The organism is Flavobacteriales bacterium (assembly GCA_020635395.1).
In the GTDB taxonomy this organism is placed as follows: Bacteria; Bacteroidota; Bacteroidia; order NS11-12g; family UBA9320; genus UBA987.
In genome coordinates, this window is the sequence record JACJZV010000001.1 from 1,153,431 (window position 1) to 1,211,101 (window position 57,671).

The window sequence follows — 57,671 nt, forward strand, 5'->3', positions numbered from 1 at the left end:
TTACCAATTTGTTTCGCATCGCACCGTTTCGAGCCACACCAATTTAATGGTAAAACGCAATTGGTTAGAGGTGGATGCAGGTTTTCAGCAAAATCATCGGCAAGAGTGGGCTGTGCCGCATAACAATGCCTTTATCTCTGATTCTTCAAACCGCAATCTGTCGATAGATTTGGTGCTGACCACTTGGTCTGTGAACGCACGATACTATAAAAATGATTCTGTATATCGGCACATTTTAGGGTTTTCATTACAACATAAAAACAATAGAATAAGGGGTTATGAGTTTTTGATACCAGCATATAAAACAGCCATGGCGGCTGCATTTTGGAGTGCAAAACGAAATTTAAAACACAATTGGAAACTGAGCATGGGAGTTCGGTTTGAGCTAAATACACTTCAATTCGATTCTACCACTACTTCGTTTTATCAAAACGGAGTTTATGCAGGCGAAGCATTTAGAAATGAATCATTTAAGAAAACATTTTTGCTCAATAGTGGAGCCATAGGGTTGAACAAAACGTTCAAAAATCAACTGATGATTAAGGCCAATTTGGCAAAAACACACCGAGTGGTTCAGGCCAATGAATTGGCCTCAAACGGTTTGCATCATGGAGCATTTCGGTTTGAAAAAGGAGACATTTCACTGAAACCTGAAAATGCCGTTCAGTCAGATATTTCAATGTTTTATGAAAAAAGTAGATGGTTGCTGAATAGTTCTGTTTATTTCAATCATTTCTTCAATTTCATTTATTTAAGACCCTCAGCACAATACGCTCGGTTGATAGTTGAAAATCAAATTTATGCTTATCCCGAGGCCGGACAATTGTATGAATACAAACAAGCTGTAGTGCAGCACATCGGTTTTGAACTGGATGCCGAGTATCGGTTAAAAACGGATTTGAATTTTAAAATGGCTGCGGATTACACCCAAATCAACAATCGTTCGGTGGGTGAGTATATTCCTTTTGTGCCGCCGTTGGCCGTAAAAAATGGTTTGGAATGGGTGAAAAAGAAAAAATGGAAAGGTATTGAAGAAATGCATGCAGAGTTATTTTTTGAGCTTTATGCCCCCCAAAAACGTGTGCCTCGAAACGATATTGCCACGCAAGCTTACCAACTGCTCAATGCCAATATTTCTTTTGAAACAAAAAGGGGATTGATCATTACCCTTGCAGGAAATAATTTATTAAATGCGAACTATTTTAGCAATTTAAGCAGATACAAAATCATTGGCTTACCTGAACCAGGAAGGTCGTTGGTGGTAGGTTTAACTTATAATTTTGAAAGGTAAATCGGTTGGTAAATGTCAACTCAACCCTAAACCATTTACCTTAAAAACATCCGCATCTTTTAGTACCGGAAATATTTCTCGTCGTTCTAAGAGGGGTTTTATTGAAAAGGTTTGGGTCAAAATTATATCGTTATTTTGTGCATTTTGAAGAATAATTCCGTCAAAATCGGCAAAGCAAGAATGTCCACTTTGCTCCACTTGTTCACCATCAAACCCAATACGGCTCAAGGCGGCCACATAGCATTGATTTTCAATGGATCGGGCCGGAATAAGACCCATCCAGTGGGGCATACGTTTTAATGGCCAATTGGCGGTATAAACAAGCATATCATAGGTTTCAGCGTTTCGGCTCCAAACCGGAAAACGCAGGTCATAGCACACCTGTGGACAAATTTTCCAACCTTTTACGTCCCAAATTCGTTTTTCAATTCCACATTCAAAAACTTCATGCTCACCGCCAATAGAAAAAAGGTGTCGTTTGTTATAAAAATCAATGGTTCCGTCGGGATAAGCAATGATAAACCTATTGTACAGTTTGCCATGCTCATCAATAACCAAACTACCACAAATGGCTGCATTGTAGGCCGCAGATTGTTGTTTAAGCCAGTTGACAGTTCTTCCATTTATTGGCTCGGCAAATGGTCTGGCATTCATGGTAAAACCCGTATTAAAGGTTTCGGGCAGCACAATCAAATCAGTTGTGCCAAGGGTTTTAAGTTTTGATTCAAAATGAGCCAAATTGGCCTCAACATCTTCCCAAAAAAGATGGGTTTGAACGAGAGAAACGGTTAAATCTTGCATAATATTTCAGCCGCATTTTGCAATGTTTCGGGCGATTTTGCGAAGCAAAATCGCAACACTTTGTTGTCTGTTTTATTCCGATAAAAAACCGAAATAGGTATGCTTGCAACTCCGTATTCTATGGTAAGTCGTTTAGCAAAATCTTCGTCTTTTTCATCCGAGATGTTCGAATAATCAAGCAATTGAAAATAAGACCCCGAACATGGAAGGAGCTTAAATCGTGAACCGGCCAAATGCGAGGCAAATAAGTCTCTTTTTTGCTGATAAAAGGAAGGCAATTGATTGTAGGTCTCCGGGTTTTTAAGCATCTCTGCGTATGCATATTGCATAGGGCTACTGGTGCTAAAAACCAAAAACTGATGCACTTTTCTCAGTTCTTTCGTCAGATTTTCGGGGGCCAAAACGTATCCCATTTTCCACCCGGTAGTGTGGTAGGTTTTGCCAAACGAAGACACAATCATACTCCGCTCAGCAAGTGCCGAATATTGAGAAACGCTCAAGTGTTTTTTATGGTCAAAAATGATGTGTTCATACACCTCATCGCTCAGAATAATAATATCTGAGCCATGCACTATTTTTTCTAATTGTTTAATGTCTTCTTCGGTCAAAACCGTTCCGGTAGGGTTGTGCGGAGTATTTAGGATAATCATTTTGGTTTTAAAGTTTACCAATTTTGCCACCTCTCGCCAATCGATGTGATAATCAGGAAACTTCAATTCCAGCCTTATAGGTTTTCCGCCGCTTAGCTCAATGGCAGGCACATAGCAATCATAAGCTGGTTCAAAAATGATGACCTCATCTCCATCGCGAATGGTGGCCATGATGCTGACAAAAATGCCGTAGGTGCCACCTGGCACCACCGTAATTTCATCGGCTGGATTGTAAACAGAACCGTATAGAGATTTTGTTTTTTCAGAAATGATTTCCCGCAATGGCAACAAACCGGGCATATTGGCATATTGATTATAGCCTTTTTTCATGCCCTCCGCAACCAAAGCCATCAGCTTTTTATCTGGCTGAAAATCAGGAAAGCCCTGAGATAGGTTGATGGCATTGTGTTTGACGGCTAATTCGCTCATTACTGAGAAAATACTGGCTCCGTATCCCGGCAGTTTAGAAGAAATAGTAGATGGATATTTCAAAATAGTTTTACTCTTTGCGGGGGCAAATTTGGCAATAAAATTTAGATGAAAAAATGGAACGTTATATTATTCGAGATTGTAAATTGAAATAATTGTGTTTTTTTTGAATGGATAAAGAAAGTGAATTTTTAGTTGTCAGACAGTCCCAAAGAGGCGAACTCATAATAAAAACATGGAACGAATATGATATGGAAAAAACTACCGAACCACCATAAACTATTTCGGAAATATTTAAGTCCGTGGTATCCGGAGAACGATAGGCCCAAAATGACCCGACCTGATATGTTGTTATTACCCCAGTATGTGGGCGTTAAGCCAAACACTGGCAACTTGAAATATCTTACCAATGAAGGCCTGGAAGAAACAAAGAAGATTTTTGATCTGATGAGGGAATCGTATTATGGGGATTTTCAAAATTTTATCGAATTTGACAAACTAAATTTGGAAGTAATTGACGCAATAGACAGAGCGTTTGGGGAGAAAGAGGTTAAACAACTGATTAATGAAAGTGACCCCAAAAAAATTTCCAATTCTTATTTGATATTAGTCTGTGAATTCGGATTAGCACTTGGCGATTTGTTTGTTGAAACTGGAAAATTTGAATGGCTTTATTCATACCCATATTTTGACTCAATAGTTGTGAATCAAGAAACAGGAAATGCAATAACCGTTTTTGATTGGGCGGTCAAAAAATTCAGTTCCTACGGACTTAATGATGGATTTAAAGCAAAATTTTTGACGACAATTCAAATAGATGAAGAGGATAGACAAAAGAAAAATAAAGGTTAAAAATACGACTGATTCGCACCGATGGTGCTATTATGATGACGCACCGATGGTGCTGTTTGGAAATGTGTTATTTCTGAAAGAAAAATCAATATGGCCAACACATACACTCAAATTTTCATTCATGTAGTTTTTTCTGTTAAAGGAAGAAAATGCCTGATTGTAATAAGTTGGCGAGAAGAATTACACAAATACATCAGTGGAATTGTTAATGGGAAAAATCAATAGGTGTTTGCTATTGGTGGTGTCGAAGATCATATTCATATTTTGCTGAGCATAACACCAACTATCGCTCTCTCTGATTTGGTTAGAGATATTAAAGCTAATTCCTCAAAATGGATAAATGAAAGGGGATATATAAGTGGAAAATTTGAATGGCAACAAGGCTTTGGTGCATCCTCTTATGCAAAATCTCAATTAGATAATGTCATTGCATACATTAACAATCAGGAAAAACATCATCAAAAGAAAACATTTAAAGACGAGTATCTGGAGTTTTTGCAAAAATTTGAGGTGCAATATGATGAGCAATATTTGTTTGATTGGATAGAATGATGACTATTCGTAGAAGCATTGCCACATCACTAATAGCCCATAATCAATCGCAACTCATGCCAATCCCAGTAGCCGTTGCCAAGCCAACAACCATCGTAGTTGTATTGAAATTTTAGCAGCAGAATCATGTAAAAAGTTCCAACAAAAATGAGGAGGTTTCTGTATTTGGTTGTCCATGCACGTTTTAAACCCAAAATTAAGGGGAGTGAAAAGAACGCCAAATGTTCTACAAAGCCGCGGTGTCCGTAGCCACAACCAAGTCCGGGACTCCACCATGCGGCATACGTGTAGCTAATGGCAAAAAACAAAATAATGAGCATGACGGCCCGCAATCGGTCTTTCTTTAGCAGTTGAAAGATGCCAATAAAAACAAAAATAAAAATGGGACTATAAAGCAATAGGCCATTGGCAGGTGCAAACCAAACCCTTGCAAGTCGGGGTTTTAGTGCATAAATAAACGACTCGTCGGTGTAGCTATAAGCAAAATAGCTACCAAAAGCATAGTTGTAATAAAGTAATTGCAGCACCACAGGAATACCGCCAATAACGGCAGCTATCGACAGCCCTTTTATTACTTCTTTTGGGTTTGCACGCAATAAACGATAGGCGGGCAGTAACACAGAAAGAGCTGAAAGTATATAGAAATGGAGATTGGCCGGTCTTATTAAGCAACCAATAGAAAATGCCAAACCTGCCCAAATCAAATCGCGTTTTGCAGCAAAGTGGGTGGCTACCCATTTTTCGAGAAAAACATAAAAAACAGACAGCGTAAAAAACGAATAGACATGCGACAATCCGGCATCGCGGGTGGAATAGAATAGAAGATTGGAGCCAAACAACATGAAAGGGAACAACCAAAAAAGAACTATTGAACGGTATGATTTGGAGAAATGCCGATACAAAACAACAAAGGCCAATAACAGGTAAAATATCGTTGAAACCAAAATCATTTTGTGTTGAACCACAGTATAACCTTTGGCTTGTTTTGTATTTAATCCAACATCGATAAAATGACCAATCACAAAAAAGGGAGATTGCAGTATGGCAACACCAATTGGGTATTTAGTTATTACCTTATTGCTTTTTTGGTTGAGGGCAAAACCATGTCCTGTGTTGTTTTCAATATTGTCAGGAAATTTATCTGCCTCAAAATCGTAATAAAAAAATGCAGGTAGATAAACCTGATATCCAGCTTTATCTGCCCATAAAGTGCCTCTATAATCGAATTGCGGATATTTGGCATGACGGTTAAATGCTATAAAAAATAGAAGGATAGCCAAGCCTCCAAAAAACCATACTTCCGCCTTTTTAAGCATTGCACAAAGAAAGCGATAAAAAGGAAGCTCTACTCAATAAGTGTTTTTAAATAGTATGCAGCCTGGTCTTGATGGTTGAGAACATACCACTTAAACTGTGAGAACAAATCGAAATGAAAATTTGAAATAAGTACATATTGCTCCAACATGCCAGCTTCTTTCATTTCTCGTGCGGCTTTCAGCTCATCAATGTCTCCATCGGCATTTTCCAACATATAGTTCCAAGCATAAGCCTCAATGGTGTAATATTCGCTTTTGTCGTTTGCTGTTATAATGCCGGAGTCATTGGCAAATGGCTTAATTTCCTCAAACCCTTTTTGGTATAATTTCCAATGGTCTTCATAGCTTGAGTCTGGTGAGATGAAAAAACCATATTGGTATTTTTTCATTTTGTTAACCTCGATGGGTCGAGGCTGCCACTTTTGGTCAAATTTTTTGTCCAAAACGTCGCAATAGCCTTCAATTCGGCTAAACATATCTGCATCAGGATAGCGAAGTATCCCATCAAGAGCAGCTTCTAAAGCCATTTCATAATCTTCTAATTTGTCAAAGGCATCGCACAGATACTTCTGTGGTTCCAAAAGGTCAGGAAACTCATCAGCCGCTGCTTGAAAAATTTCTGCTGCTTCTTTATACTTTCCCATAAAGTAGTATGAATCTCCTTCATAAATCCAAGCCTGATAAAAATCGGGGTCAATTTCTTGCACTTCCTTATAATATTCCGCAGCCGATGCAAAATTTTTGGCCTGGAATTGCTGCTCGGCCAAATTGAATTTTTTCCAAGCCGATCTGTTTTCACTTTTTTCGGGAGCCAATTTTGGGTCAATAAAAACAGCCCTTAACACCATACTTGATTGAGATTGATTGGGGCTGTATCGAGTGGCCTCCCGCATGGTGCTCAGCATTTTCTGCGTGATGGGAGGGTAAACAAACATGGAAGCAAATAATTCTTTCAACGATTCTACCTGTGCTATTTCGGCACTATCTTCAGAATTGGTGGTAACAGTAATATTGCCCATCAAGTTTTGTTCATAAACACCCCGAGCCAAATAGTCTTGATAGTGATATTCAACGAACAATTCCCATAGTTTGTCAATATTTGTATGATTATATACAATGGGTTTTAACAGTTCGGCAGCCTTGTCAAATTTCTTTTTTTCATATTGCTTTAATGATTTTTTGATAATCTTTTGTTCGGCAGCGGTAACCTGAGCAAAACTATTTTGAATGAAAAGTATGGCTGAAAGGCACAATAAAATGACGAATTTTTTCATAAAATTATTTTAAAAGACAAATATAATCGCAAAACCCAAAAGAACTTAATCATTATGTCACAATTTGCAACATACCCCGCAAAACGTTGATATTTAATTTTATGAGTCTCTCAACAATTTAACAATTAAGCAATTACAACTGCCCTTATTAATCATGCAAATAATTTTTGATGCGATATAGTTCAAATATTTAATTTGCACGCAAATTGGTTTTTGACCGTAAAAGCACAAGTATGCATCACAATAACATAGAAGAGTATTTTGCTACGCACTACATCCATAAAAGCAATTGGCTTCGAGCCTCTGTTTTAGGGGCAAATGATGGTATTATTTCTATTGCTAGTTTGGCGGTAGGAGTGGCGGCAGCCGGAACCGAAAAAGAGCCAGTTTTATTGGCTGTGGTAGCCGGTTTAGTAGCTGGAGCCTTGTCTATGGCAGCTGGCGAGTACGTGTCGGTAAGTTCGCAAACAGATATTGAACAAGCAGATATTGAGCGAGAAAAAAAGGAGTTGGAAGATATGCCTGAAATTGAACTGCATCGATTGGCAGAAATATATGAAGAGCGTGGCTTGAAAAAGGAAACCGCCTTGGAGGTTGCCCGTCAATTAACGGAACATAATGCTTTAGAAGCCCACATTAGAGACGAACTCGGCATTAGCGAACTCAACAAGGCCAAGCCCTTGCAGGCAGCCTTAGCTTCAGGGGCTTCTTTTGTGACAGGCGGTGTGTTGCCCTTGCTGGTGTGCTGGATACTGCCGGTTTCGCAACTTATCTATGGAATCTACATTTCTACCATATTTTTTCTGATTTTATTAGGGGTAATTTCGGCCAAAACAGGTGGGGCAAAAGCAAAAAATGCCATTTTACGAATTTCATTTTGGGGAACCGCGGCCATGGCACTTTCGGCGTTGGTGGGGTATATTTTTGGAGTAAATGTTTAATTCGCCGAGGCGAATAAGGTTAAGTTTTTAAGGTTTAATTTTTAAGGTTTAATTCTTAAGGTATTGAATGCTATGAGAATAGACCCTCAACCTTAAAAATTAAAAATTTAACCTTCAACCCTCAACCTTAATCTACCCTAATTACCTCCACCTCCCGCTCAATTAGCAATCTATTGAACGCTTTTAATTCAACTTGTTTTAACTGTTCGTATTTGGCCAATCGCATGTCTATTTGTGCTACAATTTCATTTTTTACTTCTATTGCCTGTTGCGTTGGGCCAAAATTTCCCATACCTACCAGCGAGTTTAAATGTGCCAATTTGTTGTTCAATTTTATGGGATAATTTATGGGGTCTTGCTCGCTTCTGTTTTGGGTTTGATACAAATCATTTTTTAAGGATGATAATTGTTTTTGAATGCTGTCGGCTAACAGTTTTATCGAATCGTTTTTATCAAAATGTTGTTTGCTCATAAAGCTCGAAATCTGACCGCTCAATTCACTCATTTCTTCAATAGCTTTATGCGTTTCATCGAGTTTGTCAACCACCTCTTTTAAGAAGTAATATTTGGCAATATAATCGGCCTCGGTGGCCTCCGAAGTAGGATATGTTTTGATGGTAAATGTTTTTTCTTCTAAATAATCTCCCACCTTTACGCGATAGGTGTAGTTGCCGGGTTTGGCCATAGGACCTCCTGTGTGTGCCCACCACAAAATCATACCTTTAGGCCGTTTGGCATCTTTGTGGTGCATTCCCCAACCAAAATAATTGACACCAGATTTGGTTTTTAGCTCCAAAGTATCATCACCAAAATGCACGTTACTAAACGTTCTTATCACATTCATTTCATCATCCAAAATATCAATCAATAAGGTGTCCTTCGCTGTAAGGCTATCTTTGATAAAAATCACTGCCGTTGTTTCTTGACCATACGTTAGACTCGCTCCTTCGGCAGCAATAAATTGATACTTATTGTTTATGCCTTCTTTTTGAGCTATTTCAACGGCATCCAATTGATCTATTATCCAAAATCCTCTTCCTTGAGTGGACACAATCAAATCATTTTCTTTTAAAGCCAAATCTGTAATGGGTACGATGGGTAGATTAAGCTGAAATGACTGCCAACTTTCTCCCGAATTATACGATACATACATGCCACGCTCCGTGCCACAATAAAGCAAATCTTTTCGTTTTAAATCGGCTCTCACAACTCGCACAAAATGCTCTTTATCAATGCCTTTAGTTATCAATTTTGATTTCTTTCCGTATTCCGAAATTTTGAAAATGTAGGGAGTATTGTCGCCTAACTTGTAGTTTGCAGCCACAATATAGGCCGCTCCTTTTTCAAACGGATCTGTTTCAATACAGTTTATCATCGACCATACGGGTAAATTTTTTGGGGTAATATTTTCCCAGGTTTTACCACCATTTCTGGTTATGTGCAACAGTCCATCATCACTACCTACCCAAAGTACATCTTTTTCTAAAGTTGATTCGGCAGCTGCAAAAATGGTACAATAATATTCCACACCAGTGTTGTCTTGTGTTATGGGGCCACCACTCGAAACCAATTTGGATGAATCATTTCTGGTTAAATCAGGACTGATGATTTCCCAACTTTCACCCTGATTGTAACTCACGTGCACATGGTTTGAAAAGGCATACAGTTTTTTGCCGTCGTGTGGACTAAAAAACAACGGGAAATTCCATTGAAACCGATATTTCATGCCTTCTGCACCGTAGCCAATAGGATTGTCTGGCCACACATTTATGGCACGACTATCTCCCGTTTTGTGGTTTTGCATGGTTAAATAACCGCCATAGCTTCCCGCAAAAACCAGTTCGTCATTGTCGGGGCTAACCGCAATATGTGCCGATTCGCCACCGGCGGTTGACTCCCAATGTCCTGAAATATGATTTACCCGCATGGTGCTGTTGTCTTGCTGGGCACCATATATCCGATATGGAACATGATTGTCGGTTGTAACCCGATAAAATTGCTCGGTTGGTTGATTGTAACAACTACTCCAACTTTGGCCGCCGTTGTAGCTAACCTGCCCTCCTCCGTCGTTTGCAGTAATCATCCGGGCAGCATCGTTTGGGTCTATCCATAAATCATGATGATCGACATGTGGTGTGCTGATGGCTGAAAATGTTTTTCCGCCATCGGCAGATTTTTCAAATCGAACATTCATGGTGTACACGATTTCGGGGTTTTTTGTGTCGCAATATACCCTCGAAAAATACCATGCCCGTTGACGAATTTTACCTTCATCGTTTACTAATTTCCATGTTTTACCTGCATCGATTGATTTATAAAGTCCACCTTTTGTTTTGTGTTCTACCATGGCAAAAACCAGGTTTTTTTGTGCCGCCGATGCCGAAATGGTTATTTTACCCAAAACCCCTTGCGGGAAGCCCTCATTTTTAATCAAACTGTGCCAAGTTTCGCCGCCGTCTGTACTTTTCCAAAGGCCAGAACCATCACCACCACTCGAAAAATCATAAGGTGTTCGCCGCACTTGCCAAGCCGATGCATACACAATTCTAGGATTTAAAGGGTCAATAATTACTTCATTAAATCCAGCCGCGTGATTGCTGAACAATACTTTACCCCACGTTTTGCCACCATCTGTGGTTTTATACAAACCTCGCTCATCACTATCTTTATACAAATCGCCTAAAACTGCTGCAAAAACGATGTTTGCATTGTTTGGGTGCACAGCCAATCGGGTAATATGTCTTCCATTTTTTATACCCGAAAATTGCCAGGTGTTTCCGGCATCTTCACTTTTCCAAACTCCATAGTTAAAAGAAACATTGCCCCGCATGGTTTCTTCTCCCAATCCAACATACAACACGTTGTCATCGCTGGGTGCAATGGCAATGCTGCCAATGCTTCCGCCAAAAAAACCGTCCGAAATATTTTTCCAACTACCACCGCCATTCTCAGTTTTCCAAACCCCGCCTCCGGTGGTACCCATATAGAATAAATCACGGTTTTTTAAATCGCCCACCACGGCCGTTGAGCGTCCGCCTCGATTGGGGCCTAAACTTCGATATTCTAAATTTGAAAAATAGGAGGTATCAACCTGTGCCGAAACAATTAATGTTAATGTTATCAGTAAGTTAGCGTAAAAAAATCGTCTTAAAACTTGCATAGTTCGCTATATAATTTTGCAGTGGGTAGGCCCATTACGTTATAAAAACAACCGTTAATTTTTTCAATTTTAGCCATTCCAAACCATTCTTGAATGCCGTAGGCTCCCGCTTTGTCGAGCGGTTGATATTTTTCGATGTAGTACCATATCTCATCCCGAGTCATTGGGTTAACAAAAACTTCGGTTTCATCAAAAAAGGTTATTGTTTTTTCGTTGTTTCTGAGGCAAATACCCGTGTTTACAATGTGTTGATTGCCCGACAACTTGCATAGCATTTCAAAAGCTTCATCTGTATCGGCAGGTTTATTTAATATTTCATTTTTAAGAATGACTGTGGTATCGGCAGTAATCAGAACAGAATTTTCTAAATTGCCTGCAAAAGCCTCCGATTTGGTTTTGGCAAGATATTGTGCCACCTGTTGAGGAGGCATATCGGGGTCAAAACGCTCATCACAATTTATGGAAACTACACTAAACGATACACCCAGCATTTGCAGCAATTCTGACCTTCTTGGCGATTTGCTTCCCAACAAATAGTTTTTTTGTTTACCAAACATCGGTTCAAATGTAGCCGAAAGTTGAATAGTTCTTTAAATCGAATTCTTTACCTCAGAATTGTGGGTGACCTATGCCTTTTGACATAGGGAAAACAGGGTGGAACTATTCATTGAATCATCTATTTTTGCGGCATGCCTTTAATACTTAAAAAACCGCTTATAATTTTCGATTTGGAAACTACTGGAGTTCATATTTCGAACGACCGGATTATTGATATATTTATGCTCAAAGCCATGCCCGATGGCACTGAAAAAACCTATTATAAAAGGTTAAATCCAGGTATGGCCATTCCCTATGAATCATCGTTGGTGCATGGTATATATGACGATGACGTGGTGGATTGCCCCATGTTTAAAGACATTGCCCATGAATTGAATCAATTTATTGCCGATGCCGATTTTGGAGGATTTAACTCGAACCGATTTGATTTTCCGATGTTGGTAGAAGAATTTTTGAGAGTAGGGATTGAGTTTGATGTAGATAACAGAAAATTTGTGGATGCACAGCGTATTTTTCATTTAAAAGAACCACGCAATTTGGCGGCGGCATATCAGTTTTATTGCAATCAAGAATTGGCAGACGCCCACAATGCCGAGGCTGATGCCACGGCAACTTGGGAGGTAATTAAAGCACAAATCGAAAAGTACGAAGATTTGATTCCAACCGTAGATTATCTGCATGCCTTTAGCGGACAAAACGAATTTGTGGATCTTGCCGGACGCATAAAGCGTGACAAACATGGTCAACCCATTTTTGCTTTTGGCAAACACAAAAACAGAACGGTAGCTCAAGTTTTTAGACAAGAACCGTCATATTTTGACTGGATGATGAACGGTGATTTTGCAGAAAACACCAAAAGGGTTATCACCAAGTTAATGCTTCAACTCAAAACGAAAGTTTCATGAAATTAGGTAACTACATTACCATTTCTGAAATTCTGGATTTGATTGGTTCACATGAAAAAATTGAACTAAACGAAGTGGCTATTGCCAAAACAGAAAAGTGCTTCCAATACATTCAAGCAAAAATTAAACGTTCAGAAAAACCAATTTACGGCATAAATACCGGCTTTGGCTCGCTGTGCAACGAAATAATAAATGAAACAGACCTCGAACAGCTGCAACGCAACTTATTAATGAGTCATGCCTGTGGCATGGGTGCCACGGTGGATGAGGAGATAGTCAAAATCATGTTGGTTTTAAAAGTACTTTCGCTCAGCAAAGGGCATAGCGGGGTGCAGCTGCAAACCATCCAAAAACTGATGGATTTGTATAATCAAAACCATATTCCGGTAGTTTACGAACTTGGTTCATTGGGAGCTTCGGGCGATTTGGCACCTCTGGCTCATTTGTCGTTGCCACTTATAGGTTTGGGCGAAATTTGGAAGGAGGGGGAAAAAGTTTCAGCCCAATTTTTATCCGACTCATCTTATTCACTCAAGGCAAAAGAAGGGTTGGCATTGATAAACGGCACCCAATTTATGGCCGCATTTGGTGTGTTTTGTGTGGGAAATGGCTTAAAACTAATTGAAAAAGCAAATAAAATTGCGGCATTGAGTGCCGATGTATTTGATGCACGATTAGAACCTTTCATGGCTGTTAGTCATGCTATCAGAAATCAAAAAGGTCAGCAAGATTGTGCAGCCGCTATGTTTGAGTTGCTCCACAATAGCCCCATGCAAAAAAAGGAAAAGAAGCATGTGCAGGATGCTTATAGTTTTAGGTGTGTTCCGCAGGTGCATGGAGCCAGTTTAGATGCACTTCGATATGCCGAAGAGATATTTTACAACGAAATAAACGCTGTTACCGACAATCCAAATGTTTTTCCGGATGAAGACCTTGTGCTTTCGGCGGGCAATTTTCATGGACAAACGTTGGCCATTCAGTTGGATGCGGTGGCTATTGCGTTAGCTGAAATAGCAAATATTTCTGAGCGAAGAATTTATAAACTTATATCTGGAGAGCGTGGTTTGCCACCATTTTTGGTGAAAAACGCGGGTTTAAACAGTGGTTTTATGATTCCCCAATATTCGGCAGCAAGCATTGTAAGCCAAAATAAACAATTGTGCACTCCGGCCTCGGTTGATAGCATTGTGAGCAGCAACGGGCAGGAAGACCACGTGAGCATGGGTGCAAACGCTGCCACAAAATGTTATAAAGTGTATCAAAACACACTACGTGTTCTGGCTATTGAGGCTATGGCAGCAGCACAGGCATTGGATTTTAGGCGACCCCAAAAATCTTCAGAAAAATTAGAAGAGCTTTATTTAAGTATTAGAGAAAATACCCCCTTTGTGTCGGAAGATATGGTTATGTATCCGTTGATGCACAAGATGGAGCAATGGCTCAGGAATTAAAAGCTACTTCACCACTTTATTGGCACAGTAAGTGCTGGCAAAGGCATCGGGTTTTGCTTTAAAGGTATATCCCATGCCCATTATATATCCCATGGCTTCTCTAAAAGCCACATTCGACTTAAACTGAGGGTCGGAGTTAATGTCGGCATGCACTTCCAACTCTACGTGATATTTGTCGAAAAGAGGGCACAATAAATAAGCCGTTTCAATAGAGTCCCCCACTTCTTTTATCATCCGTTCTTTGAGGCCCATATTGGCTTTGGTTTTATAGGTGTTTAAGAAAATAAAGCCACCGCGACCTTCGCGTAAAAAAACAATGGCCGTTGCAAATTCTACAATGTCACCTTTTACTTGCGAATCAGTGCCGATGCACACTTTTAAACGATGCAGTTTTTGTTCATTCAAAATGACCTGCTCTACTTCTTCAAACAAAGGTTTTTCCAACAATTGCCCGCTTAGTCTTCGCCATGTTTTCATACTATATTTTTAAGAACTATTTCAAAAGTTGCTTTTTATCATTATCAATAACAACTGTTTTTATAAACAAATTGTGAATTAGGCTTTCTGAGGATAATAAAAATAGAAATTTCTTTGGGGTATGAAAAGCATGTTTTTCCTTTGTCCGGCCTAAGGTTTATGCAATTATCAAAAGAAGAAATTATTGCTGCTTTCGCAGAGCTTGGTTATCGGCTTCGGCCCGAAAACCCTAATATACAGTGGCCAAAGGAACAGGCCTATTTGGCAAACAACTGGTTTACAGATGATAATTTAAACTATTGCCTTGCCAATTGGCAATTGGCTTTGAGTCAAGAAAAGATAGAAACATGGCTTGCCGATGTTATCCCAACACAACATCCAAAAATGGTTGGCATTGTTATGGCCGGCAATATTCCTCTGGTTGGATTGCACGATTTGCTTTGTGTTTTGGCGGCAGGTCATAAGGCAAAAGTAAAACTGAGCAGCAACGATGAGGCCATGATGAAGTTCGTTATCAGAAAACTTGCCGAAATAAATCCAAAGTTTGGAAAATTCATTGTTGTAGCCGAGCAACTAAAAAACATTGATGCAGTAATAGCTACCGGAAGCAACAATACAGCTCGCCATTTTAGCTATTATTTTAGAAATATTCCTGCTTTAATCAGGCACAACCGCACATCGGTAGCGGTTTTGACGGGTAGCGAGACAAGCCAAGATTTGAAGAATTTGGCCAATGATATTTTTCGATATTTTGGGCTTGGATGCCGCAGTGTTACCAAACTTTTTGTTCCGGATAAATACGACATTACCCAGTTTTTGAGAGAAACGGAAGGATATTCGGATCTCATTAATCATAACAAGTACGCCAATAATTATACCTACCACAAGGCCATTTTTTTGATGAATTCCACCCGTCATTTAGACACGGGCTATTTGTTGGTAAAAGAAGATGAACATTTACACTCACCTTTGGCATGCATTTTCTATCAGCGATACATCATGTTGGATGAAGTTAAAAATATGCTAAAAACCCAAGAACAGGATATTCAGGTGGTGGTTTCCAATCATAAAGAAATTGATTCTATACCGTTTGGAACCAGCCAGTTAACCAGTCTAACTGACTATGCCGATGGGGTTGATACATTACAATTTTTAACAAAACTTTAGGAAAATAATCTGAAAATATCCGATTTTGCGGCGGTTGAATGGATAGTAAAATATTATGGAAGCACTGATTTCGACAAACTACTTTTTTGCAGGACAAACCGATTTTTATCGAGGGAAAGTTCGAGATGTTTATACCATTTCTAATGAAATAATGGTAATGATTGCCAGCGACCGAATATCGGCATTCGACCATGTGTTGCCGGCTGCAATACCTTTCAAGGGACAGGTTCTTAATCAAATTGCATCCTTATTTTTGGACGACACAAAACACATTGTTCCAAACTGGAAACTTGCCAACCCCGACCCACACGTAACCATCGGTTTAAAATGCGATGCACTTCCGGTAGAAATGGTGGTAAGAGGCTATCTTTCTGGTCATGCCTGGCGTGTTTATAGAGAGGGTGGCCGTGAACTTTGCGGGGTAAAATTGCCCGAAGGTTTGAGAGAAAATGACAAACTTCCAACCCCAATTATTACCCCAACAACCAAGGCCAAAGCGGGGCATGATGAAGACATTTCGATGGCAGAATTGATAAATCAGAAAATTCTATCAAAAAAGCAGGTTGAACAGTTAGAAGATTATGCCCTGAAATTATTTCAGTTTGGCACCAATCATGCCGAAAAACAGAACTTAATTTTGGTTGACACCAAATACGAATTTGGTGTGTATGACAAAAAAATTCATCTGATAGACGAAATTCATACACCCGATAGTAGCCGATATTTTTATAAAGACACCTATGATGAAATTCAGAAAAAAGATCAAAAACAGCGACAGTTGAGCAAAGAATTTGTGAGGCAGTGGCTTATCGAAAATGGTTTTCAAGGTCTTGAGGGGCAACTTATACCCGAAATGACGAAAGAATTTATCAACAATGTGTCGAACAGATACATAGAGTTGTACGAAAAAATATCGGGTAAGACCTTTGAAAAAAGGAGTTATGAAAACATTGTGCATGAAATTGACAATAGTGTGAATGCTTTTCTCCAAGCTAATAAAGGCAGTTTGTAAATTTCGGGCTAATTTTGGCCACATAATTTTCTATTAAAATCTATAATTGATAAAGAATGAAAAATACATTTTTAACTTTTGCCGCCCTTGCCATTAGTGCAGCTTCCTTTGGTCAAACGGTTACCTCATTTGCAGGTAAAGACAATGTTGACCCCACGAATAACTATACCAATTCCAATTCTACATTAAGTGAAACCTATTTTTACAAACCGGAAGGTATTTGTTGGGATGGAAATGGAAACATGTATGTTACCGAATCCAACAAAATAAGATTAATTATTGGAGACAACATTTACAACCGGAGCGGTAGATTGGGCGATATTTCTTTTTCGCAAAATTATTCAAACGGAGCTTCAACTGCCGCCGGATACTATGCACCAGCATCGGCTGTTTGCGATGCATCTGGCAATGTAATGATTGTGGATGCCGAAAATCATGCTGTAAGAAAATTGACTGCATTCGTAAATATTGGCAATCAGCAAACGGCAAGCACATTTGCAGGAGCACTACCACAAGGAGGTGCTGCCGGATATGGAACTCCGGGTTATAAAGACGCTACAGGTACAAATGCCCTGCTAAACTCGCCAAAAGGAATTGCCATGGATGCAAACGGAAACATGTACGTAACCGATTTTTTAAATGATTGTATCCGAAAAATAACTCCTGCCGGAGTAGTTACAACCCTTGCGGGTCAATCTGGCTCAACAGGAAGTGCTGACGGCAGCGGGGCAAATGCTCGTTTCAATAGTCCTTATGGCATTACTATGTTTGATGCAACAACCTTGATTGTAACTGATTACGGGAACTCTGCGGTAAGAAAAGTGAATATTTCTACTGGAAACACCACCACTATTTGCGGTGGATTGGGATACAAAGACGGAACATTGGCAAATGCTCGATTCAAAAGTCCGAGAGGTGTGGCCGTGGTTGACGGATTGATCTATGTGGCCGATGGAACCACCATTCGGGTGATAGACCAAGCCAACGGAACCGTTAGCACATTTGCAGGTAGCGGAACTGCCGCTGGAAATAGCGACGGCGTGGGTTCTGCTGCAAGATTTACGCAGCTTTACGGATTAGCTTATGATGGCAAAAACGGACTTTATGTTACGGATCATGGTAGTCATCAAATCAAAAAAGTAACCATTGACAACTTAGCTCCGGATGCTGATTTTTCGGTTAGCAAAACAGATATTGAAATTAATCAAGAGACCACACTTACCGATATAAGTGGAGGAAAGCCCGCAACTAAAAGAAAATGGACAGTTACGGCTCTTGATGGAACCACCTCAAACGTGGTGATTGTGCAAGGAGATGTAAATGCCGACAAAGCCATTACCGTTAAATTTTCGGCAACAGGGGTATATAAGGTAACTCTTGAAGTTACAAATGAGTATGGAAGTGATGTGGTAACCAAATCGAACATCAATGTGAGTACCGTTGGTATTGCGGAAGTTCTTGCTTCAGAAAACGTTACCATTTATCCAAATCCGGTTTTAGATAACCAAAATTTGACAGTTCGAGTTGAAAACCGTGATATGGTAAATGCCCAAATAGCATTATTTGATTGTCAAGGTAAGGTAGTTTATCAGACTGACGATATATCTGGTTCAGAAGCACAAATAAGCCTTCCTAAATTGTCAGCAGGAATGTATGTTTTGCTTGTTTCAGACAACGGATTCGTGGCTTCAAAACGTTTGGTTATCGAATAAAAATAAGATTATGACGTAGAAAGGTCGGCATCAGCCGACCTTTTTTTATGGAATGATTTATGTGCACTAATTTTGTATCATAATGTTGCTTAAATGAAAGCTCTAAAAAAAATTTCCTTGTGGCTAATTGTCTTGTTGGTTTTACTTACCGGAGCAGCCGTGGCTTTGCCCATTATTTATAAAAAAGACATAGTTAATTACATAAAACAAGATCTCAACAAAACATTAAATGCCCAAGTGGCTTTTGACGAGGATATTTCAATCAATATTTTTAGGAGTTTTCCCGATTTAACATTAGGTATTAATGACTTTCTGATTGTCGGAAAAGCAGAATTTGACAAGGATACACTGGTATATTCCGACAACATCAAAACCACTGTTGATTTAAAAACACTTTACTATGATAGTAAGTTAAAAATCAAGCATTTATCGCTAAATAATCCATTAGTAAATCTAATTTCTACACCTCAAAAATCGAATTGGGATATTGTTGTTCCGTCAACCGATACGTCAACATCCGAAACAAACATTACTGCCGATTTTGATAAAATATTAATTATTGCCGGAGAGTTGAGATATACCGATACTGCCACAAATACTAAACTAAAAATAAACGGAATAGACGGAAATTTTGCCGGAAATTTTGCCTCAGATACTTTCGATTTAAGTTCAGATTTCGACTGTAAAAGAGCCTATGTGAGTTACGACAACATACCTTATGTAAACAACATTCCACTTAAAGTAGATGCTGTTACGAGCATTAATATTACTGCTGAAAACTATTTGTTTAAACAAAACAATATATGGGTGGGAGATATGCTTCTTACGGGCGATGGAAGCATTGGTTTTGTAGGGGATGACATTGAAATTGATTTAAAATATCAATCGTCAAAAGCCGATTTTCAGCAGTTGTTGAGCCTTGTTCCGGAATATTACAGAAGTGATTTAAACGATTTTAAAACCAGCGGAAATGCAATAGTTTCGGGCACCGTTAGAGGAGTGGTAAGTGATACTTCTCTGCCCGGATACACCTTTAATATGGCTTTGAACAATGGCGAACTCGGCCACAAAAATTTAACGACACCTATTCAAAATGTAAATTTTGTTTTAGATGTCCAAAACCCTGACGGACAGGATAATAGTTTAATCGTAGATTTACAGAAACTTAGTTTTATACACAACAAAGAGCCTTTTGAAGCCAATTTGCTATTAAAAACACCCATGACCGACCCTTATATAAAGGGCAATGCCAAAGGAAAAATCAACCTAAAAGATATTGAAAACATGATGCCTAAAGACCCCAATAGGGTTATGAGCGGTATCCTATCCAGCGATGTAAGTTTTGCCGGGAATTATAGCTCCATCGAAAAAGAGGATTATACAAAATTTAATTCGTCGGGCAAAATTGAGGCCATAAACGTGGTATATAAAGATGAGGATTTGCCTCAAAAAGTAAACATAAGCAAAGGCCAAATCAATTTTACGAACAAAGGCGTAAATCTACCGTTTTTGGATGTAACCACAGCCAAATCGGATGTTTCGTTGCATGGTATTTTTGATAATTTTTTTGGCTATATACTTAAAAATGAAACACTTTCGGGCAATTTGAACGTGAGTTCAAATAATTTAATCGCCGATGAATTTACCGAAGAAACACCTACCGCCGCCAATGATACCGCTACGGATTTGACTATCGAAATACCGGGCAATATTAATATGGACCTGGTTTACGACATCAAAAACCTGAACTACGGAAAATACAATTTCAAAAATCTGGTAGGAAGCAGCAGGGTAGAACAAAATACATTGAAAATAAATCAATTAACTACGGGATTTTTGGGTGGTTTTGTCTCATTTAAAGGGTTTTACAACACCACAAATCCAAACAAACCGCTGGCTGATTTGCAATTGACCGTGCAGAATTTGGGCATCACTGAGGTGTTCAGTCAATTTGAAACCATTCGTTTGTTGGCACCCATTGGCAAGTATGTAAAAGGAAAATTCAACGGAACATTTAGTTTGAATACGAGCCTGTTAAAAGACTTTAGTCCTGATTTAAAAAATATTAACGCTACCGGAGCATTCAATCTTTTCAATTGCGATGTGGAAGGCCTTAAATCAGTCAATGAGTTGGCTAACAAACTGAATTATGAACCAATGAAAAAACCATTTAAAATCAAAGATTTGCTTTTGAGTTTTAAAATAAAGGATGGAAAAATAGAGGTCAATCCGTTTGATTTTCCTATTGGCGAGACACAATTTAATTTGGGAGGATATTCAAAACTCGATTATTCTTTATTTTTTGATGGACTGCTAACGGTGCCAAAAGCACTGTATATGAGCAACGTGTCCACCTATCGAAAATTTATTCCTCAAAATCAATGGGTAAATTTGGATAGCACGGATTTTAAGAATCTTCAATTTGCCGTAAAAATTATTGGAAACTTTACCAATCCAAAGGTTGAATTAAATTTTCAGAATATTAAAAAGAACCTAAAAGACGAAATAAAATCTCGGGTTAGCGATGAAGTAAACAAAAGAACGGAAGAGCTTAAACGTCAAACTCAAGAACAAATAGACAGAGCAAAACAGCAGGCAGATGCTGCAAAACGAGAGGCTGAAGCCCGTGCCAAAGCTGCCGCAGAAGAGCAGAAAAGGAAAATTGAGGAACAGGCAAAAAAGGAACAAGAGGCTGCCAAAAAACGAATAGAAGAGGAGCTAAAAAAGAAACGGGAGGAATTGCTCAAAAAACCTCCGTTTGGTAAATAAATTGGCAGTTGGGGTTTAAAAATTACTGCGTTATTGCCCCATCTTCAATGCTGTATCTACAATCTACCATATATGGCAATTTTTCCATTTGTTCCATTTCGAGGGTTAAAAAGCCAAATTCCTCCATCACTTTGCCGTGTAGCTTGTAAATTCCTTTGCCTCTAAAGGGAAATTTTTTGGCTATGGGCGGAAAATGAACTGTGTCAATCCATTGACCGGAAGGGTCGAGGAAGGTGCCAAAATTCATTGTTTTTCCATCAGAAGTGCGTGTGTTTTTTACAGTCACCAAATAGCCAAATAGGGTTATGCTTTTGTTTATGCAATGTTTCATGTCTTCGGCCAATAGTGGGTTATCTATTTTTTCTTTTAACAACTCAAAAGGAGTTTGCAGCGAAAATCCTAAAAGTTCTATCTCATCAAAAGTGTTTTCTAGCTGGTTTGATGAAAGCTCAGGAATGGTCAAGTTCTTTTGTTCATCAGCAAACAGCAAATTTTGTTTAATCTTTGGTTTTGTGTTGAGTTTTAAGTGAGCCTGCCACAGTAGGTTTCGTTTATTTTTTTTGGTAAATCGAAACGCATTTATCCGAATCAAAATATCTAATTGCTCAATGCCCACCGATATTCGGTTTATAAAATCATCAAGCGATTGAAAAAGTCCATTGGTTCGGCGTTCGTTCACAATTTGATAGGCTAAGTTGCTTTCTAAACCATTCAAAAAATGAAAGCCCAAATAAATATCATTGCCATAAATGGTGGTTTCGTAACTGCTTTTGTTGATATGTGGCGGATGAATAATTCCCCCTTTCATTCGGGCTTCGTGCAGATATATTTCTGACCGATAAAAGCCGCCTCCGTTGTTTATGGTGGCCACCATATATTCCAGCGGATAGTAGTGTTTTAGATACAAACTTTGGTAGCTTTCTATAGCATAACTGGCCGAATGTCCTTTGGCAAAGGCATATCCGGCAAAACTTTCTATTTGTTTCCAAAGTTCGGTGGTTTGTTGTTGGTTGTATCCTTTTTTTAGGCAATTGACAAAAAATGTGTTCTGCACTTTTTGAAACTCTTCCCGAGATCGGAATTTACCACTCATACCTCTTCGCAACACATCGGCTTCGCCCAAATCAAGTCCGGCCACATAATGTGCCACTTTTATCACATCTTCCTGATACACCATTACTCCATAAGTATCTTGCATCAAATCAAGCATTATGGGGTTGGCTTGTTTGCGACGTTCGGGGTTTTTGTGCCTCAAAATATATTCTCGCATCATGCCGCTTTTGGCCACACCGGGTCTAATAATGGAGCTAGCAGCCACCAAACCTAAGTAGGTATCAACTTCCAGTTTTTTTAATAACATACGCATGGCCGGAGATTCTACATAAAAACACCCAATACAATCAGCTCGGCTCACCATTTGGTTGATGTTTTTATCCTCAATAAAGGGTTTTACGTTGTGTATATCAACTAACGGAGCGTCTGGTTTATTTTGTTTTACAATGTGCAAAGCATCTTTTATTTTGCCCAATCCTCGCTGACCTAAAATGTCGTATTTATACAATCCCACATCTTCGGCTATAACCATATCAAATTGGGTGGTGGCAAAGCCTTTGGGTGGCAAATCGGTAGCCGAGAAGTAATGAATGGGTTTTTCTGAAATTAAAATACCTCCGGCGTGTATGCTGAGATGATTGGGCATGCCATACATATATTGGGCATATCGGTGGGTGAGTTGCGATAGTTTGTCGAGGTTTTCGTAGTTGTATTTTCCCGAACTAAGTATGTCTATTTCGTGGTTTGGAAGGCCAAAAACTTTACCCAATTCTCGCACGGCACCGCTGTGTTTAAAGGTATTGTAGGTGGCTAAAAGAGCAGTTTGTCCTTGTTTTCCGAATCTTTCAAAAATATATCGGGTCACATCTTCGCGGTCACGCCAGCTAAAATCAATGTCAAAATCGGGCGGATTGGCTCTATAAAGGTTCATGAAACGTTCAAAATACAAGTCAAGCTCAATGGGGTCCACGTCGGTTATCCCCAACAAATAAGCCACAATGCTGTTGGCTCCGCTGCCTCGCCCCACGTGGTAGTAGCCTTTGTGCTTGGCATAACTCACAATATCCCAGTTTATCAGAAAAAAAGGAACAAAATTCATTTGTTGAATCATATTCAACTCTTTTTCAACCCTCAATTTTATGGTTTCTGTAATGTGTGTGTAGCGGTAAGAAAGCCCGTCATTACACAGTTTTTTGAGCAATTCTAAATCTTGAGGTGCATTGCCACTGTAGTCTTTTTTATTTTGAGATGTTCGTTTATCCGAAAAATCAAAATGGATGCTGCACTCTTCCATTAATTTTTCGGTGTTTTTAACAATAAACGGGTAGTCTTTAAATTTGTCTAAAAGCTTCGTTTTATGAAGCATTATTTCATCTTCGTTGGTTTGTTGGTGGGCATTTAACTTGTGTAGCAGTGTGTTGTTGTCTATGGCTCGTAGCAGCCTATGAATGTTAAAATCGCGTTTGTTTCTAAACGTTACGGGTTGTTGAATTACCAATTTACCCTTTAACCGAAGTATGCCCCAAAAATGAATTTTGGCTAAATCCTGCCATTTTATGCCCACATATTCGTTTGGTTTTAGCAATACATTGGGGTGTTTTAAAATCTGCGAAAGCGGGTATATAACGGCAGCATGTTCAAAATGAGGGGCTTTTCGCTCGGCAGTTGTTTTGTTGTGCGAGTGATATGACAAAAAGCGGTTTAGCTCTAAAAACCCCTCATTGTTTTTGGCAATGCCCACAAACTGTTGCTCTACACCGTTTCTAAAATCAATGCCCACAATGGGTTTTATGCCATATTGCTGAGCTAATCGCACAAAATTTAAGCAAACCGAGGTGTTGTTTATATCTGTGAGGGCAATGCTTTTATACCCACAGTTTTGTGCTTGTTGCAGCAATTCTTCTTCCGAAAAAGTGCCATATCGAAGCGAAAAATAGGTATGGTTGTTAATGAGCATTACTGTGTTCTGTGAGCCAGCACTATGGGTGGTTCTCCATTAAAAGGGTTAAAATCGCTGCCAATGGTTTTTGCCCCAAGTGTGTTTGCCCGCATAATGGTGCGGCTGCCAAATCGGTTGCGAATGGCATCCATGGCATGATACAAATTGGCGGTTTTGGCCACATCATCAAACAACGAAATTTGATAGCTGCCACCGGTTAAATCGCTGTATCGAACGCCCACCAAACGAATCAATAAACGTTTTTCGTAGAGCCGCTCAAACATTTCCAACGTTTTCGGAATCAAAATATGGTCGGCAGATGTATAGGGAATTTTTAACTGTTTGGTGTATGTATTAAAGTCTGAATACCGAATTTTTACGGTAATACACGAGGTTATTTTATTTCCTTTTCGGAGCAGATAGGCCAAGTTTTCGGCCATGGCAGCCACCGTTGTTCGCAGTTTTTGAATGTCGGTAGTGTCTTTGCCAAACGTTCGTTCGTTCGACACCGACTTTCGTTCGTGATATTCAATAATAGGGCGGTTGTCAATGCCGTTGGCTTTTTCCCAGATTACAATTCCGCTTTTGCCAAACACATTTTCCATTGCTTCTATGGGCATTTGTTGGATGTTCCATACTTGTTTTAATCCCAAATTGCACAGCCGCTGAAAAGTTTTTTCGCCTATCATGGGTATTTTTTTTATAGAAAGCGGTGCCAAAAACGTTTTTTCAGTGCCAAAATCTATTTTTAGTTGGTTGTTGGGTTTTGCCTCGTTGGTGGCCACTTTCGAAACGGTTTTGTTGGACGACAAGCCAAAAGAAATGGGCAAACCCGTTTCGCGAGTAATTTTTTGGCGTAGCTCAGAGGCAAATTTGTAGGTGCCAAAAAATTTGTCCATACCCGTCAAGTCGGCGTAAAACTCGTCAACACTGGCTTTTTCAAGCAGCGGCACACTTTCTTTTAAAATGTCAGTCACCATTTTCGAAAATTTGGTGTATGTGCCGGCATTTCCTTTAATCACAATGGCTTCGGGGCAGAGCATTCGAGCCATTTTCATGGGCATACCCGAGTGTGCACCAAAAAACCGAGCTTCATAGCTGGCAGCAGAAACCACGCCTCTATCGCCGGTACCGCCCACCAGTATTGGTTTTCCGTTTAATCTGCTATCGAGCAATCGTTCGCAAGCCACAAAAAACGTGTCCAAATCCATGTGCAAAATATTCCTGCTCATTGTTTGGCAAATGTATTTTGAAGAAAGGATATATTCCAAAAAAGTGGAAATATTCCAAATGTGTAAACAATTTTGTTGTGGGGTTGAAAAGGTTTTTTGGGGAAAATAGGTGTTAAAACTCTAAACTTTCGTTCGTTAGGTCGGTTTTTAAATAGTTAAATTTAAGTCATGCATTTTCATAAAGTTCAATTTCAGGCATTTCGTCCCAAGTCTTTCCTTCTAACAGTCGTCCTGTTTTCTTTTTGTTTGTCCCGCCCCATTGCTTAAAGAAAAAAGAAACGTCAGCCTCCAAACACTGATTTTTTATATCTGTTACCCATTCTTCTTTCATAGGTCTTGGTTTTCTTCCACTTTCTCCTCCAACAATTACCCAATCTATTCCTTTCAAGTTCATATTTTGGATTGCTCCAATTAAAGGCTCACAAGAAAGAAATTTTACTCTTGCTCTAGTCTCTCGTAAAAGGTCAATACGCTTTGTTACTTTACTATTTTCTACAGAGACACCCATCCAAATATTATGTGTCCATTCTAGCCACCCTTCACTGTCATAATATCTCAGTATGTCGGCTCTTTTAGTCAGCACTTGAAAAACGTGTTGGGGGTTGTCTTTCATAACTTTAAACACCTTCTTAATAAATTCAATTGGAACGTCTTTGTGAAATAGGTCACTCATAGAGTTAACAAAAACAACTCTTGGTTTCTTCCAGGTATAAGGTGTTTCCAATTCATCTTCGTGAATGGCAATCTCAAAATTGTTTTTATACTTCTCAACGCCCATAGCTTGTAAACGCTTTGACATAACTTCTGCATAACAGAATTTACATCCTGCCGAAATCTTGTCGCAACCTGTTGTTGGATTCCAAGTCATTTCAGTCCATTCTATGCTCGATTGTGCCATTTCTATTTCTTTATCTGATAAGTGATTATGTTCTTCTTACGGAAAACGTTTTCATAAGTCAAATATGGTGTTTGTGTCTCATAATTTAGTTTCCCTTCTTTTTTGAGCCTTTTTAGGACTATTTCTGCGTGTTTCGGAATATGACCGCACTGGTATGTATAAATCAGAACCGTTTTATTAGTAACAGTATTTTTCTCTAACAACTTGTTTTCAAGGTCTGATTGAAATTTTTCAATTTTCGTCATTCTTTTACCTTCAAACAAGGTTAACTGATTTTTCGTATTATCATCATCGATGTCAAAGTCAGCTTCTCCGTTCAGTTCATTTCTATTCCAAGCTATTGTTAAAAATTTATGGACAGCTGCGTAGTTCTTTGCACCAAATACAATTCCATAAATGTTGGCATTTTTTTTAATCGAGAATGGAAATAATTTCAATTCAGTTTTTTCAGGAAGTCTCGACTTCATTTTATTCAAAACCAGCCTATGCATATTCCTATATTCTTCTGCTTCTAACTCTGAAAAATTAATCTCAAGTGCTTTCCTAAATTCTTCTGTTTTTCCGTAACGCTTAAAAAATGAAGAAGAAACAAAGTAAAGAAAGTCTGTTGTTTTTAGTTCTTCAAGTTGATTAATGTACTCCTGTGAAATAAACTTTACCCCGTTTTGGTCTAAATAAACAAGAGAAGGGAATTTGCTGATAAAAGGTGTCAGTTTGAAAAATAATTCTTCTGCATTCTCATTATAATAATTTATTGTGAGAAAGTATTTGAACTTTGGATTCTGGTCTATATAATCATTACAATTTTCTTTTAGGAGTTCAAACTTTTCTTGTTTCTTTTTTGTGGGTTCAAATTCATTTAAGTGTAAAACAATCTTTGTCTTTTTTGACATTATTATTCCCAAATGTTCATTTATCTTATATAATAGACGTATTGGACTTCCTGGAATATTTTCAGAGTCGTAACCTGGCCCTGAGAAAAAGTCAAAAATGTGAATTTCTGTGGCAGACTGCATTACAAAGGTCGGAATCCAAGCTTGAGCATAATCTTCAAAGATTTCAAGTTTGGTTATGGTTCCCTTGTCAAACGGCTTTAGGTGTATGTTTTTTGAACTCATTTTATTTCACTTTTTAGTATTGGGGGAATATTCTATGCTTATATCTATTTTTATACACACGTTGCCCTGTCATTTGCCTATCGTGTATCAACTAGTTACACTACTTTTTTCCTTGTTTGTGCAGTTTTACTTGTTCGGAAGCTTCTTTAAGCTCATCCCATAGCTCGATAGCCGAGTCACTAATGGGGCTGGCTTTTTTTACGAACGATAAGCTTTTAAGAACTTTCATTCCAAAACTGGCCTGATTGTCGGATATTTCAATTAAAACTTTCATTTTTTTTCTTAAAACAACGCAAATCATAAACTGCATTGTGTGGATTCAAATGTACACCAAAGAATCTGATAAATGCAAGGTCAATAATTGGGTATATTCCATTTTGGCGGAAATATTCCAAATAAACAATACTTTTGAACAATGGATTTAGATATAGAGTTTAAACGTTTTAGACAGATACGCGAAGACCAAGGTTATACACAAACCGAGTTTGCTGATGTGCTTGGCCTGCCTTCATCCACTGCCGATATTGAGCGGGGTAAGGTTCGCATATCGGGCAAAACCACCATGCTGCTGCTCAAAAACTACAACATAAACCCATTGTGGCTTTTTGGTGAAAGCACCAAAAAATACCTCAACCCACAGCAGGTAGATGTGTTGCCCAAAGCCATTACCATAAACCAACATGGCCACGAAAATATCTTGCTGGTAAATGCCAAAGCATCTGCCGGATATGGCCAAAACATTGGTGATGTAGAGTTTGTAAACAAGCTTCCGGCATTTCATTTTCCGTTGGCACAATTTCAAAATGCCACTTTTCGTGGTTTTGAAATACGTGGTGATAGTATGTTGCCATTGGTTTATTCAGGAGACTGGGTGCTGGCAAAGGCTGTTTCATCTTTTTCAGAAATAAAAAATGATAAAATATATGTGGTGGTAGATAGTGAAAGCATTCGACTGAAAAAGCTGCAAAAAATAAACAAAGAGCAGAATCTCGAACTTATTTCGTTGAATGCCGAGTATGCTCCGGTTGTAGTTTCGGCACAGTCGGTGTTGGAGTTGTGGGAATACCATTCAAAAATAAGTTTTGGACAGGAAGTTGCCTCGCAGCCCAGTCTTTCGGCTATTTTTAAGGAGATAAATGAGTTGAAGAGGTTGGTTGAGGGGTGAGGGAGGCATTAATGAGCACATATCCCTTATAGATAGTTTCCGACAACACGGTTACACCTTTGGAGGGCATTCTGGTTGTATAGTAGTCGCGAATCTCCCATTTATTTTCTCGAAAAATAATTGCAAAATAGTCCTTACTATGATTGTTTCTCATTAACAGCCTATCATTTTCCTCTGGAATATAATCAAAATCAAAGCACTCTTTTGAATTTAACAAGGTTAGTATAGCTTCTGAAGTAATTCCATTTCCTAAATCAGGAGTCATGGGTTTCAATGCAATTCTCAAGTCAGAAGGTTGAACACTCAATAATCTATCCAATTGCCAATCTAAATCTAATAGTTTTAAACCCATTCGATAATTGTTTTCCGCGTTGCTGAGTAAAATTGTGGTTGGCATGATATAATTTAATTGTTCAAGGATTTTCGGTGACTTAAGGCAACTTTTGAAATATGTGTATTTAAATATTTACCAAAGTAATAACTCAGGGAGGTATCACGGATATTTTCATCCGCACCAACTAAGTTTATCAATTTTTCTATACTCCGTTACCATATCACTTCCATAATGCTCGCTGTAATTAAAATACGTCTGTTCAAAATGTACTTCAGGATGTTTACCGATGTTTGACGCATGTATTTCATCCAATTCAGGTAACATTTGATGATAGATTTGCAGCAATCCTTTAAATGGATTGTCCAACCCGGTTATTTGATTAAATTCCAGTAGTCCATTATTCAACCTTTTTAAAATGTCAGTTTTAACCTCATCAAAATGTGGATGCCCCAAAAGACTACACAAAACCAATTCCATTAAAGTTCCATTGCCTAAATAGAGACCGTATCGTAAAATTTGTGGTTTCAAACCTTGAATCACTTCATATACCTGACCGATGTTTTGAAACAGATCCAAAACGGGGAAAATATGTTCATCCAGATTTTTTTGAATGTGTGGAATCAAAGGTCGTAAATCATTTAAGGTAACCAATGGTATAAATTCATGCGGTGTTAAACGAAAAAAATCGAAATTAATGTTGGAATACGTATGCAGAAAATACTCCAAATTTAATGGGTTTTTATAGTTTCGATAATCCTCGTCAAAATACTTGTTTAACACAGCGTTTATGTTATCAAAACCTTTGTATGCGTTAAAAGTACCTGTCAAAAAGGACTTACTATATCTCGAATTATAGCCAATTTTAATAATTTCCTTCGAACCTTTTAGCTTTCGTTCCATAAATATTCCATGCGAATTAGATTTAAATTTGAAGCCCATTGGGTATTTTAATTCTTCTTTTAAAACAGCTGTTATTTCTCTTCTATTCATATCTATGTGTCTATATTTACGGTTTTGTTCAATTCAAAAATAGAAAAAAATCATTCTTTTCTCCACAACAAATCAATTACTCGCCACGGTCAACTTATCATCTAATAGTATATTTGCCCAAAAAGAAATACAATGACTGTTAGAGAACTCGAACCAAAAGCCGTTTGGAATTTTTTTGAAGATTTGAATGCCGTTCCTCGTGCATCAAAAAAGGAGGAACGTGTGATAGAATTTGCCCGAAAATTTGGCGAAAGTCTCGGATTGCCCACCCATGTTGACCCTGTTGGAAATGTGATAATTAAAAAACCGGCAACAGCAGGCATGGAAAATCGAAAAACGGTTATTCTGCAAAGCCATTTAGACATGGTGCATCAAAAAAATGCCGACACCAATTTTGACTTTGCCACCCAAGGAATTGAAACGTATATAGATGGCGATTGGGTGCGGGCAAAAGGCACAACATTGGGAGCAGATAATGGCCTTGGTGTGGCCGCCATCATGTCAATTTTGGCATCAAAAGATATAGCTCATCCAGCATTGGAAGCTCTTTTTACCATTGACGAAGAAACAGGAATGACCGGGGCTATCAACTTGGAGCAAGGCATTTTGAAGGGAAAAATTTTGTTGAATTTGGATACCGAAGACGATGATGAATTTTCGATTGGTTGTGCCGGAGGTATCGACACCAACACCAAAAAAATATACAACGAAGTGTCTGTTAATGCGGGAACAGCTTATAAAATAACGGTTAATGGGTTAAAAGGAGGCCACAGCGGAGTAGATATTCATTTGGAGAGAGGCAATGCCAATAAAATAATGAACCGTTTGATGAACAATGCTACCGGATATGGCTTGCAAATAGTGGACATAAATGGTGGTAGTTTGCGAAACGCCATTCCTCGCGAAAGCTTTGCTACCATTGTGGTGGCAGATGCAGGTTATCTTTCGGAATTTGAAAAAAGAGCAGCAGAGTGCAAGTACGATTTGCAACATGAAGAACCCAACTTAAACATTAGCATAGAACAATGCGATGGACCTGAAAAGGCACTTTCGGTAACTGATTCGGCGGAAGTTTGTAACATTATTTATGCTTGCCACAACGGTGTTTTTTGTATGAGCAGAGCCATTGAGGGTTTGGTAGAAACGTCATCTTCTCTTGCCCGAGTGATTGTAAAAAACGGTGAGTTTGTTACACAAAGTTTGCAACGCAGCAGCACCGAAAGCGGCAAAATGGATGTGGCCAATACGGTGGCAGCACCTTTCAGATTGACAAATTGCACAGTGGAGCAGGGGGGAAGCTACCCTGGTTGGGCACCCAACCCAAATTCGGAAATATTGGATTTGATGACTTCGAAATATGAAGAGCTTTTTGGAGAGAAACCGCATGTTATGGCCATTCATGCAGGATTGGAGTGTGGCATTTTAGGCACTCGATACCCTGGCTTAGATATGATTTCTTTTGGACCCACCATAAAAGGAGCTCACAGCCCTGACGAAAGAGCAGGCATAAAATCAACCCAAAAGTTTTGGAAGTTTTTGGTGGAAATAATCAAGAATATTCCCACCGCCTAATTTGTATTATGGCAATTTAGTGCCGTTGATGTCTTACATTTTAGCTTTTAGGTATTTTCCGGTATAGGAGTTTTTACATTTTATCAACTCCTCCGGAGTTCCTTCAAACACAATATTTCCGCCTTCCTTTCCGCCTTCAGGACCCAAATCAATCACCCAATCGGCAGATTTAATTACATCCATATTATGCTCAATAGTTATTATGGTATTGCCTTGATCAACCAATGCATTGAATGATTTGAGCAGCTTTTTTATATCATGAAAATGGAGGCCGGTGGTGGGTTCATCAAAAATAAATAAGGTGTGTGTGCTGCTATTTTTTTTGCCTAAAAATGAGGCCAATTTTATACGTTGTGCTTCGCCACCGCTGAGAGTGTTTGATGATTGCCCGAGCGATACATAGCCTAAGCCAACATCTTGGAGAGGTTGTAATTTATTTTTTACGGAACTCAAATTTTCAAAAAACAACATCGCATCATCGACGGTCATACTCAATATTTCGTGAATATTTTTACCGTTGTAAGTCACCTCCAGCACTTCTTGTTTGAAACGTTTGCCACCACAGGCTTCACACGGCAAATGTAAATCGGCCATAAATTGCATTTCGATAATTTCTTCGCCTTCTCCTTTGCAATTGTCACACCTGCCACCATCCACATTAAACGAAAAGACAGAGCTTTTATAGCCGCGTTGTTTTGAAATAACCTGATCGGCAAATAAATCTCTGATTACATCATACGCCTTAACGTAGGTAACGGGGTTGGAGCGAGAAGATTTTCCGATGGGATTTTGGTCAATAAATTCCACGGCATCAATCAATTTCACATCACCACCCAGTCCTTCTGATTCGCCAGCTTTAATTCCGGTATAGTTATCGAGCAAACGGGCAATGGCCGGATAAAATATACCCTTAACCAAACTTGTTTTTCCAGAACCGGAAACCCCTGTAATACAAGTAAAAACCGATAGGGGTATTTTGGTAGAAACGGATTTAAGGTTATTGTGTGATGCTTTTTTAATCTCGATGTAGTTATTCCATTTTCTGCGGGATTTTGGAATTTCAATCTCTTCGATTTTATTCAAATAATCTGCCGTTAAACTTCGTCCCGCCATCATTTGGGTAAAATCGCCTTGAAAAACAATGTCGCCACCCAAGCTGCCGGCTAAAGGGCCAATGTCTATCAACTCGTCAGCGGCCTGCATCACGTCTTCATCATGTTCTACCACCACCACGGTGTTGCCCACATCTTTCAGTTTGTTTAAAACCGTCAATAAACGTTCTGTGTCTCTTGAGTGCAAACCAATGCTCGGTTCATCCAAAATATAGGTAGAACCCACAAGACTACTACCCAAAGAGGTGGCCAGGTTTATGCGTTGCGATTCACCACCAGAAAGCGTGTTGGAAAGTCGGTTTAAACCTAAATAACCCAAACCCACATCCGACAAAAATTCCAATCTAGATGTTATTTCTAACAAAAGCCTTTTTGCTATTTGTTTCTGATGGTCATTCAGTTGCATTTTGCTGAATAATTCACGAGCCTCGTCCACGGTAAGCAGCATGACCTCGGAAAGTGAAATTTTGTCGGGGTTTGCTTTTGAATGAAAAGGTAATGCGGACATTGAAACCAATTTCACATAGTTGGCATCTTTCCGCAATCGGGTGCCTTTGCAATCGGGGCAAATGGTTTTGCCGCGGTACTTAGCCAGCATTACCCGATATTGAATTTTATACGAATTCTCTTCTAAAAATTTGACAAAATCATCGATGCCGTCAGTATGTTTATTTCCGTGCCAAAGTGTTTCTTTTTCATCGTCACTCAATTGGCGGTAGGGTTTATGAATGGGGAAGTTATTTTTTTCGGCAACCGAGATAAAATTTTCTTTCCAAAGACTCAATGTTTCCCCTCGCCAGGGAGCTACAGCACCTTCAAAAACCGATAGATCTTTGTTGGGGATAACCAAATCTTCGTCTATACCAATTACCGAACCAAATCCCTGACATTTTTTGCAAGCCCCATAGGGGTTGTTAAAACTCAGAAAATTGACCGTAGGTTGTTCAAATTGCATGCCGTCAAGCTCAAATTTGTTGCTGAATTCATTTTCTTTTACACTGTTTTCAGAATGAATTTGAACAGTCATTTCGCCAAGACCTTCATAAAAAGCTGTCTGAATGGAGTCGTTTAAACGCTGTAAATACTCTTGACTGTCCGTGTCTTCAGCCACCACTCGGTCAATAAGCAGGAAAATGTCGTTGCTCCGAACTTTTTCTTCCTTAAAATCTGAAATTTTAACAACATCACCTTTGAAAAGCAATCGGCTGAATCCTTTTTGTTGTTCAAGTGCCAGAACCTCTTTCAAAGTTTCGGCAATTTCAAAATTCAATCGGGTTAATATATAGATGTACTGGTCGGGTTGTGTATTCACTAAAATGTGATTGACCACATCTTCAATCGTATGGCATTTCACTTCTTCACCAGAAATAGGCGAAAAGGTTTTTCCCAATCTCGTAAAAAGCAGTTTTAAATAATCATAAATTTCGGTAGAAGTGGCCACCGTAGAACGCGGATTTCTGGTGTTTACCTTTTGTTCAATAGCCACACAAGGTGTCAACCCTTTAATGTAATCAACTTCAGGCTTATCCAATTTACCTAAAAACTGACGGGCATAAGACGACAAACTTTCAACATATCTTCGTTGTCCTTCGGCATAAAGTGTGTCAAACACCAACGATGATTTTCCGGAACCCGAAACTCCGGTAACCACAGTAAATTTATTTCTTTTAATTTTTACGTCTGTATTTTTAAGATTGTGCATACGTGCACCCTTAATTTCTATGACTTTTTGCTTGTTATCCGACATACTTTTGACGTAACAAAATAACCGCTTTAAATACTTTTTAAAGTATTGTTTTTAAAAATATTTTGTTTTTTCAAAAAAAGAGTTCTACCTTAGTGGAAAGTTTTAAAAAGTTATTTGCCTATTGACATAGTACCTCTACTCTAAAGTTAAGTTTAATCCGCTGGTTATCAGCATTCTATTAAAAGGAGGTATTATGAAACATGAAATTAAAGATCGTACTTTAATTAAGCAGTACATTCAAGGAAACGAGGCTTGCCTTGAAATGCTTATCAACAAACACAAAAACAAAGTTTTCACTACTATTTTGTTGATTGTAAATGATCGATACATAGCAGAAGATTTGTTTCAAGAAACCTTTATTAAAGTTATAAAAACCTTTAAATCGGGAAAATATAACGAAGAAGGTAAATTTCTACCATGGGTAATTCGCATTGCGAGAAACTTGGCTATAGATCATTTTCGAAAATCCAAAAGAATGCCAACAATAACTACGGAAGATGGCGAGGATGTGTTCAGAACTATTGAAATTGATTATACCAATAGAGAAGAGCAATATGTAAAATCTCATACAGAGCAAACGGTTCGAGATCTTATCAACCTGCTACCTGATGAGCAAAAACAGGTGCTTGTTTTGAGACATTATGGCGATTTAAGTTTTAAGGAAATTGCCGATTTAACAAATGTAAGTATAAACACTGCTTTGGGCAGAATGAGATATGCTTTGAATAATATGAGAAAATTAATTGCAGAGAAATCAATTTCATTGCAATAAATGTTCATCAGTAAACGTTCATGAAGTAGATTTTTAAAATTTACTTTATGGATTATACATCTACTCTTAATAAACTTATTCAACATTCTTACGGCGAACTCTCTGAAAATGAAAGTATTTTATTTCAAAACGAGATTAGTCAATCGGTTGAAATGCAGAGCATACAAAGTCTTTTGGACGAAATTAAATCTTGCTTAGATTCGGAAATGTTTGAACCCAACCCTACTTCGGTTCAAATAATATTGGAGGAATCGTTGGGTACGGAAGCACCGGCGTGTTAAATAATTTTTTCTTGTTTTAAAATCTCTGCCAATTTTTCGGCCACAAGTGGTTTGCTAATAAATCCGTTTACTGCTTTGTAAGTTTGCGACTTCTCTATATCCTTTGAGTTTATAGAAGAAGAGAGCATATAAATGCTTATGGGGTAATCACGCTTCGTAAATTCATCCAAAAAACCCCAGCCATTCATTTTTGGCATATTTATATCCAAAAAAATCAATTGCGGAAAACTTGTCTCCGTATCCAAGGCTTTCAAAGCCGCCTCTCCTCCAGAAAAGGTTCTTACGGCAACTGATTGAGAAACCAAACCTACAACCCGTGTGTTAATCAGGTTCTGTATTTCATCATCATCAACTAAATAAATCATTTCATATTTTTAATTGTAACAGTAAATGTAGTACCCACAGAAAAAATAGAATCTACAAGGATTTTTCCTTCCAATTTTTCTACTGTTTCTTTTACAATATACAGGCCGATTCCGGTTCCTTTCGACTCGGAATTTGCTCTGTAAAAAAGTTCAAAAATAGAGGCCAAATGCTCGGTTTCAATGCCAATGCCATTGTCTTTAACCACGATTTCGGCTTTTTCATCATTGGAAACAACTTGAATTGATAAGAAACAGTTATCCTTTTTTGTGTCCATATACCTTACGGCATTTGAAACCAAGTTGTTCATAATTACCGATAGTCTGCTTTCATCAGAAATAAACACGGATTGTTGGTCAACCTGGATGTCGATTTTTAGTCTTTCTGCATTTTCAGAAAACCGATATTGGTCAACTACTCCATGCACAAATTCATTCAGATTAATTTCGTTTTTGTTTAGTTCGAGCCTTGAATTTCTGGAGTAATCGATGATGTTTTTTATAAACTCATCCAATTTTTCCAAACTTTTTTCTTGAAGTTCAATGTAGTGCTGGGCAGTGTCAGTGATATTTTCAAGCCGAATTAATTTTGCCAACCCCATAACATTGGCAATGGGTGCCCGTAAATCGTGGGCGGCACTATAAACAAATTGGTCAAGTTCTTTATTTATTTTCTTTAGTTCTTCATTTTGGTTTTCCAGAGTAGTTTCATAACTTTTTCGGTCGGTAATATCTTGAATTACCGTAACATTTCCGTAGTGGTTTCCAGTATCATCGAACAGTGCACTGCTCGAAGTTTGGGCAATTATGGTTTTCCCATCCTTTTTTCTGTAAATCTTTTCTGATTGTGCAAATCGGCGGGTTCCGTTTCGTAATTCATCATGAATTTGATTATTGAGGTCCACAAATTCGTCTAACAGAATATCGTTTTCCTTAATTTTTTGCATTTCTTGCTCGTTATACCCAAGCATGGAGGTAAAAGCCTCGTTTATTTTTACAATATTCTTCTGATAGTTTGTATAAACCACTGCCAAACTGTTGCTATCAAACATGGTTCGGTATCTTTCCTCACTATCTCGCAAGGCTTTAAGGCTTACTTTTAAATCGGTGATATCGTGCATAGCATAAAGCACCACACCACTTTTTATATCAAAATTAATATGAGCTGATAAATTTCTAATATCTCCCATTTTATTTTTAATGGTAATTTCGGCATCCAACGAGTTTGTTTTTTTCCTTATGGCAGAAACAAATTTTATCACAAAATGCTCAAATCCATCAATTATATAAGAAAACGGGTTGAAATCTTTTTCATCTCCATTCAAACCAAAAATGGTTTCGATTTTTGAATTATAGCGAATGGTTTTTTGGGAGAGAATCTCTTCCCAATATTTAAAGCCGTATTTGTCTTGATTGTTCAAAGGTTTTAAGGCTTCAAAAAAATCGTTTGATTGTGTTTCTATCCATCCAATAGAGTCTGTATTAAAAAATTGTCTGAACAATCGTTCTTGATTTTTTATGGCTTTTTCCGATTCCACAAGAGAAGATTTTTCTTGAGCAAGTATTATGATTCCTCCAATTTCGCCAGAATCATTTCTCCAAGGTCTAATTTCCCAGTCAAACCACAAAGTGTTTCCGTTATTCTGAAAAAAAGAATCTCGTTCAATGGTAATGTGTTCGCCGTTCATGGCTCGTTGATGGGTAAGTTTCCACCGCATTGGCATCTTAGGATACAATTCGTAGTGATTCCGCCCCATCATATCATCTGCGTGGTCAGAAGGCGGAAACATTTTAATCCACTCATTTGCCACAAACAAATAATTCATATTGTTATCAAGCATAACAATGGGGAAGGGGCTTTCTCTAATAAAGGTATCCAAATAGTTTTCTCGGGTTGCATTTATGTTGGTAGAAATCTGATTATCAAATTTTGTGGTTGAGGTATCTAAAATTTTGTTGACTTGCCTTTCAAATATTACCTCAATAATGCTGATTCGGATATAAATTCCATTTTGGGTTGGAAGTCTGAACAAACTAACTTCAACCGGAATAATGGTTCCGTTTTTATGCCGGATTTTCCATTTGAATAAAACCCTCTTTTGGGTGTTGATACTTTCTTCTAAATAAACTTTTGTGGCCTCTTCAATTGTCTGATTTTTTTCGAGTACAACTGGGCTAAGATCTCCCATTTTTAAGCCTAAAAACTCGTCAAATGAATATCCAAAAAGTTGCAGGGCTCTTGAGTTTACACCGATGTATTCTTTTTTTGAATAATCCAGAATCATCAGGGCGTTGTAGGCATTTTTGAGTGTAGATTTTAGAAGTTTTTCATCGTTTGGAGGCAACCCTAACGTATGTAATTTTATTTCTACCGCATCTTCAATGAAGTCATTTTTTTTGATTGATAATTTGACAAGACAAAATGTTTCGTCAGCCAAATGCAAGGGTCTAATTTCAGCTAAATCACTGCAAATAATGGGTTTAAAGTCAATATCACTTTTAAAGACTTTAGAAAGAAGGCTAACCCAAGTTTCATGCCGATTTTTATCCAATTGGTTTAGATGTTTAGCGTTTCCAAAAAGCTCAACAAATCGTTCGTTTTTGTAAACGATTTCACCGGAAAAAGCACATACAACTACTGGAGAAACTATTTCATCGAAAATAGAGCAATATTTCTCTATTGCCAAAATGGTGGATGCACTAAAAAGCTGAGTTGTCCTCATAAGAGTCAATAAAGTGATAAAAGTAGTAACTAGCACTTCAAAAATACAAAAAAGTAAATTGTGAAATGCTCTATACGAGCTATTCTTTTTAAACTTTTTTGTTTAGAGTATTGGACAATGATTTATTGGAGCAAATGGGATAAAATATCCAAAGTAACTTGAGCCATTTTATTTTGATGGTCAATTAATGGGTTGATTTCGGTTATTTCCAACGAAACAATTTTTGGACTTTGCATCAGGCTTTGGAGTAGATTTTTAGCTTCGGGCAGCGTTAGTCCGTTTTCTACGCTGGTGCCAGTTCCAGTGCTAACAGAGGGATCCATCGAGTCAACATCGAAGGAGATGTAAATATGGTCGCATTGGTTTAAATATTCCAACGTTTCGGCTGCCACATCACTCATGGATTTATTAAGCAATCTGGCCGGAACAAAGTGTTTAATATGATTATCTTCTATATCTTCCCATTCAGGCTCTTCCAAATCGCGGATGGAGATAAACACGAGGTCTGTGGGTAATAATTTTGGGTGAATTTGGTTTTCGCCCAAATGTGTCAATTTGTGCCAATAATCTATGGTTTCCGGTTGGGGTATATTTACGGGTGTTGTTTGATATCCTTCGCCAAGAGAAACGCCCAAAGGCATGCCATGCATATTGCCGCTGGGGCTGGTGTAGGGCGTGTGTAGGTCGGCATGGGCATCTATCCAAATTACCCCCAGCCGCTTGTTCGGAAAGGTATCTTTTATGGCGGCAATGCTTCCTATTGCGTTGCTATGGTCGCCAGAAATAATGAGCGGAAATTTTTGATCAAGAAGTTGCTTTTTTATGGTCTTTACTACTTCTTGGTTGTGCTCATAAATATCGGCCACATACTTTGCATGAGGGGTGGTTACTGGTTTGCAAAGTGCTTCATTGCGGCTTTTTATGGTGGTGTGTTCAATTTTTCCATAAATTTTGTTTTCACCCTGATTGTCAGCAAGTCTTACGGCAATAGGTCCAGTGGCTGCACCTCGCGTTCCTGCACCCAATTCAGACGGATTTTCGATAATGATTATGTTATTGTTTCTCATCCTCTCATTCGTTGTCTTTTTACCAAAAAAGGCAATAGAACTTGAGAAACGGAATTGGAAATATCCGTTTCTACAAAATCAATTTTATATTGAGCACATTTGTTTTTAAGCTCATTATAAAACGCTGAAAGTTTTGACGTGTAATGTTCTTTAACCTCTGAAGGAAAAAGCCTTACTTTCACTCCGGTTTCTATATCTTCAAAAGTATATGGGCGGTTTTCAAATTCAAAATTTAGTTCGCTTTTGTGGTGGATGGTATGAAAAAGTATTACCTCATGTTTATTGAATTTTAAATGCTGTAATGCATCAAAAAGCAAGGTTTCATCGGCTTGGTCAAACATATCGCTAAATAGCACAACCATGCTTCTTCTATGAATTTGTTCGGCAATTTGATGAAGGGCATCTACTACATTTGTGGTTTGATGTTCGGCTTTTTTATTCAATGCCTCTATCAAAACTTTGTGCAAAAGCAAATGATGGCTTGGTGATGATTTGGCCGGAATTTGTTGCTCAATTTTGTTACTAAACAGGGTTAAACCTACTCCATCTCGCTGTTTTTTAAGCATATACATCAAATTGGCAGCCGCCACTACCGAAAATTTTATTTTGTTTTGCCCTGTGTCTGGATAGTACATGCTTGAAGATGTGTCAATCAAAATATGGCATCTTAGATTGGTTTCCTCTTCAAATCGTTTGGTATATAACCTTTCGGTTCGGGCAAATAATTTCCAGTCGATGTTTCGGGTAGTTTCGCCGGTATTGTATTGTCGGTGTTCGGCAAATTCAACCGAAAAACCATGATAAGGGCTTTTGTGCAAGCCCGTAATAAAACCCTCAACCACTTGTTTAGCAAGTAGTTCAAGATTATCTATCCGTATTATTTCTTGATTTAAATTCACAACTATGGATTTGCAAAGATAACCATGCAATGCTCAAAAATAGTATTTAGCTACGTGGCATAAACAAAAAGCGGCAATCGAATACGTCGATTGCCGCCAAATATCGTGGGCAATAATGCTATATTTTTTTATCCCAATTGTGATTCTAACTTTTGAACAATGGTGCTTTTGGGTACAGCTCCAACCAATTTGTCAACCACTTCTCCGTTTTTGAAAACCAACAACGTAGGGATGCTTCTAATACCATATTTTGAAGGTGTATTTCTGTTTTCGTCCACGTTCATTTTGCCAATTTTTACCTTTCCGGCATATTCTCCGCTCAATTCTTCCACCACAGGAGCAATCATTTTGCAGGGGCCACACCATACTGCCCAAAAATCAACCAATACAGGAACGTCAGATTGCATTACTTCAGATTCCCAGTTTCCGTCATTAAATTCAAGTGCCATATCTAAAATTTTGTTTTGTGTTTAATTCGTGTACAAATGTTTGATGCAAATTTACTCCATCAACCATAAAGGCAATATTATTGTTCCATAATTAGTATTGATACCCACATAAAACTTAATTATTTGAAATCAAAAATTGCATTTAGAGTACTCGTTGTTGCTTCTTTATCAATGTTTTGGGCGTGCCAAAAGGATGGAAAAACAACTAATCAACAAAAAGGTAACAAGGGCAAAATGGCGGCAGAATCGGTCGATTCCATTCAAACCTTGTATGATTTTAAGATAAATCGGTTTTTAGACAACATTGACACCTTTGAGGTTGCTAGGAATTCCATCTTCGAAAATATGTTTGACGGATACAATACCAACGATTCATTGGTATTTGAAGCCATCGGAAAAACAGATTCTATTTTTAAGATAAATAAAATAATTGCCGGAAATACGGTAGAGATGGTATATAGAAACCAACATGATGGAAAGTATGCCTCTCATTTGATTTACCATGTTTCACCAGTAGAGAAACTCATTTTGGAATTTAGAGATAAATCAGATGCTCATATTTATAAAATTAAGGTAGATACCGTTGAACGAACCATTGCCTCACGCATTGAGCGAACACTTTATCATAGCATTTTAGATGCTCAAGCAACGTATGAATTGGGCATTTCGCTTTCCGAAGTTTTTGCGTGGCAGGTAAACTTCTTTAAAATTGATGAAAACGATTTTTTTAAAGTCGTTTTTGATGAGTATCAGGCCAACGGAAAAGTAATAGGGGTGGGGTCTATAAAGGCGGCTATGTTCTACCATAGGGGCGATACATTTTATGCCTACAAATACATTAATGGAGAAGATTCCGGCTATTATGATCAAAACGGAGAAAGTTTGAAAAAGGCATTTTTAAAAGCACCGTTGAAGTATAGCAGAATAAGCAGTAGGTACAGTAAACGTAGATTTCATCCGGTAACTAAAGAATGGAAAGCACACTTGGGAACAGACTATGCAGCCCCCACAGGTACACCAATCAGAACAGTGGGAGATGGGCGTATTGTAGCTGCCACTTTTGCTAAATACAATGGAAATTTTGTAAAGGTGGAGCATAACAAAAAATACACTACACAGTATCTGCACATGAGCAAAATAGCTAAGGGAATCAAAGTTGGCAAACACGTAAAACAGGGAGATATTATCGGATTTGTGGGCAGCACTGGTTTGGCCACAGGGCCTCATTTGTGTTTTCGGTTTTGGCAAAATGGTGTTCAGATTGACCCATATTCCGTTATTTCACCCAGATCTACCGAGGTAAGTAGCAAACATTTGGCCGATTTTAAAGCGGTAAAGAAATTTTGGGAAGATAAGTTTAACCAATTGCCCTTGCCCGATAAAAATGCTGAAAAAGATTTGCCAGAGGATGATTTTATTGAGGATTAAATTTAGGATTTCCGTCTGATAATTTCGAGGGTAATGCTGTGTTTTACAAACACATCTTTTCCCTTTATTTTTCCGGGATTCCATTTGGGCATTCTGTCCATTGCAAAAAGCCAGTATTGGTCTGCAATGGCACTGTTTGTAGATGTCAGACTAATATCAATTGCATTTCCTTGAGAAGTTACAACAAACTCAAAAGAGGCTTGTGCCGTGTCAAATTGGAGCTGCAAGCTATCCGATAAATAACCCTCAACCCATTTTTTAAGCGAATCATTCCCACCTGGAAAACTTGGAGGTATTTCGCTTTTCACATAGTATTCATAGCCAATTTCTTCATAATCTATTTCCGGATCTATGTAGGTAAAATTAAAAGTTAAAATAATTTGTGTTTTTGCAATTCGTCCGTCGTGTACCGCCGGAATCCATTGGGGCATTGTTTGAATAAATCGTTCTACTTCTTCCTCAAAACCTACGCCACTATTGGGGGTAATAAAGTTTTGCAATCTCAAATTTCCTAAAGTGTCAATGGCCACAAGAGCCTTAATCAATCGGGAAGATTGACTTGAAATGGCTTTTTCGGGATATACCAAATGGTCGGTCATATATTGGTTGTAGGCCTCATCACCTCCCGGAAAATGTGCCGGAATATCTGTTTGTGCCGCAGATAAATTGGCAAGTAATAGTGCAAATATGAATAGTCGAAACTTCATTTTTTTAGAATAATTCTAAACGTTGTTTTAACATTCGGGGTTGATTCTTTTACAAATATCTGGCCATCGTGATAATTTTTTATAATTCGTTTTACCAGCGACAGCCCCAAACCCCAACCCCGTTTTTTGGTGGTATAGCCCGGTTCGAATACCGTTTTGAATTTGGATGGATTTATGCCTTTGCCCGTGTCCGACACATCCAAAATAATTTGTTTATCGGTTGAAGAAATATGGAAGGTGAGTTTGCCGGTTCCTTCCATGGCATCTGCAGCGTTTTTTGATAGATTTTCTAAAACCCATGCAAAAAGTGGCACATTAATTTTGCACATTTCATGGTTGTTTTCGCTACTAATCTCGAACTCGATATGGCTGGAAAGTCTTTTTTGCAAATATTCCACCGATTCTGTGACCACTTCAACCAAATCATTGTTTTTAAGCACCGGCTCAGAACCGATTTTTGAAAACCTCTCAGTAATAAGTTCCAACCGTTTAATGTCATACTCAACTTCTTGAATTACCTCTTCTGACATATTACCATCGTTGGCCTTTGTCAGCTCCATCCAAGCCATCAACGAAGATATTGGAGTGCCTAATTGATGAGCTGTTTCTTTGCTCATACCCACCCACACTTGGTCTTGTTCCCACCTTCTGTTATAGCTAAAAGCGTAATAGGTAATCATCAAAAAAACAGCAATTATAGCCAGTTGAACATAGGGGTAAAGTTTTAGTTTTTGAAATAAAATGGAATTGTTGTAATAAATTATAATTTTTTGATTTTCAAATAGTTCGGCCTCAATTGGTTCGTTTTCCGACCGCATATCCTTTATCAAACTTTTCAAATATTCAGGATCTTTTGAGCGAACGGAATCGATGTTTTTTTCATTGATAATTTCTCCCGATTCAAGTGTAACGATAACCGGAATGGTATTGTTGGCTTTTACCACAGAGAGTGCATAAGTTAAGTCATAGTCCTCATTTTGGCTGGCTGTGGCAATAAGTTTGGTGGCTTCTGCCCACAAAGCCATTTTTACCCGCTCTTCATCTGCCAGTTTTTGGGCTAAATTGTCTGTATAAAGCAGCGAAACACCAACAATAGTCATGGCTAAGACAAATATTGCAGCCTTTATTATTGTCCTAAACTGATAGTTGTTTAATGCCATTGAAAAAACAAAGGTCGAAAAAAATAGGTTTTTATAATTCAAACAAGTTTTGTTTGCGTCCTATTTTATCTACTGTACTATTTTTATCGGTACTTTTGGCAACAGCAATATTGATATGATTTTTAAAACAACTTTTAGAGATAAAGAAATAGCATTTGACAGCAGCGTTTATTTTGATTTGTCAACACCCATTTCGGATGGAGAAAACAACGTGAACGCCTATTACATTGCAAATCCGGTTTTTCAGCCATTTAGAGGGGGAGATTTTGTGGGTTCGGTGGCTTTGGGCGGAGCCTGCAATTGCGAGAACTTAACACTAAATGCCCATGGCAACGGTACGCACACAGAATGTGTTGGGCATATTAGCAAAGAAAAATACACCATCAATCAATGCTTAAAAGAGTTTGTGCATGTAGCTCGGCTCATTTCTGTTACGCCCGAAAAATTGGAGAACGGAGATTTAGTAATTTCCGAAAAATGGTTGGAAGGATTTGATTATACTAATGTAAACGCTTTGATTATTAGGAGTTTGCCAAATGACGATTCAAAACTGAGAAAACAATATTCAGGTACGAATCCAACCTATTTAAGCTCGAAACTCACACAAAAGGTGGCCGAATTGGGTATCAATCACCTAATTATCGACTTACCATCGGTAGATAAGGAGGAAGATGGCGGAATGTTGTCTGCTCATCATGCTTTTTGGCAATATCCCCAAAACACCCGAACCAATGCCACCATTACCGAATTGGCTTTTGTGCCCAATGGGGCAGCCGATGGGTTGTATGTTTTACAGATGCAAATTGCCCCATTAGAAACAGATGCAAGCCCCAGTAAACCAATTATTTATCCTATTGTATGATGTATGGATAAAGAGAAAATCTTGTATTTATTTACTGCAATAGCTTCAAAAATGCTAAACGCAGGAAAACCAACAAAACCCAAAAAAGTAGAGCGAATTTTGGCCTTAAAGTTGGATGAAATTGGCGATATGGTTTATACCATGCACTGTTTCTCTGCCTTAAAAAAAGTGTTTCCCGATGCACACCTTTCGGTTGTTTGTAAGCCAATGAACAATGATTTGGTAAAACAAACCGGGGTGGTGGATGATATAATTAACGATTTAAAAACCGTTGAAGGCAAATTTGATGTTCAAATCGATTTTAGAGGCAATTGGGCGAGCGTGAAAAGGGCTATTCTTGGCGGATGCTACTACTATTTAGAGCGGGGTAGTATCAGACTTCATAATAAAATTGGTGGTGCACAAACCCACGAAATCATCACAAATCAAAACATCATTAAACCACTTTTTCCGAAAGGTTTTATTTTTGACAAACCGCGTTTTAACGTTGAAAAAAAGGATATTGAATTTATTGACGATTTACTTAATAAACTACAACTTCAAAAATTTGTGCTGATGCATTGCGGGGCGAGAGATGCAGAACGCCGCTGGCCGACCGATAGGTTCGCCCTATTGGTAAATAAAATCTTTGAGAAATATGGATTAAAAACCATTTTTATTGGCTCAAAAAACGAAAGTGAATTGGTAGAAACGGTTTTAAAAGAAACCCCCCACGGCATAAACTTGGCGGGCCAAACCAGTTTAATGCAATTAGCCGCCTTAACCAGAAAATGTACGTTTTATGTGGGTAATGAAAGTGGTCCGTTGCATTTTGCCATCATCGAGCAAAAGCCTTTGGTGGCACTGTTTGGCCCTGGGGTAAAAGACGTTTTTTACCCTATTTACCCTAATCAACATGTCATTCATCACCTAAAACCCGGCCAGATAAAAGGCGATAATGACTCCATTTTGCAGATTTCTGTGGAAGAGGTTTACGCTTGTATTGATTCTATTTTTTGATTGGAATGCTGCAACAAGCGTAGCCAGATACCATTAGCCACATACCATTAGCCACGTGCCAGTAGCCACGTGCCTCGAGGCACGTGGAAAAATATGATAGCAATTTCGTAGCCACCTGCCTATTGGAATGTGGGAAAAATGAATCGTTCTGTCGTAACGACTTGCCTCGAGGCACGTCGCTACATCGGCACCTCGCTAAATGGTCACGTCGCTACATCGGCACCTATCTAAATTGGCACAAACCTGCGGTAGAATGATTGAACGATGGCAGTCTGTTTATCAAGCAACTAATATTTACACCAAACAATTTTATTGCCGTATTTGCAACAAAAAACACCTCAATCCGTTTGGAAGTTATGAAAAATCTATTTACCCTAATTGTAGTTCTTGGTTTATCAATCCAACTGAATGCTCAAAGTCGTTATTATAGCAGCACGAACATTCCATGGGAATTGATGCGTTTAGACCTTCCTGTTAAAAAGGATTCTATGATAGAATATGTAAAAAAACGTGAGATAAGTTCGGTGCAAATTAATTTACAGGTCGTTAAGCCAAATGGAAAAGTTAAACCTGAAAAAATTGATCAATCATTTCTGTTTGACCCAAATGGTCGTTTGACCCATTATTTGGAGTTTAAAAAGGGCTCAACTATAGAAACCCGCATGATGGATTACGACAGTCAGAACAACATTATTGGAACTTCGGTTTATGGCAAAAATTTTAATTTAATACATCGGAGATTTACCTCATACAACTCCGAAGGAAAGGTTGATTTTTCAGGAACCGTAAATAAAAATGGAGATACCTCCTATTTTAATAGGTATTATCCAAAAATAGGCAATACATCTTCGAGCGAATACTATAAAAATGGCAAGCTCATACATCGTTATGTCAGTACCTATTATGACAATGGTGATATGCAAAAACGCACGCTTTATAAACCTAATGGTAAAATAAAATATGTGTGGGACTATGAGTGCAAGGAAACCGGTGTGGAGGTTTTTAAACATAAAGACACCACAACCGTTTGTACTTCAAAATCAATAGATGATGATGGAAACACAACCATTGTAAATCAAATGACGGACGAAAAAGGAGAAATTTATAAATCAATTACTGTTCAAAATGCTCAGGGAAAAAGGATGAGCTACTCGTATTTTAAGGTTAAGGGGGGAGAAGAAAAGCTCCTGTACAAAAATGAGTATCGTTATGCAAAAGATACGGTATTGATATCTGAAAGCTACGAATCATACGAAAAGGAAAAATTGAAACACTATACCCAAATGGAATACGATGAAGTTGGCAATCTAACCAATCAGACTCAACGTTATTACAAAAATGGAGAGTTGCTAACAGAATACACCACAGGATATATTTTTGATGGATTGAATCGTCCGGTGCAAAGAAGTCGTAAAGAAAACAATGGCTCCGCAATCATCACTCAATACACCTATCAAGAGCAAATGGGCTCTATAGCTCCGTAACCACCGAGTTTTTTAGTACAAACATGCCCAAACCACCTTCTATATTGGTGGGTATTAGGGTTGGTTCCGAAAACGGATTGTCGGGGTTGTATTTTTCTAATACACGACCGTATTTGTAGTGTTCTTCAGATATTCCGCTAATAACGATAAATACTTTTACGTCATTAACACCGCCGCCTTCGTATTTGTAAAATTCGCCATCGGCCACGTAGTTGCTATTAATAATGTCATCGGGGCCAACATATTCTCTATAAAAACCACCAAAAATGGTATCAGTAAGTCCGGGTTCGTATTCAAACACTGTGTAACATTCTAACTGATAATAATCGTTTACTCCCAACTGGTCATCCCATTTTACATGAAACCTGTAAATTGTTTCTCCAAATTGAACCACAGAATCTACCTTAGTCTCAATTCCTGTAGCCGCCACTGGATAGGCAGCTTTTGAACTAACCGAATTCCCATCTTTTGTTTTTATGTTTAATTCATAGATTTGGCCGGGAGCAAAGTTGTAGTTTTTCCGAGAGGTATATACCGCATTTGAAACATCATAAAGAAAGGTGTCAGAAATTCCATTTCCCGATACAACCAGAGTTGCATCGGCTATCACCTCAAACTCACCAGGTCTTGAATTAAAAATAGGATTGCTTTTTGTGAGCGAGGCTTTATAGGTTGAGGTCAAATTGCCCATGGCCAATTCTACTACCGTTTTGCGAGATACTTCGGGTATTTCTACGTCGGTTACCACGGTTTCGCAACTGGCAAAAAGCGTTATTAACAAGAGTATAAAGAGTGTGTTTTTCATTTTTCTTACTTAAATTTATAGTTCCAAGAAATAGATGGAAGAATGGGGAATAGACTAATTTGTTTTAAAACGGTTTTACTGCTTGGGTCGTTATTATCTTCAGAAGCTGCATAATAATAAAATGGATTTTTTTGGTTGTACGCATTGTAAACGCTGAACTCCCAGGTTTGCTCACCATGTTTTTTTTGCTTGGTAATTTGCAATCCAATATCGGCTCGGTTGTATGCTTTCATTCTGAAGGCATTTCGCTCGCTGTATTCGGTGCCACTTTGCCAATAATTAAAATAAGAGGCAAATGTTTGAAAATGACTCAACTGATAGGTGCTTAGGGGCAATGTTATTGCATTACCCGTGCCATATACCCATGTAGCCGAAAGGGTCATATTCTTCTTAATTTTATATTGAGCCACCACAGATACATCGTGCCGGCGGTCATATTTGGCATAAAATTCTTTTCCAAAATTAAGTGAGTCAAACTGAAGTTTTGTCCAACTTAATGTGTAGCCCACCCATCCGGTTAGTTTGCCGGTTTTGCGTTGAAACAACACTTCTGTACCATAGCTTTTCCCGTTACCATTGGTCACATTATCCTCCCAAGTTACTTTTGATGAGCCTCCATTAAAAGCATCGGCCACCGACAAAAACGAGGCACCTTCTTTATAACCAATAATGTTGGACATCACTTTATAATACCCTTCTACGGTCAATGTAAAATTCAGCGAATCAAAATCTCGAGCAATACCTGTTGCCGCTTGCCAACTGCTCTGGGGTTTTACCTTTTCAGTGGCAGGAACCCACAAATCGGTTGGTAAACCAATACCACTGTTTGAAAGCAAGTGGATGTATTGATTCATATTGGCAAAAGAGGCTTTGGCCGAAAGATTTTTTTGCAATTTGTATGCAGCCGAAATGCGAGGTTCAGGTTTTACATAATTTGTTTTTCCAACAGAAAAAGTGCTGAGTCTGGCTCCCAATAGGGTGGTAAGTTTAAGGCCAATCTTTATTTCATCTTCAATGTAAACCCCGGTTTCAACGCCTTTAAAAGAGGTAGTCGATTTTACAGTGGAGTCATTAAAACCACCAATAACTACGGTTGCATTTGGTGTAAAACTGTGATGCGTTGCCAAAAAGCCAAATTTTATTTTATGTCGGGTGCTTGCATACCAATCATAATCTTGTTTTAAACTAAAATCTTGTATGCCAGAGCCATATCTTAGTCCGAAAGCGGTTGTGTCGTGGTCAATTTCGTCAGCGGCTATGAGCAAATCGTAGGTGCTGTAAATGGCCGAGGTATTTACAAACATTTTGTTATTCAATACATGATTCCATCGGAACGTGGTGGTGGCATTTCCCCAACCAAAATTTGCCTTAAACTTTGAATTGTCTGAGTTTTTGGTAGATGAATAAAACTTGTCTCTTCCAAAATATCCACTCAAGTAGATGTGGTCTTTGTCTGATAATTTATAATTGAGTTTTGCATTTAAGTCATAAAAATAATAGCCGGCAGTGCTTCCATTGTTGGTAGCCAAAATAATTGGTTGGGTCAATGCGTCGATATACGTTCTTCTACCGGAAACAATGAATGAACCTTTACCTTTAGCCAATGGACCTTCTATTACACCACGGGAAGAAATAATGCCAATACCCATTTCTCCTGTCAAATGATCTTTATTGCCATCTTTCATATTCATGTCAATAACCGATGATAGCCTACCACCGTATCGAGCCGGAAATCCACCTTTTATCAGTTCAACACTTCGCAAAGCATCACCATTAAAAAGGGAGAAAAACCCAAACAAATGTTGGGCATTGTACACCGTGGCACCATCTAGAATAATTAAGTTTTGGTCGGGGCCTCCGCCACGCACATAAAGACCACTTTGCCCCTCGCTGCCACTTTGCACGCCGGGCATTAGCTGAATAACTTTTAAAACATCTTTTTCGCCAAAAAGTGCCGGTATGTCTTTTATTTGTTTTATCGGAATATCTACGGTACTCATTTGCACATTTTCGCTGGCTTTGTTGCGGGTTACGTTCACGGTGGCCACAGCCAGTTGGTTGCTGTTCGATTGCAAAAAGACACTCAAAACAGTATCTTTTAAAAGATTTAGTTGAAATGTTTTTGAATTGTAGCCAACATAGTCGTAGATAAACGTGTATTCGCCAATAGGAAGTGTAATACTATAAAAACCAAAATCGTTTGTTATGGCTCCATAAGGTTTATCTTGGGTATAAACCATCACACCGAGCAATGATTCATTACTGCCTTCTTCTTTTAAAAAGCCTGAAACCGTAACTTTTTGGGCTTGTGCTTGTAGTAGGCCAAAGAGCAGTAGCGTAAATAGATAAATTTTTAATTTCATTCTTGCAATAAATCGAATAAGAGCGGCTTTTGTTACACAGTTTTTGAAAAAAAGTGAAAAAAAAGTATCTTTTTCAAAAATAGTAGGAATGGTTGAAAAAAAGGGTCTTCAAAATATTTTTAAAAAATTGCAACCTTTCCATAAAATTTGGCATTTCTATCGTTGAAAGGTTTTTGTGATAGCAGAAAAAGAAATAGCGAATTATATCAAAACACATCCAGAAATGGGTTTGAAGCTGGCCTTTGACCATTTTTCTGACTATTGCTACAATGTATGCTATCGCTATGTAAATCAAAATGAATTGGCAGAAGAAATGGTAATGAATTGTTTTACAAAGGCATATCAGAATTTCGACAAATTTGAATACCAAAAAGAAGGCAGCCTTAAAGCCTGGCTCAAAACCATTGCCATAAATGAATGCCTGATGGCCTTGAGAAAAGATAAAAAAATGAAAGAGATTATGGCAGACGATACTGAGATAACCGACATTGGGTTTCAGTCAAATCATTTGGCATACAATGATATTTTAAAGGCACTCAATCAATTGCCCATTGCCTTAAAAACCGTTTTTAATCTGTTTGAAATAGAAGGATATAGTCACAAAGAAATTGCACAAAAGCTGGGTTGCACTGAAGGAAATTCGAAATCGAGCTTGAGCCGAGCAAAATCAAAGTTGCGACAACTTTTGCCCATATATGGTTTTAATTAAAAAATGGAAAAATGAAACAATTATTTGAAAATATGGAAAGTAAAAACACACCAAGTTGGAATAAGGAAAAGGTGTGGAGCGATATTGAAAAGAACACAATCAGTAAAAAGAAAAAGGGCATTGTGGTGCCTTTATGGTTGAGTGGTTTGGCAGCCGCTTGTCTTGTATTTGCCCTGTTTTTGGGGTATAGAATTGGCGGCAACACAATGCAAAAAACGGTGGAATACGTTTCTATAAAAGACACAGTTTACGTTGCCCAAAAAACAGTTGATACCTTTTTTAAAGACAAAATCATCGAATCCGAAAAATTAGTTTTTACCACAAAAATACAAACAGACACCCTGTTTGTTTCTCCGGCAACAATTGTGAAATTTGACACCATAGAGCTTATCAAAACGGTGTATGTGAAAACGGAAGATTCTTCAATCAATTCTATAAAAACCAACGAAAAAATTAAATACGCCTTTCATCCAAAAATGGGTGAAATAAAGGCTGAAAATCGGGTAGAAATCAAGTTGTTTAACAATGATTACAGCAGGGGTAGTGTGGGGGTAAAACAACCCATGCTAACCGCCATTAAATAAAAGTTAGTTCACATAAAATTTAGGAAAATGAAAAATTTAAAAAAATTAATCGTTATGGCTTTTTTGTGCCTTGTTTGTTCCGCCGGTTTTGGGCAGTTCGATCGTTCTTTTGTTCCTCAAGTGTCATACAACTACAACAATAAACTATTGTTTAAGTGGCTGATAGACTATGACTTATTGGGAAACAAAAAGTTTGACCACATCGAAGAAACCGGCAAATACACGCTTCATCTATACGAAAAAATCGATCAAATTAGACCCGATTTAATAAAGCTTGAAAAAATTGACGTGACCTATTTGGTCGGAAAGGATATTTCAAAAGTGGTGGTAAACTCCGCCTCATCTACAACCTATCAGTTTCGGGATTCTCTACTTGAATTTACGGGTAAACATAAAGTTACCATTGAGGATGATGCTGACGGCGAAATACAACTTTTTTTTAACGATATTAATGATTTGAAGGAGCTTGAAAATATTGATTTTAAGCTAATTAAAGAAAAAATTGAGCGTGATGCAAAAAACAAAAAAACAATTTCGGGTTACAAAACTAAAGAACTGTCATTCATACAAAATCAGGCAGAATTTGGAAGATATGGATTGATGAACAGGCAAAAACACTCCGTTTGGGGCATGCAAAGCACGGTTTTGGGTACGTATATGCTTGGCAACTTTGGTATAGGGGTTGGGGCAGAATTTTCAAGAATGAGGTATATGGAAATGAATGATGGAAGGTCGGCATTATTCTCTAAAATTGGGCTTAATGTGGATGTCAATTATTTCGATGACCCGAGTAAGTTGAGGTTTTCCGGTAGTTATACCTCCATCGGCTTTTCGCACCAGCGTAATGTGCTACCGTCAAGTGGAGGAATGAATATGTTGGGATACGAAATAGGTGCTTTTGGTTTAGGCGGTTCCTGGGCACAGGCTCAATTCAATACAAGTCAAACCTATAAACATAGGGATATGGAATTAGGAGGAGTATATTTGGGCATAGTTGGCGAAACCAACAAGATTAAAACCGCTTTGAGATGGAACATCGGCGATGCCAATGATTTTATGTGTTTGTCGGTGGCGTATAAATTTTGATTTCAAAAAAAAAAATAGTACGATAAGATTCAATCCTTTTTAAACCTTCATCTGTTACACCAATAAAAACTACCTTTGCTACGCAAAATGGAAGACATAAAACTTGATACAATTGAATCGGCTATTGCCGACATAAAAGCAGGTAAAATTGTTATTGTGGTGGACGATGAAGACCGCGAAAATGAAGGCGATTTTGTGGCCGCAGCCGAATGTGTAACTCCCGAAATGATTAACTTTATGGCCAAAGAAGGCCGCGGATTAATCTGCGTTCCGCTCACAGAAGAGCGTTGTCAAGAACTAAATCTCGAACTTATGGTGGGCAAAAACACTGCTCAATTCGAAACACCGTTTACCGTTTCGGTTGATTTGATTGGTCACGGAACCAGCACCGGAATTTCGGCCAGTGATAGAGCAAAAACAGTGCAGGCATTGGTTAATCCAAATACAAATCCTAATGAATTAGGAAAACCTGGACACATTTTTCCTCTAAAAGCAAAAACCGCTGGGGTGTTGCGAAGAGTAGGCCACACCGAGGCTTCCATAGATTTGGCGAGATTGGCTGGATATAGTCCCGCTGGATGTATTGTGGAAATTATGAACGAAGACGGCACCATGGCTCGATTGCCGGATTTGGTAAAAGTGGCCAAAAAATTTGATATGAAATTGGTGTCTATCGCCGATTTGATTGAATACCGATTAAAACACGAAAGCCTGATAGAGCGGCAGATAGATATTCATTTGCCAACCGATTTTGGCGATTTTAATTTGGTGGCTTACAAACAAATTACTACCGACCAAGATCATTTGGCTCTTGTAAAAGGCGAATGGACAGAAGACGAACCCGTTTTGGTGCGTGTACATTCGAGCTGCGTTACGGGAGATATTTTTGGTTCGTGTCGTTGCGATTGTGGTGAACAATTGCAAAAAGCCATGCAAAAAATTGAGGAAGAAGGAAAAGGGGTAATTGTGTATATGAATCAGGAGGGGAGGGGCATAGGGCTGCTCAACAAATTGAAAGCCTACAAACTTCAAGAGCAAGGTTTAGATACTGTGGAAGCCAACCTCGAATTAGGTTTTAAAATGGATGAGCGGGATTATGGCGTAGGGGCTCAAATTTTGAGAGATTTGGGTGTTCGGAAAATTCGGTTAATGAGCAACAATCCTCGCAAAAGAAATGGTTTGCACGGCTACGGGTTAGAGATTGTGGAGAATGTTCCTTTAAAGGTAAAACCCAACCCCCACAACAAATTTTATCTCGAAACCAAAAAAGAAAAATTAGGCCACGAACTGAGTTGATAACCATTTATACCGACGGTTCATCTATTGGCAATCCGGGTCCGGGGGGCTACGGCGTGGTGCTAAAAAAAGGCGACCACCGAAAAGAAATGTCGGAAGGCTTTAGACTTACCACCAACAACCGCATGGAGTTATTGGCCGTTATTGTGGCTTTAGAGGCTTTAAAAAAGCCAAACTTAAACGTTACTATTTACAGCGACTCAAAATATGTGGTGGATGCTATCGAAAAAAAATGGGTATATGGTTGGCAGAGAAAAGGTTTCGATAAAAAGGCCAACCCCGATTTATGGCGACGATTTCTAAAAATTTACCCTCAGCACAACGTAAAAATGATGTGGGTAAAAGGCCATGCAGGCATACCGGAAAACGAACGATGCGACCAACTGGCCACTACCGCCGCCGCCGGAAACAATTTAAAAGTGGACGAGGGGTATGAGGGAGAAAAAGGGTTGTTTTAGTTTCTAAGATTGAAAGTTATGCTTTTTACTACTTTTAAATCGTACTATACAATTCGTGTCAGTCGGTTTGCAAAAAATTCTACACGAGCCTTTTTTTGTACAAATCTTTCTGCTTCGGAATATTTGAATAATGGTTTCAATCTAAATGTTAATTGATAAGAATCAAATTTAACACTTCAGTAAAAAAACACCCTTTATGAAACTGTTTTTTTAGAATTATAAAGTTTGACAGCTATACTTAAAATGGCCAAAAACAATATAACGTATTTACCAGAGGTTGCAAAATTTTCAATACTGGAACTAATGATGTTTGATTTAAATGTAATTCGCTCTACAAGCCAGCCAATTCCAGATACTTAACTACACCCCAAAGTTAGGACAAAATCAAAGGTACTTATAATTAACTTTTTCTGATTTATTTGGGTTAAAATATTTCTGTAATGGGGTTAAATTCCCTATAGAGCTATGCCTTCTTTTTGTGTTGTAAAATTGGATGTATTGGTTGATTTGTTGGTATAATTCCAAGCCCCCGTTGGGAGGGTTTAGATAGATTTTTTCTTGCTTTAATGAACGCCAAAAACGTTCGATGTAAATGTTGTCTGTAGCCCTTCCTTTGCCGTCCATAGAGATTTGTATGTTGTTTTGTTTTAGAATGTTTAGATAAATTTCGCTGGTGTATTGCGAGCCTTGATCGGAGTTGTGAATGTGAGGTTTTCCGTGTAGTTTTATGGTATCTGTGAGCAAGTCTGCACACCACTGTGCGGTCATCGTGTTAGACAGACTCCAGCCCACTATTTTTCTGCTATACACATCAATGATAGCTGCCATAAACATATGGCCTCTAAACATTGGAATATACGTTATATCTGTTTGCCAAACGTGGTTTGGGTGTTCTACTTTGAGTCCACCAAGCAGATAGGGATAATGACAGTTTGCCTTGTCTCTAAGGGTGGTTTTGGGCTTGGCATAAATGGTTTTTAGACGCATTTGACGATATAGTCTGCGAACACGTTTTTCGTTGATTTGATAACCCAAGTCTTCTTTGAGATAGGTCGTCATTCGAGCCACACCATAGTATGGATGTGCCATAAAACATTGGTCTATGGTTCGCATCAACTGCTCGTTTAATGCACTGGTTATCTTGGGCTTGTAATAAACACCAGATCTATTGATGCCCATTAATTTGCAACGCTCCATTAAGGGTAGTCTTGAACGCGTTTGTACAGCTCGCTGCCGTTTTTCTGTCAAACTCATTTGCCCAAGACTTTCTTTAAAAAATCAATCTGCATTTGCATATGACCGATTTTGTTGTACAATTTCTCGGTGTCTTCAGACCCTTTTTCTTTGGTCGACTTTGACTCAAATACTTCCGAGGCATTCTCCAAAAACTCCTTTTTCCAAGATACAATCTGGGTGCTATGCAGCTCATACTTACTGGCCAGTTCTTGCAATGTCTGACGTTCTTGAAGGGCTTCAATGACCACTTTGGCCTTAAATCCCGAACTAAATTTTCTACGCTTTTTGCTCATTTTCCAATTCAAATTTATTAATCTTTTGAATTGTCCTTTTTTTGGGGAGTACTATATTATTTTTAACAATATCCTCATACCTACTACCAAAAACACCAATATTAATAAAATCCAAATTGGAGATTTTTGCCCATTCGTTTTTATTATTAAAGGTTATTACACTTTTTATATTTTCACTCAAACCGTGTGAAACTTTATTTTCAAAACAAATAACCAGAATTTTAACAAGTTGATTATATGGATTTGACAAACGTATCTTATTTGGTTTACTACTGTTATGCAAACTCAAAATTTCGTTTGAATCAACAGTTACCAGTTTTTCGCTCTCAACCTGTACCCTACAATTACCTACCAGAGGCAAAACAATTAAATCAGAAAAATCAAAATCTAACTCGAAAAACTTGTCTGGATTAATGTCAATTTCTCTCACCTCTAAAAGGTGATGAATTTGTGAAAATATCATAGAATAATTTTCATTTTCTACCAATTTCGCAGTTTCAGAACCTCTAAAAATGGAATGTGTCATTATTTTTTTCTTACCCTTATTTAGCAAAGTTAAGCAAGAATCACTGACAGAGAATTAATCCAGCTTTTCTGCCAATCCTATCGACAAACCTTCAACTCAACGAATATAACATAGACGATAAATATTCTGATAATTTACTTCTTCATCTACAATTGTAGGCTCTGAAGGCTGACAGCTAACACACAAATATACGCCTCTGACACAACGCAAAGATTTTTCATAAAAAAACAAAAATGTTGAATCAAGTTTATTTCTGTAGGCAATGCAGATGCATGGTTGTTTTTGCGTAATTTGTATATGTTTATTCGTAAAGTCAGATAAATACATCAACTTAAACCTTGTTATTTGTTCGTAGTACACAATGGTTCTAAAAGATTATTGATTTTTAGTGGGTCAACAAATCACACCAAACCATTCATTGTTTTTTGATTCGATCTTCTAAAACAACTCCTTAATATTTGTGGTAAATAGTTTTACGGCAATGGCCAAAAGCACAATGCCAAATACTTTTCGTAGGATGTTTATGCCTCCGTTGCCCAAAATGTTTTCGAGGGTTCGTGTATTTTTAAGCACGATATATACCAAAATGCAATTGATAATGATGGCAGCAAATATGTTTTGCACGGCATATTCAGAACGCAAGGA

Annotated in this window: 50 protein-coding genes and 1 pseudogene (2 of these 51 cut by a window edge); 23 read left to right on the forward strand and 28 right to left on the reverse strand. The window is 38.2% G+C overall.

Annotated features, from left to right (window positions below):
• A protein-coding gene (locus H6607_04900; protein ID MCB9261694.1) for a TonB-dependent receptor crosses the window boundary here: on the forward strand, positions 1 to 1,291 show its 3' portion. Its footprint begins 1,076 nt before the window's first position; the window shows 1,291 of its 2,367 coding nt (coding positions 1,077–2,367); its start codon lies beyond the left edge, outside the window; it ends in the stop codon at positions 1,289 to 1,291.
• Positions 1,292 to 1,306: 15 nt separating this feature from the next.
• On the opposite strand, the gene H6607_04905 is transcribed toward H6607_04900, so the two are convergent.
• Both H6607_04905 and H6607_04910 read right to left on the reverse strand, forming a co-directional pair.
• On the reverse strand, positions 1,307 to 2,092 hold the full coding sequence (locus H6607_04905) for an amidohydrolase (protein ID MCB9261695.1): 786 nt from the start codon (positions 2,090 to 2,092) through the stop codon (positions 1,307 to 1,309).
• Positions 2,080 to 3,234 (reverse strand): methionine aminotransferase, encoded by a 1,155-nt coding sequence (locus H6607_04910; GenBank protein MCB9261696.1) that lies wholly within the window; start codon positions 3,232 to 3,234, stop codon positions 2,080 to 2,082. Before H6607_04910 ends, H6607_04905 begins: the two co-directional genes overlap by 13 nt.
• A gap of 183 nt (positions 3,235 to 3,417) precedes the next feature.
• Between H6607_04910 and H6607_04915 the strand changes: the two genes are divergently transcribed.
• Together H6607_04915 and tnpA are read left to right on the forward strand one after the other, a co-directional pair.
• Complete coding sequence (locus H6607_04915) at positions 3,418 to 4,023, forward strand: hypothetical protein (protein ID MCB9261697.1); 606 nt, start codon at positions 3,418 to 3,420, stop codon at positions 4,021 to 4,023.
• Between the two features lie 90 nt (positions 4,024 to 4,113).
• Positions 4,114 to 4,575 (forward strand): annotated as a pseudogene (gene tnpA / locus H6607_04920) (IS200/IS605 family transposase).
• 29 nt (positions 4,576 to 4,604) lie between these two features.
• Here the strand turns inward: tnpA and H6607_04925 are convergent.
• Both H6607_04925 and H6607_04930 read right to left on the reverse strand, forming a co-directional pair.
• Positions 4,605 to 5,891 (reverse strand): hypothetical protein, encoded by a 1,287-nt coding sequence (locus H6607_04925; protein ID MCB9261698.1) that lies wholly within the window; start codon positions 5,889 to 5,891, stop codon positions 4,605 to 4,607.
• Positions 5,892 to 5,920: 29 nt separating this feature from the next.
• On the reverse strand, positions 5,921 to 7,165 hold the full coding sequence (locus tag H6607_04930) for a tetratricopeptide repeat protein (GenBank protein MCB9261699.1): 1,245 nt from the start codon (positions 7,163 to 7,165) through the stop codon (positions 5,921 to 5,923).
• Positions 7,166 to 7,398: 233 nt separating this feature from the next.
• On the opposite strand from H6607_04930, the gene H6607_04935 reads away from it, so the two are divergent.
• Positions 7,399 to 8,106 carry a VIT family protein gene (locus H6607_04935; GenBank protein ID MCB9261700.1) on the forward strand — a complete coding sequence of 236 codons (708 nt, stop codon included), beginning with the start codon at positions 7,399 to 7,401 and terminating at the stop codon, positions 8,104 to 8,106.
• Positions 8,107 to 8,233: 127 nt separating this feature from the next.
• On the opposite strand, the gene H6607_04940 is transcribed toward H6607_04935, so the two are convergent.
• Complete coding sequence (locus tag H6607_04940; protein ID MCB9261701.1) at positions 8,234 to 11,266, reverse strand: glycosyl hydrolase; 3,033 nt, start codon at positions 11,264 to 11,266, stop codon at positions 8,234 to 8,236.
• The gene (maf, locus tag H6607_04945; protein ID MCB9261702.1) at positions 11,254 to 11,823 is read right to left on the reverse strand and encodes a septum formation protein Maf; all 570 of its coding nucleotides are present in this window, start codon (positions 11,821 to 11,823) and stop codon (positions 11,254 to 11,256) included. The genes H6607_04940 and maf overlap by 13 nt, the downstream gene beginning before the upstream one ends.
• A gap of 132 nt (positions 11,824 to 11,955) precedes the next feature.
• Between maf and H6607_04950 the strand changes: the two genes are divergently transcribed.
• Together H6607_04950 and hutH are read left to right on the forward strand one after the other, a co-directional pair.
• Entirely contained in the window at positions 11,956 to 12,729 is a 774-nt protein-coding gene (locus H6607_04950) for a 3'-5' exonuclease (protein MCB9261703.1), read from the forward strand.
• Positions 12,726 to 14,180: a histidine ammonia-lyase gene (hutH, locus tag H6607_04955; protein MCB9261704.1), complete on the forward strand. Its 1,455-nt coding sequence runs from the start codon at positions 12,726 to 12,728 to the stop codon at positions 14,178 to 14,180. The genes H6607_04950 and hutH overlap by 4 nt, the downstream gene beginning before the upstream one ends.
• 3 nt (positions 14,181 to 14,183) lie before the next feature.
• On the opposite strand, the gene H6607_04960 is transcribed toward hutH, so the two are convergent.
• Positions 14,184 to 14,657, reverse strand: a complete 474-nt coding sequence (locus H6607_04960) for a hypothetical protein (GenBank protein MCB9261705.1) — start codon at positions 14,655 to 14,657, stop codon at positions 14,184 to 14,186.
• A 234-nt stretch (positions 14,658 to 14,891) separates the two neighbouring features.
• Between H6607_04960 and H6607_04965 the strand changes: the two genes are divergently transcribed.
• The 4 genes from H6607_04965 to H6607_04980 all read left to right on the forward strand — a co-directional run bounded on the left by H6607_04965 (position 14,892) and on the right by H6607_04980 (position 21,317).
• The gene (locus H6607_04965; protein ID MCB9261706.1) at positions 14,892 to 15,824 is read left to right on the forward strand and encodes an acyl-CoA reductase; all 933 of its coding nucleotides are present in this window, start codon (positions 14,892 to 14,894) and stop codon (positions 15,822 to 15,824) included.
• A gap of 55 nt (positions 15,825 to 15,879) precedes the next feature.
• Complete coding sequence (locus H6607_04970; GenBank protein MCB9261707.1) at positions 15,880 to 16,836, forward strand: phosphoribosylaminoimidazolesuccinocarboxamide synthase; 957 nt, start codon at positions 15,880 to 15,882, stop codon at positions 16,834 to 16,836.
• 56 nt (positions 16,837 to 16,892) lie between these two features.
• Entirely contained in the window at positions 16,893 to 18,548 is a 1,656-nt protein-coding gene (locus H6607_04975) for a T9SS type A sorting domain-containing protein (protein ID MCB9261708.1), read from the forward strand.
• 93 nt (positions 18,549 to 18,641) lie between these two features.
• Complete coding sequence (locus H6607_04980; GenBank protein MCB9261709.1) at positions 18,642 to 21,317, forward strand: hypothetical protein; 2,676 nt, start codon at positions 18,642 to 18,644, stop codon at positions 21,315 to 21,317.
• Between the two features lie 22 nt (positions 21,318 to 21,339).
• On the opposite strand, the gene H6607_04985 is transcribed toward H6607_04980, so the two are convergent.
• From H6607_04985 to H6607_05005, 5 genes are all read right to left on the reverse strand, one after another.
• The gene (locus H6607_04985) at positions 21,340 to 24,327 is read right to left on the reverse strand and encodes a DNA polymerase III subunit alpha (protein ID MCB9261710.1); all 2,988 of its coding nucleotides are present in this window, start codon (positions 24,325 to 24,327) and stop codon (positions 21,340 to 21,342) included.
• Entirely contained in the window at positions 24,327 to 25,541 is a 1,215-nt protein-coding gene (dinB, locus tag H6607_04990; protein ID MCB9261711.1) for a DNA polymerase IV, read from the reverse strand. The genes H6607_04985 and dinB overlap by 1 nt, the downstream gene beginning before the upstream one ends.
• A gap of 166 nt (positions 25,542 to 25,707) precedes the next feature.
• Positions 25,708 to 26,439, reverse strand: coding sequence for a phage Gp37/Gp68 family protein (locus tag H6607_04995; protein ID MCB9261712.1), 732 nt, complete (start codon positions 26,437 to 26,439; stop codon positions 25,708 to 25,710).
• A 2-nt stretch (positions 26,440 to 26,441) separates the two neighbouring features.
• On the reverse strand, positions 26,442 to 27,557 hold the full coding sequence (tcmP, locus tag H6607_05000) for a three-Cys-motif partner protein TcmP (GenBank protein ID MCB9261713.1): 1,116 nt from the start codon (positions 27,555 to 27,557) through the stop codon (positions 26,442 to 26,444).
• Between the two features lie 100 nt (positions 27,558 to 27,657).
• Entirely contained in the window at positions 27,658 to 27,831 is a 174-nt protein-coding gene (locus H6607_05005; protein ID MCB9261714.1) for a hypothetical protein, read from the reverse strand.
• A gap of 141 nt (positions 27,832 to 27,972) precedes the next feature.
• Here H6607_05005 and H6607_05010 point away from each other — a divergent pair, with 141 nt between their 5' ends.
• Positions 27,973 to 28,722 carry a LexA family transcriptional regulator gene (locus H6607_05010; protein MCB9261715.1) on the forward strand — a complete coding sequence of 250 codons (750 nt, stop codon included), beginning with the start codon at positions 27,973 to 27,975 and terminating at the stop codon, positions 28,720 to 28,722.
• On the opposite strand, the gene H6607_05015 is transcribed toward H6607_05010, so the two are convergent.
• Positions 28,682 to 29,074 carry a hypothetical protein gene (locus H6607_05015; GenBank protein MCB9261716.1) on the reverse strand — a complete coding sequence of 131 codons (393 nt, stop codon included), beginning with the start codon at positions 29,072 to 29,074 and terminating at the stop codon, positions 28,682 to 28,684. The genes H6607_05010 and H6607_05015 overlap by 41 nt on opposite strands.
• A 153-nt stretch (positions 29,075 to 29,227) precedes the next feature.
• Positions 29,228 to 30,046, reverse strand: coding sequence for a hypothetical protein (locus H6607_05020; GenBank protein ID MCB9261717.1), 819 nt, complete (start codon positions 30,044 to 30,046; stop codon positions 29,228 to 29,230).
• Positions 30,047 to 30,178: 132 nt separating this feature from the next.
• On the opposite strand from H6607_05020, the gene H6607_05025 reads away from it, so the two are divergent.
• Complete coding sequence (locus H6607_05025; GenBank protein ID MCB9261718.1) at positions 30,179 to 31,618, forward strand: aminoacyl-histidine dipeptidase; 1,440 nt, start codon at positions 30,179 to 30,181, stop codon at positions 31,616 to 31,618.
• Positions 31,619 to 31,651: 33 nt separating this feature from the next.
• Here the strand turns inward: H6607_05025 and uvrA are convergent, their stop codons facing one another.
• Positions 31,652 to 34,477 carry an excinuclease ABC subunit UvrA gene (uvrA, locus tag H6607_05030; GenBank protein MCB9261719.1) on the reverse strand — a complete coding sequence of 942 codons (2,826 nt, stop codon included), beginning with the start codon at positions 34,475 to 34,477 and terminating at the stop codon, positions 31,652 to 31,654.
• A gap of 193 nt (positions 34,478 to 34,670) precedes the next feature.
• Between uvrA and H6607_05035 the strand changes: the two genes are divergently transcribed.
• Together H6607_05035 and H6607_05040 are read left to right on the forward strand one after the other, a co-directional pair.
• The gene (locus H6607_05035) at positions 34,671 to 35,249 is read left to right on the forward strand and encodes a sigma-70 family RNA polymerase sigma factor (GenBank protein ID MCB9261720.1); all 579 of its coding nucleotides are present in this window, start codon (positions 34,671 to 34,673) and stop codon (positions 35,247 to 35,249) included.
• A gap of 47 nt (positions 35,250 to 35,296) precedes the next feature.
• Positions 35,297 to 35,530, forward strand: coding sequence for a hypothetical protein (locus H6607_05040; GenBank protein MCB9261721.1), 234 nt, complete (start codon positions 35,297 to 35,299; stop codon positions 35,528 to 35,530).
• On the opposite strand, the gene H6607_05045 is transcribed toward H6607_05040, so the two are convergent.
• The 5 genes from H6607_05045 to trxA all read right to left on the reverse strand — a co-directional run bounded on the left by H6607_05045 (position 35,527) and on the right by trxA (position 41,030).
• The gene (locus tag H6607_05045) at positions 35,527 to 35,895 is read right to left on the reverse strand and encodes a response regulator (GenBank protein ID MCB9261722.1); all 369 of its coding nucleotides are present in this window, start codon (positions 35,893 to 35,895) and stop codon (positions 35,527 to 35,529) included. The two genes, H6607_05040 and H6607_05045, sit on opposite strands and share 4 nt — an antisense overlap.
• Complete coding sequence (locus H6607_05050) at positions 35,892 to 38,615, reverse strand: PAS domain S-box protein (protein ID MCB9261723.1); 2,724 nt, start codon at positions 38,613 to 38,615, stop codon at positions 35,892 to 35,894. The genes H6607_05045 and H6607_05050 overlap by 4 nt, the downstream gene beginning before the upstream one ends.
• 122 nt (positions 38,616 to 38,737) lie before the next feature.
• A complete protein-coding gene (gene rocF, locus H6607_05055) occupies positions 38,738 to 39,682 on the reverse strand; it encodes an arginase (GenBank protein ID MCB9261724.1) in 945 nt (314 codons plus the stop codon).
• Positions 39,679 to 40,581 carry a DUF58 domain-containing protein gene (locus tag H6607_05060; protein MCB9261725.1) on the reverse strand — a complete coding sequence of 301 codons (903 nt, stop codon included), beginning with the start codon at positions 40,579 to 40,581 and terminating at the stop codon, positions 39,679 to 39,681. The genes rocF and H6607_05060 overlap by 4 nt, the downstream gene beginning before the upstream one ends.
• 128 nt (positions 40,582 to 40,709) lie before the next feature.
• Entirely contained in the window at positions 40,710 to 41,030 is a 321-nt protein-coding gene (gene trxA / locus H6607_05065) for a thioredoxin (GenBank protein MCB9261726.1), read from the reverse strand.
• A 171-nt stretch (positions 41,031 to 41,201) separates the two neighbouring features.
• Between trxA and H6607_05070 the strand changes: the two genes are divergently transcribed.
• Positions 41,202 to 42,458, forward strand: a complete 1,257-nt coding sequence (locus H6607_05070) for a peptidoglycan DD-metalloendopeptidase family protein (protein MCB9261727.1) — start codon at positions 41,202 to 41,204, stop codon at positions 42,456 to 42,458.
• Between the two features lie 2 nt (positions 42,459 to 42,460).
• Here H6607_05070 and H6607_05075 read toward each other — a convergent pair whose 3' ends face one another.
• Positions 42,461 to 43,165 (reverse strand): hypothetical protein, encoded by a 705-nt coding sequence (locus H6607_05075; GenBank protein ID MCB9261728.1) that lies wholly within the window; start codon positions 43,163 to 43,165, stop codon positions 42,461 to 42,463.
• Positions 43,162 to 44,325 (reverse strand): HAMP domain-containing histidine kinase, encoded by a 1,164-nt coding sequence (locus tag H6607_05080; protein ID MCB9261729.1) that lies wholly within the window; start codon positions 44,323 to 44,325, stop codon positions 43,162 to 43,164. The genes H6607_05075 and H6607_05080 overlap by 4 nt, the downstream gene beginning before the upstream one ends.
• Positions 44,326 to 44,440: 115 nt before the next feature.
• On the opposite strand from H6607_05080, the gene H6607_05085 reads away from it, so the two are divergent.
• From H6607_05085 to H6607_05095, 3 genes are all read left to right on the forward strand, one after another.
• Positions 44,441 to 45,187: a cyclase family protein gene (locus H6607_05085; protein MCB9261730.1), complete on the forward strand. Its 747-nt coding sequence runs from the start codon at positions 44,441 to 44,443 to the stop codon at positions 45,185 to 45,187.
• A 3-nt stretch (positions 45,188 to 45,190) separates the two neighbouring features.
• Positions 45,191 to 46,186: a glycosyltransferase family 9 protein gene (locus tag H6607_05090; protein MCB9261731.1), complete on the forward strand. Its 996-nt coding sequence runs from the start codon at positions 45,191 to 45,193 to the stop codon at positions 46,184 to 46,186.
• 356 nt (positions 46,187 to 46,542) lie between these two features.
• Entirely contained in the window at positions 46,543 to 47,670 is a 1,128-nt protein-coding gene (locus H6607_05095) for a hypothetical protein (protein ID MCB9261732.1), read from the forward strand.
• Here the strand turns inward: H6607_05095 and H6607_05100 are convergent.
• Positions 47,657 to 48,475, reverse strand: coding sequence for a DUF4249 domain-containing protein (locus tag H6607_05100; protein MCB9261733.1), 819 nt, complete (start codon positions 48,473 to 48,475; stop codon positions 47,657 to 47,659). The two genes, H6607_05095 and H6607_05100, sit on opposite strands and share 14 nt — an antisense overlap.
• 5 nt (positions 48,476 to 48,480) lie before the next feature.
• Positions 48,481 to 50,838 (reverse strand): TonB-dependent receptor plug domain-containing protein, encoded by a 2,358-nt coding sequence (locus tag H6607_05105; GenBank protein MCB9261734.1) that lies wholly within the window; start codon positions 50,836 to 50,838, stop codon positions 48,481 to 48,483.
• A 175-nt stretch (positions 50,839 to 51,013) separates the two neighbouring features.
• Between H6607_05105 and H6607_05110 the strand changes: the two genes are divergently transcribed.
• The 5 genes from H6607_05110 to rnhA all read left to right on the forward strand — a co-directional run bounded on the left by H6607_05110 (position 51,014) and on the right by rnhA (position 54,971).
• Positions 51,014 to 51,547 (forward strand): sigma-70 family RNA polymerase sigma factor, encoded by a 534-nt coding sequence (locus H6607_05110; protein ID MCB9261735.1) that lies wholly within the window; start codon positions 51,014 to 51,016, stop codon positions 51,545 to 51,547.
• 11 nt (positions 51,548 to 51,558) lie between these two features.
• Positions 51,559 to 52,131 carry a hypothetical protein gene (locus tag H6607_05115; protein ID MCB9261736.1) on the forward strand — a complete coding sequence of 191 codons (573 nt, stop codon included), beginning with the start codon at positions 51,559 to 51,561 and terminating at the stop codon, positions 52,129 to 52,131.
• 27 nt (positions 52,132 to 52,158) lie between these two features.
• Positions 52,159 to 53,217, forward strand: a complete 1,059-nt coding sequence (locus tag H6607_05120) for a hypothetical protein (protein ID MCB9261737.1) — start codon at positions 52,159 to 52,161, stop codon at positions 53,215 to 53,217.
• Positions 53,218 to 53,304: 87 nt separating this feature from the next.
• Complete coding sequence (locus tag H6607_05125; GenBank protein ID MCB9261738.1) at positions 53,305 to 54,513, forward strand: bifunctional 3,4-dihydroxy-2-butanone-4-phosphate synthase/GTP cyclohydrolase II; 1,209 nt, start codon at positions 53,305 to 53,307, stop codon at positions 54,511 to 54,513.
• Complete coding sequence (gene rnhA, locus H6607_05130; protein MCB9261739.1) at positions 54,510 to 54,971, forward strand: ribonuclease HI; 462 nt, start codon at positions 54,510 to 54,512, stop codon at positions 54,969 to 54,971. Before H6607_05125 ends, rnhA begins: the two co-directional genes overlap by 4 nt.
• 384 nt (positions 54,972 to 55,355) lie before the next feature.
• On the opposite strand, the gene H6607_05135 is transcribed toward rnhA, so the two are convergent.
• The 4 genes from H6607_05135 to H6607_05150 all read right to left on the reverse strand — a co-directional run.
• A complete protein-coding gene (locus tag H6607_05135; GenBank protein MCB9261740.1) occupies positions 55,356 to 56,225 on the reverse strand; it encodes an IS3 family transposase in 870 nt (289 codons plus the stop codon).
• On the reverse strand, positions 56,222 to 56,500 hold the full coding sequence (locus H6607_05140) for a transposase (protein MCB9261741.1): 279 nt from the start codon (positions 56,498 to 56,500) through the stop codon (positions 56,222 to 56,224). The genes H6607_05135 and H6607_05140 overlap by 4 nt, the downstream gene beginning before the upstream one ends.
• Complete coding sequence (locus H6607_05145) at positions 56,484 to 56,987, reverse strand: hypothetical protein (GenBank protein ID MCB9261742.1); 504 nt, start codon at positions 56,985 to 56,987, stop codon at positions 56,484 to 56,486. Before H6607_05145 ends, H6607_05140 begins: the two co-directional genes overlap by 17 nt.
• A 477-nt stretch (positions 56,988 to 57,464) precedes the next feature.
• A protein-coding gene (locus H6607_05150) for a MarC family protein (GenBank protein MCB9261743.1) crosses the window boundary here: on the reverse strand, positions 57,465 to 57,671 show its 3' portion. It continues 369 nt past the right edge of the window; only the last 207 of its 576 coding nucleotides appear in the window; its start codon lies beyond the right edge, outside the window; it ends in the stop codon at positions 57,465 to 57,467.

What these genes read in the sequence shown, in the direction of transcription:
- H6607_04905 (MCB9261695.1), bottom strand. Translation starts at nt 2,092, where the DNA reads ATGCAAGATTTAACCGTTTCTCTCGTTCAAACCCATCTTTTTTGGGAA.
- H6607_04915 (MCB9261697.1), top strand. Translation starts at nt 3,418, where the DNA reads ATGATATGGAAAAAACTACCGAACCACCATAAACTATTTCGGAAATAT.
- H6607_04925 (MCB9261698.1), bottom strand. Translation starts at nt 5,891, where the DNA reads ATGCTTAAAAAGGCGGAAGTATGGTTTTTTGGAGGCTTGGCTATCCTT.
- H6607_04930 (MCB9261699.1), bottom strand. Translation starts at nt 7,165, where the DNA reads ATGAAAAAATTCGTCATTTTATTGTGCCTTTCAGCCATACTTTTCATT.
- H6607_04935 (MCB9261700.1), top strand. Translation starts at nt 7,399, where the DNA reads ATGCATCACAATAACATAGAAGAGTATTTTGCTACGCACTACATCCAT.
- H6607_04940 (MCB9261701.1), bottom strand. Translation starts at nt 11,266, where the DNA reads ATGCAAGTTTTAAGACGATTTTTTTACGCTAACTTACTGATAACATTA.
- maf (MCB9261702.1), bottom strand. Translation starts at nt 11,823, where the DNA reads ATGTTTGGTAAACAAAAAAACTATTTGTTGGGAAGCAAATCGCCAAGA.
- H6607_04950 (MCB9261703.1), top strand. Translation starts at nt 11,956, where the DNA reads ATGCCTTTAATACTTAAAAAACCGCTTATAATTTTCGATTTGGAAACT.
- hutH (MCB9261704.1), top strand. Translation starts at nt 12,726, where the DNA reads ATGAAATTAGGTAACTACATTACCATTTCTGAAATTCTGGATTTGATT.
- H6607_04960 (MCB9261705.1), bottom strand. Translation starts at nt 14,657, where the DNA reads ATGAAAACATGGCGAAGACTAAGCGGGCAATTGTTGGAAAAACCTTTG.
- H6607_04970 (MCB9261707.1), top strand. Translation starts at nt 15,880, where the DNA reads ATGGAAGCACTGATTTCGACAAACTACTTTTTTGCAGGACAAACCGAT.
- H6607_04975 (MCB9261708.1), top strand. Translation starts at nt 16,893, where the DNA reads ATGAAAAATACATTTTTAACTTTTGCCGCCCTTGCCATTAGTGCAGCT.
- H6607_04980 (MCB9261709.1), top strand. Translation starts at nt 18,642, where the DNA reads ATGAAAGCTCTAAAAAAAATTTCCTTGTGGCTAATTGTCTTGTTGGTT.
- H6607_04985 (MCB9261710.1), bottom strand. Translation starts at nt 24,327, where the DNA reads ATGCTCATTAACAACCATACCTATTTTTCGCTTCGATATGGCACTTTT.
- dinB (MCB9261711.1), bottom strand. Translation starts at nt 25,541, where the DNA reads ATGAGCAGGAATATTTTGCACATGGATTTGGACACGTTTTTTGTGGCT.
- H6607_04995 (MCB9261712.1), bottom strand. Translation starts at nt 26,439, where the DNA reads ATGGCACAATCGAGCATAGAATGGACTGAAATGACTTGGAATCCAACA.
- tcmP (MCB9261713.1), bottom strand. Translation starts at nt 27,557, where the DNA reads ATGAGTTCAAAAAACATACACCTAAAGCCGTTTGACAAGGGAACCATA.
- H6607_05005 (MCB9261714.1), bottom strand. Translation starts at nt 27,831, where the DNA reads ATGAAAGTTTTAATTGAAATATCCGACAATCAGGCCAGTTTTGGAATG.
- H6607_05010 (MCB9261715.1), top strand. Translation starts at nt 27,973, where the DNA reads ATGGATTTAGATATAGAGTTTAAACGTTTTAGACAGATACGCGAAGAC.
- H6607_05015 (MCB9261716.1), bottom strand. Translation starts at nt 29,074, where the DNA reads ATGGGTTTAAAACTATTAGATTTAGATTGGCAATTGGATAGATTATTG.
- H6607_05020 (MCB9261717.1), bottom strand. Translation starts at nt 30,046, where the DNA reads ATGAATAGAAGAGAAATAACAGCTGTTTTAAAAGAAGAATTAAAATAC.
- H6607_05025 (MCB9261718.1), top strand. Translation starts at nt 30,179, where the DNA reads ATGACTGTTAGAGAACTCGAACCAAAAGCCGTTTGGAATTTTTTTGAA.
- uvrA (MCB9261719.1), bottom strand. Translation starts at nt 34,477, where the DNA reads ATGTCGGATAACAAGCAAAAAGTCATAGAAATTAAGGGTGCACGTATG.
- H6607_05035 (MCB9261720.1), top strand. Translation starts at nt 34,671, where the DNA reads ATGAAACATGAAATTAAAGATCGTACTTTAATTAAGCAGTACATTCAA.
- H6607_05040 (MCB9261721.1), top strand. Translation starts at nt 35,297, where the DNA reads ATGGATTATACATCTACTCTTAATAAACTTATTCAACATTCTTACGGC.
- H6607_05045 (MCB9261722.1), bottom strand. Translation starts at nt 35,895, where the DNA reads ATGATTTATTTAGTTGATGATGATGAAATACAGAACCTGATTAACACA.
- H6607_05050 (MCB9261723.1), bottom strand. Translation starts at nt 38,615, where the DNA reads ATGAGGACAACTCAGCTTTTTAGTGCATCCACCATTTTGGCAATAGAG.
- rocF (MCB9261724.1), bottom strand. Translation starts at nt 39,682, where the DNA reads ATGAGAAACAATAACATAATCATTATCGAAAATCCGTCTGAATTGGGT.
- trxA (MCB9261726.1), bottom strand. Translation starts at nt 41,030, where the DNA reads ATGGCACTTGAATTTAATGACGGAAACTGGGAATCTGAAGTAATGCAA.
- H6607_05070 (MCB9261727.1), top strand. Translation starts at nt 41,202, where the DNA reads ATGTTTTGGGCGTGCCAAAAGGATGGAAAAACAACTAATCAACAAAAA.
- H6607_05075 (MCB9261728.1), bottom strand. Translation starts at nt 43,165, where the DNA reads ATGAAGTTTCGACTATTCATATTTGCACTATTACTTGCCAATTTATCT.
- H6607_05080 (MCB9261729.1), bottom strand. Translation starts at nt 44,325, where the DNA reads ATGGCATTAAACAACTATCAGTTTAGGACAATAATAAAGGCTGCAATA.
- H6607_05085 (MCB9261730.1), top strand. Translation starts at nt 44,441, where the DNA reads ATGATTTTTAAAACAACTTTTAGAGATAAAGAAATAGCATTTGACAGC.
- H6607_05090 (MCB9261731.1), top strand. Translation starts at nt 45,191, where the DNA reads ATGGATAAAGAGAAAATCTTGTATTTATTTACTGCAATAGCTTCAAAA.
- H6607_05095 (MCB9261732.1), top strand. Translation starts at nt 46,543, where the DNA reads ATGAAAAATCTATTTACCCTAATTGTAGTTCTTGGTTTATCAATCCAA.
- H6607_05100 (MCB9261733.1), bottom strand. Translation starts at nt 48,475, where the DNA reads ATGAAAAACACACTCTTTATACTCTTGTTAATAACGCTTTTTGCCAGT.
- H6607_05105 (MCB9261734.1), bottom strand. Translation starts at nt 50,838, where the DNA reads ATGAAATTAAAAATTTATCTATTTACGCTACTGCTCTTTGGCCTACTA.
- H6607_05115 (MCB9261736.1), top strand. Translation starts at nt 51,559, where the DNA reads ATGAAACAATTATTTGAAAATATGGAAAGTAAAAACACACCAAGTTGG.
- H6607_05120 (MCB9261737.1), top strand. Translation starts at nt 52,159, where the DNA reads ATGAAAAATTTAAAAAAATTAATCGTTATGGCTTTTTTGTGCCTTGTT.
- H6607_05125 (MCB9261738.1), top strand. Translation starts at nt 53,305, where the DNA reads ATGGAAGACATAAAACTTGATACAATTGAATCGGCTATTGCCGACATA.
- H6607_05135 (MCB9261740.1), bottom strand. Translation starts at nt 56,225, where the DNA reads ATGAGTTTGACAGAAAAACGGCAGCGAGCTGTACAAACGCGTTCAAGA.
- H6607_05140 (MCB9261741.1), bottom strand. Translation starts at nt 56,500, where the DNA reads ATGAGCAAAAAGCGTAGAAAATTTAGTTCGGGATTTAAGGCCAAAGTG.